Origin of the sequence: Cellulomonas aerilata (assembly GCF_007991755.1) — a bacterium.
In the GTDB taxonomy this organism is placed as follows: Bacteria; Actinomycetota; Actinomycetes; order Actinomycetales; family Cellulomonadaceae; genus Pengzhenrongella; species Pengzhenrongella aerilata.
Genome location: NZ_BJYY01000001.1, coordinates 455,255 through 510,818, shown reverse-complemented (window position 1 = coordinate 510,818; position 55,564 = coordinate 455,255). Strand labels below are relative to the sequence as shown.

At 74.3% G+C, this 55,564-nt stretch carries 54 protein-coding genes, 2 tRNA genes and 1 other RNA gene (2 of these 57 cut by a window edge); 23 read left to right on the top strand and 34 right to left on the bottom strand.

What is annotated here, in order from left to right; translation table 11 throughout:
• The 3 genes from CAE01nite_RS02290 to CAE01nite_RS02280 all read left to right on the top strand — a co-directional run.
• Window positions 1–313, top strand: the 3' end of a protein-coding gene (locus CAE01nite_RS02290; protein WP_146899268.1) for an ABC transporter permease. The gene continues 632 nt to the left of window position 1, outside the view; only the last 313 of its 945 coding nucleotides appear in the window; its start codon lies off the left edge, out of view; it ends in the stop codon at window positions 311–313.
• Window positions 313–1,230: an ABC transporter permease gene (locus CAE01nite_RS02285; protein WP_146899265.1), complete on the top strand. Its 918-nt coding sequence runs from the start codon at window positions 313–315 to the stop codon at window positions 1,228–1,230. The genes CAE01nite_RS02290 and CAE01nite_RS02285 overlap by 1 nt, the downstream gene beginning before the upstream one ends.
• 105 nt (window positions 1,231–1,335) lie before the next feature.
• Window positions 1,336–2,586, top strand: coding sequence for an AGE family epimerase/isomerase (locus tag CAE01nite_RS02280; protein ID WP_146899262.1), 1,251 nt, complete (start codon window positions 1,336–1,338; stop codon window positions 2,584–2,586).
• Window positions 2,587–2,610: 24 nt separating this feature from the next.
• On the opposite strand, the gene CAE01nite_RS02275 is transcribed toward CAE01nite_RS02280, so the two are convergent.
• Window positions 2,611–3,657, bottom strand: coding sequence for an aldo/keto reductase (locus CAE01nite_RS02275; RefSeq protein ID WP_146899259.1), 1,047 nt, complete (start codon window positions 3,655–3,657; stop codon window positions 2,611–2,613).
• 101 nt (window positions 3,658–3,758) lie between these two features.
• On the opposite strand from CAE01nite_RS02275, the gene CAE01nite_RS02270 reads away from it, so the two are divergent.
• The gene (locus tag CAE01nite_RS02270) at window positions 3,759–4,223 is read left to right on the top strand and encodes a tRNA (cytidine(34)-2'-O)-methyltransferase (protein WP_146899257.1); all 465 of its coding nucleotides are present in this window, start codon (window positions 3,759–3,761) and stop codon (window positions 4,221–4,223) included.
• An 81-nt stretch (window positions 4,224–4,304) separates the two neighbouring features.
• Here CAE01nite_RS02270 and CAE01nite_RS02265 read toward each other — a convergent pair whose 3' ends face one another.
• The 8 genes from CAE01nite_RS02265 to CAE01nite_RS02230 all read right to left on the bottom strand — a co-directional run bounded on the left by CAE01nite_RS02265 (window position 4,305) and on the right by CAE01nite_RS02230 (window position 12,720).
• Window positions 4,305–6,881: an ATP-dependent Clp protease ATP-binding subunit gene (locus tag CAE01nite_RS02265; protein WP_146899254.1), complete on the bottom strand. Its 2,577-nt coding sequence runs from the start codon at window positions 6,879–6,881 to the stop codon at window positions 4,305–4,307.
• Between the two features lie 174 nt (window positions 6,882–7,055).
• On the bottom strand, window positions 7,056–7,481 hold the full coding sequence (gene dtd, locus CAE01nite_RS02260) for a D-aminoacyl-tRNA deacylase (protein WP_146899251.1): 426 nt from the start codon (window positions 7,479–7,481) through the stop codon (window positions 7,056–7,058).
• Window positions 7,478–8,476: an asparaginase gene (locus tag CAE01nite_RS02255; RefSeq protein WP_146899248.1), complete on the bottom strand. Its 999-nt coding sequence runs from the start codon at window positions 8,474–8,476 to the stop codon at window positions 7,478–7,480. Before CAE01nite_RS02255 ends, dtd begins: the two co-directional genes overlap by 4 nt.
• Entirely contained in the window at window positions 8,473–8,808 is a 336-nt protein-coding gene (locus CAE01nite_RS02250; protein WP_146899245.1) for a DUF2516 family protein, read from the bottom strand. The genes CAE01nite_RS02255 and CAE01nite_RS02250 overlap by 4 nt, the downstream gene beginning before the upstream one ends.
• 74 nt (window positions 8,809–8,882) lie before the next feature.
• Window positions 8,883–9,998 carry an FUSC family protein gene (locus CAE01nite_RS02245; protein ID WP_246130947.1) on the bottom strand — a complete coding sequence of 372 codons (1,116 nt, stop codon included), beginning with the start codon at window positions 9,996–9,998 and terminating at the stop codon, window positions 8,883–8,885.
• A complete protein-coding gene (gene ygfZ, locus CAE01nite_RS02240; RefSeq protein ID WP_146899242.1) occupies window positions 9,995–11,107 on the bottom strand; it encodes a CAF17-like 4Fe-4S cluster assembly/insertion protein YgfZ in 1,113 nt (370 codons plus the stop codon). Before ygfZ ends, CAE01nite_RS02245 begins: the two co-directional genes overlap by 4 nt.
• Window positions 11,104–11,715 (bottom strand): heme-binding beta-barrel domain-containing protein, encoded by a 612-nt coding sequence (locus CAE01nite_RS02235; protein ID WP_146899239.1) that lies wholly within the window; start codon window positions 11,713–11,715, stop codon window positions 11,104–11,106. Before CAE01nite_RS02235 ends, ygfZ begins: the two co-directional genes overlap by 4 nt.
• Window positions 11,716–11,985: 270 nt before the next feature.
• On the bottom strand, window positions 11,986–12,720 hold the full coding sequence (locus tag CAE01nite_RS02230) for a hypothetical protein (RefSeq protein WP_146899235.1): 735 nt from the start codon (window positions 12,718–12,720) through the stop codon (window positions 11,986–11,988).
• Window positions 12,721–12,875: 155 nt separating this feature from the next.
• Here CAE01nite_RS02230 and CAE01nite_RS02225 point away from each other — a divergent pair, with 155 nt between their 5' ends.
• Together CAE01nite_RS02225 and CAE01nite_RS02220 are read left to right on the top strand one after the other, a co-directional pair.
• Window positions 12,876–13,634, top strand: a complete 759-nt coding sequence (locus CAE01nite_RS02225; protein WP_246130946.1) for a winged helix-turn-helix transcriptional regulator — start codon at window positions 12,876–12,878, stop codon at window positions 13,632–13,634.
• Between the two features lie 97 nt (window positions 13,635–13,731).
• Entirely contained in the window at window positions 13,732–14,688 is a 957-nt protein-coding gene (locus CAE01nite_RS02220) for an alpha/beta fold hydrolase (RefSeq protein WP_146899232.1), read from the top strand.
• 16 nt (window positions 14,689–14,704) lie between these two features.
• On the opposite strand, the gene nth is transcribed toward CAE01nite_RS02220, so the two are convergent.
• A complete protein-coding gene (gene nth, locus CAE01nite_RS02215) occupies window positions 14,705–15,400 on the bottom strand; it encodes an endonuclease III (protein ID WP_146899229.1) in 696 nt (231 codons plus the stop codon).
• Between the two features lie 132 nt (window positions 15,401–15,532).
• Here nth and CAE01nite_RS02210 point away from each other — a divergent pair, with 132 nt between their 5' ends.
• Entirely contained in the window at window positions 15,533–15,991 is a 459-nt protein-coding gene (locus CAE01nite_RS02210) for a hypothetical protein (RefSeq protein WP_186816381.1), read from the top strand.
• 23 nt (window positions 15,992–16,014) lie between these two features.
• A complete protein-coding gene (locus tag CAE01nite_RS02205; protein WP_146899226.1) occupies window positions 16,015–16,692 on the top strand; it encodes a Crp/Fnr family transcriptional regulator in 678 nt (225 codons plus the stop codon).
• A gap of 1 nt (window position 16,693) precedes the next feature.
• Here the strand turns inward: CAE01nite_RS02205 and CAE01nite_RS02200 are convergent, their stop codons facing one another.
• The 3 genes from CAE01nite_RS02200 to CAE01nite_RS02190 are packed head-to-tail and all read right to left on the bottom strand — an operon-like array spanning window position 16,694 to window position 17,707.
• Window positions 16,694–17,164, bottom strand: coding sequence for a RidA family protein (locus CAE01nite_RS02200; RefSeq protein WP_146899223.1), 471 nt, complete (start codon window positions 17,162–17,164; stop codon window positions 16,694–16,696).
• Window positions 17,164–17,322: a Sp36 family protein gene (gene sp36, locus CAE01nite_RS02195; RefSeq protein WP_146899220.1), complete on the bottom strand. Its 159-nt coding sequence runs from the start codon at window positions 17,320–17,322 to the stop codon at window positions 17,164–17,166. The genes CAE01nite_RS02200 and sp36 overlap by 1 nt, the downstream gene beginning before the upstream one ends.
• Window positions 17,323–17,335: 13 nt before the next feature.
• Complete coding sequence (locus CAE01nite_RS02190) at window positions 17,336–17,707, bottom strand: WhiB family transcriptional regulator (RefSeq protein WP_146899217.1); 372 nt, start codon at window positions 17,705–17,707, stop codon at window positions 17,336–17,338.
• Between the two features lie 181 nt (window positions 17,708–17,888).
• Here CAE01nite_RS02190 and CAE01nite_RS02185 point away from each other — a divergent pair, with 181 nt between their 5' ends.
• The 3 genes from CAE01nite_RS02185 to CAE01nite_RS02175 all read left to right on the top strand — a co-directional run bounded on the left by CAE01nite_RS02185 (window position 17,889) and on the right by CAE01nite_RS02175 (window position 21,295).
• The gene (locus tag CAE01nite_RS02185) at window positions 17,889–20,228 is read left to right on the top strand and encodes a penicillin-binding protein (RefSeq protein ID WP_146899214.1); all 2,340 of its coding nucleotides are present in this window, start codon (window positions 17,889–17,891) and stop codon (window positions 20,226–20,228) included.
• Window positions 20,225–21,157 (top strand): metallophosphoesterase, encoded by a 933-nt coding sequence (locus CAE01nite_RS02180; RefSeq protein WP_146899211.1) that lies wholly within the window; start codon window positions 20,225–20,227, stop codon window positions 21,155–21,157. The genes CAE01nite_RS02185 and CAE01nite_RS02180 overlap by 4 nt, the downstream gene beginning before the upstream one ends.
• 64 nt (window positions 21,158–21,221) lie before the next feature.
• A tRNA-Pro gene (locus tag CAE01nite_RS02175) sits at window positions 21,222–21,295 on the top strand.
• Window positions 21,296–21,486: 191 nt separating this feature from the next.
• On the opposite strand, the gene CAE01nite_RS02170 is transcribed toward CAE01nite_RS02175, so the two are convergent.
• Both CAE01nite_RS02170 and CAE01nite_RS02165 read right to left on the bottom strand, forming a co-directional pair.
• Window positions 21,487–22,161: a response regulator gene (locus tag CAE01nite_RS02170; RefSeq protein WP_146899208.1), complete on the bottom strand. Its 675-nt coding sequence runs from the start codon at window positions 22,159–22,161 to the stop codon at window positions 21,487–21,489.
• On the bottom strand, window positions 22,158–23,279 hold the full coding sequence (locus CAE01nite_RS02165; protein WP_246130945.1) for a sensor histidine kinase: 1,122 nt from the start codon (window positions 23,277–23,279) through the stop codon (window positions 22,158–22,160). Before CAE01nite_RS02165 ends, CAE01nite_RS02170 begins: the two co-directional genes overlap by 4 nt.
• Before the next feature lie 415 nt (window positions 23,280–23,694).
• On the opposite strand from CAE01nite_RS02165, the gene CAE01nite_RS02160 reads away from it, so the two are divergent.
• Together CAE01nite_RS02160 and lepB are read left to right on the top strand one after the other, a co-directional pair.
• Window positions 23,695–25,347 carry a multicopper oxidase family protein gene (locus CAE01nite_RS02160; protein WP_146899203.1) on the top strand — a complete coding sequence of 551 codons (1,653 nt, stop codon included), beginning with the start codon at window positions 23,695–23,697 and terminating at the stop codon, window positions 25,345–25,347.
• Between the two features lie 3 nt (window positions 25,348–25,350).
• A complete protein-coding gene (lepB, locus tag CAE01nite_RS02155; protein ID WP_146899200.1) occupies window positions 25,351–25,854 on the top strand; it encodes a signal peptidase I in 504 nt (167 codons plus the stop codon).
• Between the two features lie 27 nt (window positions 25,855–25,881).
• Here the strand turns inward: lepB and CAE01nite_RS02150 are convergent, their stop codons facing one another.
• Window positions 25,882–26,565 carry a hypothetical protein gene (locus tag CAE01nite_RS02150; protein WP_146899197.1) on the bottom strand — a complete coding sequence of 228 codons (684 nt, stop codon included), beginning with the start codon at window positions 26,563–26,565 and terminating at the stop codon, window positions 25,882–25,884.
• Between the two features lie 135 nt (window positions 26,566–26,700).
• On the opposite strand from CAE01nite_RS02150, the gene CAE01nite_RS02145 reads away from it, so the two are divergent.
• A complete protein-coding gene (locus CAE01nite_RS02145) occupies window positions 26,701–27,192 on the top strand; it encodes an NUDIX hydrolase (protein WP_146899194.1) in 492 nt (163 codons plus the stop codon).
• Window positions 27,193–27,228: 36 nt separating this feature from the next.
• Here CAE01nite_RS02145 and CAE01nite_RS02140 read toward each other — a convergent pair whose 3' ends face one another.
• The 12 genes from CAE01nite_RS02140 to CAE01nite_RS02085 form a co-directional block, all read right to left on the bottom strand.
• On the bottom strand, window positions 27,229–28,305 hold the full coding sequence (locus CAE01nite_RS02140; RefSeq protein ID WP_146899191.1) for an aspartate-semialdehyde dehydrogenase: 1,077 nt from the start codon (window positions 28,303–28,305) through the stop codon (window positions 27,229–27,231).
• A gap of 2 nt (window positions 28,306–28,307) precedes the next feature.
• Window positions 28,308–29,588, bottom strand: a complete 1,281-nt coding sequence (locus CAE01nite_RS02135; protein WP_146899188.1) for an aspartate kinase — start codon at window positions 29,586–29,588, stop codon at window positions 28,308–28,310.
• A 99-nt stretch (window positions 29,589–29,687) separates the two neighbouring features.
• A complete protein-coding gene (locus CAE01nite_RS02130; RefSeq protein WP_146899185.1) occupies window positions 29,688–30,470 on the bottom strand; it encodes a TSUP family transporter in 783 nt (260 codons plus the stop codon).
• A 207-nt stretch (window positions 30,471–30,677) separates the two neighbouring features.
• Window positions 30,678–31,199, bottom strand: a complete 522-nt coding sequence (locus tag CAE01nite_RS02125; protein WP_146899858.1) for a DUF5063 domain-containing protein — start codon at window positions 31,197–31,199, stop codon at window positions 30,678–30,680.
• 145 nt (window positions 31,200–31,344) lie between these two features.
• Window positions 31,345–31,944: a recombination mediator RecR gene (gene recR / locus CAE01nite_RS02120; protein ID WP_146899183.1), complete on the bottom strand. Its 600-nt coding sequence runs from the start codon at window positions 31,942–31,944 to the stop codon at window positions 31,345–31,347.
• A gap of 67 nt (window positions 31,945–32,011) precedes the next feature.
• Window positions 32,012–32,773, bottom strand: coding sequence for a deoxyribonuclease IV (locus CAE01nite_RS02115; protein ID WP_146899180.1), 762 nt, complete (start codon window positions 32,771–32,773; stop codon window positions 32,012–32,014).
• Between the two features lie 112 nt (window positions 32,774–32,885).
• Window positions 32,886–34,166 carry a nucleotide disphospho-sugar-binding domain-containing protein gene (locus tag CAE01nite_RS02110; RefSeq protein ID WP_146899177.1) on the bottom strand — a complete coding sequence of 427 codons (1,281 nt, stop codon included), beginning with the start codon at window positions 34,164–34,166 and terminating at the stop codon, window positions 32,886–32,888.
• Between the two features lie 85 nt (window positions 34,167–34,251).
• Entirely contained in the window at window positions 34,252–34,674 is a 423-nt protein-coding gene (locus CAE01nite_RS02105; RefSeq protein WP_146899175.1) for a VOC family protein, read from the bottom strand.
• A 77-nt stretch (window positions 34,675–34,751) separates the two neighbouring features.
• Complete coding sequence (locus tag CAE01nite_RS02100; RefSeq protein WP_146899172.1) at window positions 34,752–37,463, bottom strand: DNA polymerase III subunit gamma and tau; 2,712 nt, start codon at window positions 37,461–37,463, stop codon at window positions 34,752–34,754.
• Window positions 37,464–37,569: 106 nt separating this feature from the next.
• A complete protein-coding gene (locus CAE01nite_RS02095) occupies window positions 37,570–38,415 on the bottom strand; it encodes an SRPBCC family protein (RefSeq protein ID WP_146899169.1) in 846 nt (281 codons plus the stop codon).
• Window positions 38,412–39,008: an ArsR/SmtB family transcription factor gene (locus CAE01nite_RS02090; protein WP_146899166.1), complete on the bottom strand. Its 597-nt coding sequence runs from the start codon at window positions 39,006–39,008 to the stop codon at window positions 38,412–38,414. Before CAE01nite_RS02090 ends, CAE01nite_RS02095 begins: the two co-directional genes overlap by 4 nt.
• Before the next feature lie 124 nt (window positions 39,009–39,132).
• Entirely contained in the window at window positions 39,133–40,110 is a 978-nt protein-coding gene (locus CAE01nite_RS02085; protein ID WP_146899163.1) for a diacylglycerol/lipid kinase family protein, read from the bottom strand.
• A gap of 113 nt (window positions 40,111–40,223) precedes the next feature.
• Here CAE01nite_RS02085 and CAE01nite_RS02080 point away from each other — a divergent pair, with 113 nt between their 5' ends.
• On the top strand, window positions 40,224–41,432 hold the full coding sequence (locus tag CAE01nite_RS02080) for an acyltransferase family protein (RefSeq protein WP_146899160.1): 1,209 nt from the start codon (window positions 40,224–40,226) through the stop codon (window positions 41,430–41,432).
• A 32-nt stretch (window positions 41,433–41,464) separates the two neighbouring features.
• Here CAE01nite_RS02080 and CAE01nite_RS18975 read toward each other — a convergent pair whose 3' ends face one another.
• On the bottom strand, window positions 41,465–41,641 hold the full coding sequence (locus CAE01nite_RS18975) for a zinc finger domain-containing protein (RefSeq protein ID WP_425549753.1): 177 nt from the start codon (window positions 41,639–41,641) through the stop codon (window positions 41,465–41,467).
• A gap of 251 nt (window positions 41,642–41,892) precedes the next feature.
• Here CAE01nite_RS18975 and CAE01nite_RS02075 point away from each other — a divergent pair, with 251 nt between their 5' ends.
• Window positions 41,893–42,639 (top strand): polysaccharide deacetylase family protein, encoded by a 747-nt coding sequence (locus CAE01nite_RS02075; RefSeq protein WP_146899157.1) that lies wholly within the window; start codon window positions 41,893–41,895, stop codon window positions 42,637–42,639.
• Window positions 42,640–42,705: 66 nt separating this feature from the next.
• Here the strand turns inward: CAE01nite_RS02075 and CAE01nite_RS18700 are convergent, their stop codons facing one another.
• The 3 genes from CAE01nite_RS18700 to ffs form a co-directional block, all read right to left on the bottom strand.
• On the bottom strand, window positions 42,706–43,698 hold the full coding sequence (locus CAE01nite_RS18700) for a GGDEF domain-containing protein (protein ID WP_146899154.1): 993 nt from the start codon (window positions 43,696–43,698) through the stop codon (window positions 42,706–42,708).
• Window positions 43,691–46,534, bottom strand: a complete 2,844-nt coding sequence (locus tag CAE01nite_RS02065) for an EAL domain-containing protein (protein WP_186816380.1) — start codon at window positions 46,532–46,534, stop codon at window positions 43,691–43,693. Before CAE01nite_RS02065 ends, CAE01nite_RS18700 begins: the two co-directional genes overlap by 8 nt.
• Window positions 46,535–46,929: 395 nt before the next feature.
• An RNA gene (ffs, locus tag CAE01nite_RS02055) (signal recognition particle sRNA small type) lies at window positions 46,930–47,026 on the bottom strand.
• Between the two features lie 156 nt (window positions 47,027–47,182).
• Between ffs and CAE01nite_RS02050 the strand changes: the two genes are divergently transcribed.
• The 7 genes from CAE01nite_RS02050 (at window position 47,183) to CAE01nite_RS02020 (ending at window position 54,760) form a co-directional block, all read left to right on the top strand.
• Window positions 47,183–47,710 carry a sigma-70 family RNA polymerase sigma factor gene (locus tag CAE01nite_RS02050; protein ID WP_146899144.1) on the top strand — a complete coding sequence of 176 codons (528 nt, stop codon included), beginning with the start codon at window positions 47,183–47,185 and terminating at the stop codon, window positions 47,708–47,710.
• A 1-nt stretch (window position 47,711) separates the two neighbouring features.
• Window positions 47,712–49,001, top strand: a complete 1,290-nt coding sequence (locus tag CAE01nite_RS02045) for a hypothetical protein (protein WP_146899141.1) — start codon at window positions 47,712–47,714, stop codon at window positions 48,999–49,001.
• Window positions 49,002–49,072: 71 nt separating this feature from the next.
• A tRNA-Ser gene (locus CAE01nite_RS02040) sits at window positions 49,073–49,157 on the top strand.
• 290 nt (window positions 49,158–49,447) lie between these two features.
• Window positions 49,448–50,287, top strand: coding sequence for a DUF8692 domain-containing protein (locus CAE01nite_RS02035; protein WP_146899138.1), 840 nt, complete (start codon window positions 49,448–49,450; stop codon window positions 50,285–50,287).
• 199 nt (window positions 50,288–50,486) lie between these two features.
• Window positions 50,487–52,157 carry an FAD-dependent oxidoreductase gene (locus tag CAE01nite_RS02030; protein ID WP_186816379.1) on the top strand — a complete coding sequence of 557 codons (1,671 nt, stop codon included), beginning with the start codon at window positions 50,487–50,489 and terminating at the stop codon, window positions 52,155–52,157.
• A gap of 337 nt (window positions 52,158–52,494) precedes the next feature.
• On the top strand, window positions 52,495–53,595 hold the full coding sequence (locus CAE01nite_RS02025) for a cellulase family glycosylhydrolase (RefSeq protein ID WP_186816378.1): 1,101 nt from the start codon (window positions 52,495–52,497) through the stop codon (window positions 53,593–53,595).
• Window positions 53,596–53,683: 88 nt separating this feature from the next.
• Window positions 53,684–54,760, top strand: a complete 1,077-nt coding sequence (locus CAE01nite_RS02020) for a hypothetical protein (protein ID WP_146899130.1) — start codon at window positions 53,684–53,686, stop codon at window positions 54,758–54,760.
• 6 nt (window positions 54,761–54,766) lie between these two features.
• Here CAE01nite_RS02020 and CAE01nite_RS02015 read toward each other — a convergent pair whose 3' ends face one another.
• Window positions 54,767–55,120 (bottom strand): MerR family transcriptional regulator, encoded by a 354-nt coding sequence (locus tag CAE01nite_RS02015; protein ID WP_246130972.1) that lies wholly within the window; start codon window positions 55,118–55,120, stop codon window positions 54,767–54,769.
• 233 nt (window positions 55,121–55,353) lie between these two features.
• A protein-coding gene (locus CAE01nite_RS02010) for an SRPBCC family protein (protein WP_146899124.1) crosses the window boundary here: on the bottom strand, window positions 55,354–55,564 show its final stretch. 215 nt of this gene lie beyond the right edge of the window; the window shows 211 of its 426 coding nt (coding positions 216–426); its start codon lies beyond the right edge, outside the window; its stop codon occupies window positions 55,354–55,356.

Here is a 55,564-nt window from a genome sequence, read left to right as displayed (position 1 = left end):
GATGGGCGCGGACTGGAAGCAGCGCTTCCGGCGGATCATCCTGCCCCTGCTCGCGCCGGGGCTGGCCACCACGTTCATCCTCACGTTCGTGCTGGCCTTCAGCGTCTTCCCGTCGGCACGCCTCGTCGGGGACGCGTCGGGTGAGACGCGGGTCATGGCGCTGATGGCGTACCGGTCGTTCGGTGAGCTGAACGACTACCCGATGGCGTCCACGATCGCCGTGATGATGGGGCTGGTGGAGCTCGTCGTCATCGCCCTCGTGCTGCTGTGGCGGGCGTCCATGTTCAAGGGCTCCACCGGAGGGAAGGGCTGATGGCCGCGCACACCACCGCACCGGGGGTCGACCTCCCGCTGCCGAAGCCCCGGACCAAGGGCACGTCCCGCGCGCCGGGCGAGAAGTCGCTCGTCGCCTCCCCCACGACCTGGATCGTGTGGGCCGGCGTCGCGGCGTTCTTCATCTACCTCCTGGGCATCCTGATCAGCGTGATCGTGGACTCCCTCGGCAGGCCCTGGTTCGACAGCTGGCTCCCGGAGAACGCCACGACGGACTGGTACACCGGCGCCTGGGAGCGCTTCGGGATGGCTCAGGTCATCGGGGTGACGCTCACCGTGGCGATCTCGGTGATCGTCCTGTCGGTCCTCATCGGGGTGCCGGCGGCGTACCTGCTCGCGCGGCGGAGCTTCCCGTTCAAGCGGATCCTCACGCTGCTGTTCCTGCTGCCCGTGCTGATGCCGCCGATCACCTACGGCATCCCGCTGGCCACCGTGATGTACAACTTCGGCCTCGGCCGGTCGCTCCTCGCGGTGATCCTGGTCAACCTCGTGCCGTCGGTGCCGTTCGTCATCATGACCATGACGCCGTTCATCGAGCAGATCAACCCGACCATCGAGAACGCGGCCCGCATGTCCGGGGCGAACATGCGGATGGTGTTCCAGAAGATCCTGCTGCCGCTCCTGGTCCCCGGGATCCTCGCCGCCGCGGTGCTCGTGCTGGTCCGCACCGTGGGGATGTTCGAGCTGACGTACCTGGTCTCCGGGCCGGGGTCGGACACCCTCGTCGTGGCGATCTACCGCGCCATGACCGCGTCCGGCGGCGGCGAGGCACGCCAGCTCGTGTCGTCCATGGCGGTCGTCTACACCGTCACGATGATGGTGATCCTCATCATCGCGCTGCGGTACGTCAGCCCCACGCAGCTCGTGGCCCGGGTCAAGGAGTCCCGCGAGGACTGACCCACCGGGCAGCGGCACCGACGACGACGGCCCGGGCGGGTTCGCCCGGGCCGTCGTCGTCCCCCGTCGAACGCGCTCCCCGCCCCCCTCCCCATCGGAGACCTCATGACGTCCCCCGACCCGCCCGCCCTCACCCGGTTCGCGATCGACTCCGCCGAGCACCACCGGTGGCTGGAGGCCGAGGGCCGCCGCCTGCTCGACTTCGGCCGCGCCGCTGCCCTGCCGGACGGCGGCTTCGGGTGGCTCGACGCGCGCGGCACCGTCACCGACGGCCTGCCCGCTCGCCTGTACGTCACCTGCCGCATGACGCACGTCTACGCGCTGGGCACCCTGCTCGGGGTCGAGGGCAGCGAGGCGCTCGTCGACCACGGGCTCACCGCGCTGACCGGCCTGTTCCGGGACGCCGAGCACGGCGGCTGGTTCGGGTCCGTGGCGGACGGCGAGCCGGTGGACGACACCAAGACCGCGTACCCGCACGCGTTCGTCGTCCTGGCCGCCGCCGGCGCGACCATCGCCCGCCGGCCGGGCGCCCCCGAGCTGCTCGCGGAGGCGCTCGACGTCGAGGAGCGGCACTTCTGGGACGACGGCGCCGGCATGGTGGTCGAGTCCTGGGACCGGACCTTCACGACCCTGGACGCGTACCGCGGGATGAACTCCGCGATGCACACCGTCGAGGCGTTCCTCGCCGGCTACGCCGCGACCGGCGACGACCGCTGGCTGGACCGTGCGCTGCGCATCACCCGCCGCGCGCTGGCCAACGCCCGGGACCATGCGTGGCGCCTGCCCGAGCACTACGACGCCGACTGGCGACCGCTGCTCGAGCACAACAGCGAGACGCCGGACGACCCGTTCCGCCCGTACGGCTCGACCATGGGCCACTGGCTGGAGTGGAGCCGGCTCACCCTGCACCTGCGCGCCGCGCTGGAGGCTCGCGGAGGTACGCCGACCGACGACCTGCTGGACGGCGCCCGGCGGCTGTTCCGCGCCGCCGTCGCGGAGGGCTGGTCCGTGGACGGCCAGCCCGGGTTCATCTACACGGTCGACTGGGCCGGCAACCCGCGCGTGCGCCAGCGCCTGCACTGGGTGATGTGCGAGGCCCTGGGTGCGGCGACGGCGCTGTGGTCGGTCACCGGCGAGGACGAGTACCGCGACCTGTACGCGACCTGGTGGGGCTACGCCGACCGGTACCTCATCGACCGGGTCGACGGGTCGTGGCACCACGAGCTCGACGTGGCCAACCGGCCGGCCCAGACGATCCGCCCCGGGAAGGCGGACGTCTACCACGCGCTCCAGGCGACCCTGCTGCCGCGCCTGCCGCTGGGGCCGGCCCTGGCGTCGTCGCTCGCCGCGCGCTGACCGTCCCGGTGGGACGCGCCGGCGTCAGCGGGCGGTGCCGTCCACGGCGTGCGGCTCGATCGCGGCGAGCTCGTCCGGTGTGAGCGGCGGTGCGGACAGCGCGGCGACGTTGTCCTCGAGCTGCGCCACGCTGCTCGACCCGATCAGCGCGGACGTGACGCGCTCGTCGCGCAGCACCCACGACAGCGCGAGCTGCGCGAGGGACTGGCCACGCCCCGAGGCGATCTCGTCCAGCGCCCGCGCCCGCGCCAGGTACGTCTCGTCGATGCGCTCGGGCTTGAGGAAGTGCCCGACGGCGGCGCGGGAGTCGGCCGGGACCTCCCCGGACAGGTAGCGCCCGGTGAGCAGCCCCTGCGCGAGCGGGGAGAACACGATCGTGCCCAGGCCCAGGTCCCCGACGACGTCCAGCAGGCTCTCGCCCGCGCCGCCGTCGGCGCCCGGCCGGGCCTGCTCGATGTGGCGGTTGAACATGGAGTAGGACGGCTGGTGGATCAGCAGCGGCGTGCCCAGGTCGGCGAGCACCCGGGCCGCCTCACGGGTCTGGGCGGGGCTGTAGTTGGAGATCCCCGCGTACAGCGCCCGGCCGCTGACGACGGCGGTGTGCAGCGCCCCCATCGTCTCCTCGACCGGGACCGACGGGTCCGGCCGGTGGGAGTAGAAGATGTCGACGTAGTCCAGCCCCATCCGGGCCAGGGACTGGTCCAGCGACGACAGCAGGTACTTGCGCGAGCCGCCGTCCCCGTAGGGACCGGGCCACATGTCGTAGCCCGCCTTGGACGAGATGACCAGCTCGTCGCGGTACGGGCGCAGGTCCCGGGCCAGGTGCCGGCCGAAGTTCTCCTCCGCCGACCCGTACGGCGGCCCGTAGTTGTTCGCGAGGTCGAGGTGGGTGACCCCGAGGTCGAAGGCCCGCAGCAGCACGTCGCGCTGCGTCGCGTACGGCGTCGTGTCGCCGAAGTTGTGCCACAGCCCCAGGGACAGCGCCGGCAGGTCCAGCCCGCTTCGTCCGCTGCGGCGGTACGGCATGGCCGCGTAGCGGTCGTCGGCGGCGCGGTACGGCGTCAGGGTCATGGTGTCCTCTCGGGCGTGCACGGTCCAGGGACCCGGCGGCGCGGAGCGGTCCGCGGGTTCGGGGCGGCGGCCAGCGTAGCGAGGGTGCGACCATCGTCGGCGTGGTCCGCATCCTCTTCTTCGAGCCCCGCATCCCGCAGAACACCGGCAACGCCATCCGCCTCGCCGCGGTCACCGGCGCCGAGCTGCACCTCGTCGAGCCACTGGGCTTCGACCTGTCCGAGCCGAAGCTGCGCCGGGCCGGGCTGGACTACCACGACCTCGCCCACGTCGTCGTGCACCCGGACCTGGCCGCCGCCTGGGCGGCGTTCCCCGGCGCCCGCGTGCTGGCGTTCACGACCCGCGCCACCACCGTGTACACCGACGTCGTCTACCGGCCCGACGACGTCCTGCTCTTCGGGCCCGAGCCGACCGGGCTGCCGGACGAGGTGCTCGCCGACCCGCGGATCGCCGACCAGGTCCGCATCCCCATGGTCCCCGGGCGACGGTCCCTGAACCTCACGAGCTCGGCGTCGATCGCCGTGTACGAGGCGTGGCGGCAGCTGGGGTTCGACGGCGGGCTGTGAGCGCGCTCGGCACGAGGCCGGGCACGGCAGAGCCCGGACCCGCGGGATGCGGATCCGGGCTCTGCGGTCGAGCGAGGGAGGTCAGCCGACCTGCGGCATCACTCCGGTGTCACCGGCGGACGACGCCGGCGGCGCGGGCGGGACGTCGATGCCGGAGCCGGGGGTGCCGAGGGCACCGATCCCGACGGGCTCGAACGTCCGGTCGCCCTTGGGGACGCCCTGGAAGGTGAACTCCCCGAGCAGGCCCTCGCCGACGGCGTCGACGATGACCTTCTGACCGGCCTGGAGCTCGCCGAACAGGATCTTCTCGGACAGCTGGTCCTCGATGTCCCGCTGGATCGCGCGACGCAGCGGGCGCGCCCCGAGCACCGGGTCGTAGCCCTTCTCCGACAGCAGCTTCTTGGCCGCCGGCGTGAGCTCGATCGCCATGTCCTTGTCCGCCAGACGCAGGCTGAGCTTGCTGATCATCAGGTCGACGATCGCGAAGATCTCGGGCTGCGACAGCTGCGGGAACACGACCACGTCGTCCACGCGGTTGAGGAACTCCGGCCGGAAGTGCTGCTTGAGCTCGTCGTTGACCTTGGCCTTCATGCGCTCGTACGACGTCGACAGGTCGCCGCCGGCCTGGAACCCGGTCTGCACGCCCTTGGCGATGTCCCGGGTGCCGAGGTTGGTCGTCATGATGATCACGGTGTTCTTGAAGTCGACCACCCGACCCTGGGAGTCGGTCAGGCGACCGTCCTCGAGGATCTGCAGCAGCGAGTTGAAGATGTCCGCGTGCGCCTTCTCGACCTCGTCGAAGAGGACGACCGAGAACGGCTTGCGGCGCACCTTCTCGGTGAGCTGACCACCCTCGTCGTACCCGACGTAGCCGGGGGGCGAGCCGAAGAGCCGGGAGACCGTGTGCTTCTCGGAGAACTCGCTCATGTCGAGCTGGATGAGCGCGTCCTCGTCGTCGAACAGGAACTCCGCGAGCGCCTTGGCGAGCTCGGTCTTCCCGACGCCGGTGGGCCCGGCGAAGATGAACGAGCCACCGGGACGCTTCGGGTCCTTGAGGCCGGCCCGCGTGCGGCGGATCGCCTGGGACAGCGCCTTGATGGCGGCGTCCTGGCCGATGACCCGCTTGTGCAGCGCGTCCTCCATGTGGAGCAGGCGCGCGCTCTCCTCCTCGGTCAGCTTGAACACCGGGATGCCGGTCGCGATGGCGAGCACCTCGGCGATCAGGTCCTCGTCCACCTCGGCGACGGAGTCCAGGTCACCGGACTTCCACGCCTTCTCCTTCTCCAGGCGCTTGAGCCCGAGCTGCTTCTCGGTGTCGCGCAGGCGCGCGGCCTTCTCGAAGTCCTGCTCGTCGATCGCCGACTCCTTGTCGCGGCGCGCGACGGCGATCTGCTCGTCGAGCTCGCGCAGCTCCGGCGGAGCGGTCATCCGGCGGATGCGCAGGCGCGCGCCCGCCTCGTCCACGAGGTCGATCGCCTTGTCCGGCAGGAACCGGTCGTTGACGTACCGGTCGGCCAGCGTCGCCGCCGCCACGAGGGCGCCGTCGGTGATGGACACCCGGTGGTGGGCCTCGTACCGGTCGCGCAGGCCCTTGAGGATCTCGATGGCGTGCTTGAGGTTCGGCTCGGAGACCTGGATCGGCTGGAACCGGCGCTCCAGGGCCGGGTCCTTCTCGACGTACTTGCGGTACTCGTCGAGCGTGGTGGCGCCGATCGTCTGCAGCTCGCCGCGCGCCAGCATCGGCTTGAGGATGCTGGCGGCGTCGATCGCGCCCTCGGCGGCACCCGCACCGACCAGGGTGTGGATCTCGTCGATGAACAGGATGATGTCGCCGCGGGTGCGGATCTCCTTGAGGACCTTCTTCAGGCGCTCCTCGAAGTCACCGCGGTAGCGGGAGCCGGCGACCAGCGCGCCGAGGTCCAGCGTGTAGAGCTGCTTGTCGCGCAGGGTCTCGGGCACGTCACCGCGCACGATGTCCTGCGCCAGGCCCTCGACGACGGCGGTCTTGCCGACGCCGGGCTCGCCGATCAGCACCGGGTTGTTCTTGGTGCGGCGGGACAGCACCTGCATGACCCGCTCGATCTCCTTCTCGCGCCCGATGACCGGGTCGAGCTTGCCGTCGCGCGCCGCCTGGGTGAGGTTGCGCCCGAACTGGTCGAGGACCGCCGAGCCGGCGGGCTGACCCTCGGCCGGGCCGCCGGCCGCGACCGGCTCCTTGCCCTGGTAGCCGGAGAGGAGCTGGATGACCTGCTGGCGCACCCGGTTGAGGTCGGCGCCGAGCTTGTTGAGGACCTGGGCGGCGACGCCCTCGCCTTCGCGGATGAGGCCGAGCAGGATGTGCTCGGTCCCGATGTAGTTGTGGCCGAGCTGCAGCGCCTCGCGCAGCGACAGCTCGAGCACCTTCTTGGCACGCGGGGTGAAGGGGATGTGGCCCGACGGCGCCTGCTGGCCCTCGCCGATGATCTCCTGCACCTGGGAGCGCACGGCGTCCAGCGAGATCCCGAGGGACTCCAGCGCCTTGGCTGCGACACCCTCACCCTCGTGGATCAGGCCCAGGAGGATGTGCTCGGTGCCGATGTAGTTGTGGTTGAGCATCCGCGCCTCTTCCTGGGCGAGGACGACCACCCGGCGGGCTCGGTCGGTGAATCTCTCGAACATGCGCACTCCTCACGAGCGACGTGCGGCCGGGATTGGCGGCCCGGCCGGGTCTTGGCAATCAGGCTAACCGCGGGGTATCGCCCGCACTGCCCGTGTTCGCCGCAGGCGTGACGGGCGGACCCGGTCGGCCGCGGCCGCGGCGCCCGGGCGTCCGCGCTGCGGTGAGCGGCAGGCTCAGGCCTCGAGGAGGAGGGTGACCGGCCCGTCGTTGACGAGCTCGACGGCCATGTCCGCGCCGAAGACGCCCGTGACGACCTCCAGCCCGCGGTCGCGCAGGGCCGCGACGACGGCCGCGACCAGCGGCTCGGCCACCGGCCCCGGCGCGGCGGCGTTCCAGGTGGGTCGCCGGCCCTTGCGGGTGTCGCCGTAGAGGGTGAACTGGCTCACCACCAGGACGGGGGCCCCGGCGTCGAGTGCCGAGCGCTCGTCGCGCAGGATGCGCAGGTCCGCGACCTTGCGCGCGATGAGCTCGACCTGGTCCGGGCCGTCGTCGTGGGTGACGCCGACCAGGACCAGCAGCCCCGGACGGGGCAGCGCGCCGACCACCTCACCGGCGACCGTCACCGACGCGCGGGTCGCCCGCTGGACGACGGCCCTCATGCCGCGGGGCCGAAGGTCGGCACCACGGCACCGACCGGACGCCCGTGGCCGAGCACCGGCGTCCGCCCCAGCGCCGCGAGCTCCTCGGCGGCGGCGCCGTCGACCCCCGCCGCCGCGAGCGCCGCGGCCAGCAGCGCGGGGCGGGGCCGGTCACCGCCGTCCAGCACCTTGAACGCGAACGCACGGCCGTCGGGCAGGCCGCCGGCGTAGACGCCGTCCGCGCCGTCCTTGGCGACCAGCCCGGGGACCGCGCGCATCACGCGGGTCACGTCGCGCCCGGTGCCGCCGACCAGCTCCGGGTGAGCGGCCATCGCGGCCGCCACCCGGGCCGCGGCACCCCCGGGCTCGGCGGTCGGGGCGGCCGCGATGGTGGCGAACGCCCGCGCGAGCCCGCGGACCGTCGTGGAGAACAGCGGCGCGCCGCAGCCGTCCACCGTCACGTGCTCGACCGGGACGCCGGTCAGCGACTCGACCGTGCCCCGGACCGTCCTCTGCAGGGGGTGGTCGACCTCGAGGTAGTCCGCCGTCGACCAGCCCGCCGCCACGCAGGTCGCGAGCATCGCGGCGTGCTTTCCCGAGCAGTTCTGGCTCAGCGACTCCGCACCCCGGCCGTCGCGCTGCCAGGCGAGCGCCGCGCCGGCGTCGAGGGGCAGCGCGGGGGTGTTCCGCAGGTCGCCCGGTGCGAGGCCGACCCCCTGCAGGACGGCAGCGACCCCGGCGAGGTGCGCCGGCTCACCGGAGTGGCTCGCGCACGCGAGCGCGAGGCTGCCGCCGGCCAGGGGCAGGCCGGCGTCGACCATCGCGACCGCCTGCAGGGGCTTGAGGGACGACCGGGCCCAGATCGTCGCGTCCGGGTCGCCGAGGGCGAGCGTGACGTCGCCGCCGCCGCCGGCGAGCAGGACGAGGTGCCCGCTGTGCACCGACTCGACCAGGTCGCCCCGGACGACCCGGGCGAGCGGGACCGCGTCGGTCGAGACGTCGGTCGCCCGGGTCACCAGCCGCCCCGCGACGGCGGCGTGCCGCGTCCCCGCCCACCGCGTCCGCCGGAGTACGGCTTGACCGCCGGCCGGACGTCGGCCAGGTACACGCCCGCCGCCACGGCGGCGAAGATCACCAGGAACCCGCCGGCGCCCAGGGGCGGCAGGGCGACGAAGGAGATCGCCGTCGCGGCACCGGTGACCAGCAGCCACAGCTTCTTCGTCCGCTTGCCGGCGTCGACGAACGCGCTGGCGGGACGGGTGGCGGCGTCGAGCAGCGCCCACGCGGAGAGCAGGAAGACGACGAGGTACAGCAGGATGTAGATCCAGGTCTGCAGCGTGGCGATCACGGGTCGAGCCTACGAGACGACCTCCGGGGGCGAGCGCGGGCGTCCGCGCGCCACGTCGTCCCGGACACCGCGGATCAGATCTCGGGCAGCGGGGCGCGGGCCGCGGCGGCGTCCGCTCCGGCGACCTCGAGCAGGTCCACGGCGAGGGACCGCATGAGCAGCACGACGCTCTGCACCTGCCAGTCCCCGGGCGCCAGCCGGAACGGGTCCATCCGGCCGGCGAGCTCCGCCAGCACGGACCGCGGCCGCTCGAGCGACGTGCCCGCGCCGAACGCCTCCGCGAGCCGCTCCGTCGCCGTCGCGACCTCGGCGAGCACCGACGCGATGCCCTCGAGGTCGTGGTGACCGGTGCACAGGGGCGCCGAGCGACGAGCGATGACGCGGGTGTTGCGCAGGGCGCGATCGCCCTGCGCGGCGGCGCCCTGAAGGGCGGTCAGCTCGTCGCGGTAGCGCGGCCATCGCGGGGAGACCCGCGCCATGTCACGCGCGGCGAGCGCGACGTCGCGCCACTCGTCGAACGCCGGCTGGCTCGAGCGCCCCCGGACCAGGGCGTCCTCGCAGACATCCGCGTCCGCCCGGCGCAACCCCGTGACCAGGAGCCGGGAGGTCGCCGCGAGCTCGAGCAGGGCCGCCCGCGCGGCCCGCCGCGGCAGCCGGCGGGGGTCGCCGGGGGTCAGCGCGGCCACCGCCACCGCGACGGTGCCGCCCACCAGCGCGTCGGTCCACCGGCCCAGCGGACCCCCGCTGGCCACGGCCGCCGGGAGCCCGACGACCACGATCGACTGCACGCCGGCCTGGGTGGCGAGCATGCCGCCGCGGTCCACGAAACGGCCGATGGCCACGGCGATCATCAGCACGAGGGCGATCTGCCACCAGCCGCTGCCGATGACGTGGACGAGGACGTCCCCGAGCGCCACGCCGAGGGCGACGCCGATGGCCAGCTCGGCGACCCGTCGCAGCTGGCGGATCTGGCTGAACCCGAGCGCGATGAACGAGGAGATGGGCGCGAAGAACGGGTACTGGTGGCCGAGGCCGTAGTGCGCGATCGCGAACGACAGCCCCGCGGCCACGCCGGCCTGGAGGATCGCCACGCCCGACGCACGGACGCGGTTGACCCCCTGCCGGACGCGCGCCTGCACCTGGCCGCCCCGGCTGGGGCGATCCACCCGCAGGACGCGTGCGCCGCTCACAGGCTCGGGCGATGCCCCAGGCCGCGCGCGACCGGACCGCGCTGCGCCGGGCGGTCCACCGACACGCCCTCGCCCGGGACGACGACCTCCTGGCCGGCGGCCACCTCGCCGCCCTCGCAGTCGACCTGCAGGTCGGCGTCCGTCGCGGTGCTCCGCTTGACCACGGCGAGCGCCACCGGCCCCAGCTCGTGGTGCCGGGCCACGGACGTCACGACGCCGACCGGCCGGTCCCCGGAGCGCACCTCCGCCCCACGCTCGGGCAGCAGGTGGCCGGACCCGTCCAGGTGCAGCATGACCAGGCGCCGCGGGGGCCGGCCGAGGTTGTGCACGCGCGCGACCGTCTCCTGCCCCCGGTAGCAGCCCTTGTCCAGGTGCACGGCGGTGCGGATCCAGTCGAGCTCGTGCGGGATCGCCCGGTGGTCGACCTCGGTGGCCAGGCGGGGGCGCCACGCCTCGACGCGGGCCGCCTCACTCGCCCAGGTCCCGGCCAGCCGCCAGCCGGCGGCCTCGCGCTCGGCGACCGCGGCGGCCAGGTCCGCACGTGGCACCAGGACGTGCCGCCACGGGCGGTCGGCGCCGGGGTGGGCGGCGTCGTCGGGCCCGTAGCGGGTCCCACCCGGCTGCGTGCGCGGCCACGGGTCGCGCCAGGTGACCGCCTCGCCTGGGCCGGCCTCGGCGTCGACGGGCTCGCCCAGGGTCGCCCACTCCGCGGTGACGTCGGCGATCTCGACCCGCAGCATGAACTTCATCCGGTCCAGCCACGCCGCCAGGGTCGGCGCGTGGTCGCCCTCGGTGAGCAGCCAGGTGGCCTCGCCGTCGTCCACGACGCCGGCCGCGTGCTCGATGTGCCCCTGCGGGCTGAGCACCAGGAGCTCGGTGGACGTCCGGGGGGCGAGGTCGAGCAGGTTCTGGGACGTGATGGAGTGCAGCCAGCTGAGCCGGTCCGGCCCGGCGACGCGGACGACGCCGTGGTGCGACAGGTCCACGACCGCACCGCCGGTGTGCAGCGCGCGCTGCTCGGCGGTCGGGTCGCCGTAGTGCCAGGCCACCCCGGCGTCGGGGCCGGCGGCCGCGACCGCGCCCCTGCGGGCGAGCAGCGGGCTGGTCATGGGTCCTGCCGGGTGAGTCGCGCGGAGGCGTAGGTCTGCATGGGCTCGCCGAAGGCCGCGAGGTCCCAGGCCCACATGAGCTCGCCGTTCACCAGGCCGTACAGGCGCTTGGCGGCCGCGACCTCGGCGGCCGTGGACGTGCGCGCGATGACGTCGCTGGCCAGGTCGATGCGGCCGTTGCCGACCGCGCCCAGGTACACCGCGACGTGGCCGGACGGGTCCGCCATGAGCACCTCGACCGGGAACTGGTTCTCCGCGAGACCGTCGGGCCGCTCGGGCGGGACCCGCCAGAAGCCGGCCTCGGTCGACCACACGGGCGCGTCGCTCTCGGCGGCGGCGCCGGGGACCTCGCCGCCGGCGGTGCGCAGCGGCTCGTCCTGGCCGTCGGCCCCCGGGGTGAGCGAGGCGGCGTCGTCGGGCGCGACGATGAGACGGATCGTGGACCGGTAGGTCAGGTACGGGCCGCCGTCGTGGTCGAAGACGACGTCCTGGGTGAAGGCGGTCTCCTCGATGCCGGGGTAGCCGACGACGCCCTCGCCGCGCCAGCGGCCGACGAGCCACGCCAGCGGGTACGCCTCGGGCGCGAGCCCGTCAGGCAGGTCGAACATGGGACAACCCCTCGTCGGCGGGGAGCGGCGCCGGTCGGCGCGGACCCCGCTGGGCGGCCGGTCGGGCGGTGGCGATCAGCGCTGACCCTTGAACAGGCGCAGCAGGACCACGGCGCTGATCCAGCCGATCGCGGCGGTCGCGAGGACCAGGAGGGCGATGAAGAGGATCTCGAGCGCGTGCGTGGTCATGGCGGCGATCCTACCGACCGGCCGGGCGGGCCCGCCGCCCGGGGTCGCGGCCGGGTCGCGCCCGGGTCGCGCTCGGCGAGGTCAGCCGACCAGCACGCGCCCGACGACGTAGACGAGGATCCCCGTCACGGTGACCGGCAGCACCGCGCCCGCCAGGGCCGGCCAGCGGGTGCGCATGGTCCGCAGGCGGTCGTAGAGGCGGTGCATGGCCGCGACGAGGATGCCGACGGCGAGGCCGATCAGCCCGCCCGCGAGCGGGTCCACCAGCGGCAGCAGCGCCCCGGCGCCCGCCCCGGCGCCCGCCGCGGACACGATCGTCAGCAGCGCCGCGAGCCAGCCCGCCAGCCGCAGCGCGGACACCGCGGAGCCGACCGCCAGCGCGAGCGCGCCGGTGACCACGAGCGACGCCCCGCCCGTCGTGCGCCCGGCGGCGACCCACCCGGCGACCGAGGCGGTCACCACGACCCCGGTCACCACACCCGCGACGGACTCCACGAGCCGCTCGCGACCGTCGCGGCGCACGAGCTCGTGCACGAACGCGAGCAGGACGGCGAGCGCGAGCACCTCGGGCAGCTCGCGCAGGAACGGCTCGCCGGTCGTCAGGGTGACGGCGACCAGCGCGCCGAGCCCACCCACGGCGACGACGACGCCGGCGCCGCGGCGGGCGGGGGCGTCGACGAGGGTCGGCCAGCCGACGGCGAGCAGGAGCGCCAGGACGCCCGCCAGCACGACCAGGGGCAGCTCGCCGAGGAACGCGGCGACCGCCACGAGCGCGGCCACGACGGCGGTCACGACGGCGCGGGTGGAGACGGTCATCGCCGCGCCGCCCCCGGCGGGACGAGAGAGAGCGCGCAGGTCAGCGGGGGGTGGGGGCGGCCGAGCACGCGGACGAGTCTCGCAGATGGCGCGCCCGCACCGGGGTCGGCGCGGCGCGCGCTACCCTGGCCTCTCGCCCGGCGCCAGGAGGTCCGGTGGCAGATCTGCTGCTGCTCACACCCACGGCAGGTGGCTCCGCACAGGTTCTCCCGGCTCTCGGACTGCTGTCCCATCGGGTCCGGGTGCTCCCCGTGGAGCCGTCCGCCCTCGTCGACGCGCCCGATTCCGACGTCATCGTCCTGGACGCCCGGCGGGACCTGGTCACCGCCCGGACCACCTGCCGCCTGCTGCGCGCGACCGGCCTGACCGTCCCCCTCCTGCTGGTGCTGACCGAGGGCGGGCTGACGGCGCTCACGGCCGAGTGGGGTGCGGACGACATCGTGCTCGAGCACGCCTCGCCGGCCGAGGTCGAGGCGCGCATCCGCCTGGTGATCGAGCGCAGCGCGCACGAGGCGCTCGACTCCGGCCCGCAGGAGATCTCCTCCGGTGAGCTGACGATCGACGCCGGCGGGTACACCGCCCGCCTGCGCGGCCGGCCCCTGGACCTGACCTACAAGGAGTTCGAGCTCCTCAAGTACCTGGTGCAGCACCCCGGTCGCGTGTTCACCCGCGCCCAGCTGCTGCAGGAGGTGTGGGGCTACGACTACTACGGCGGCACCCGGACCGTGGACGTCCACGTCCGGCGCCTGCGCGCCAAGCTCGGGCTGGAGCACGAGGCGCTGATCGGCACCGTGCGCAACGTCGGCTACCGCTTCGACCCCCCGAAGGACCGGCGCGCCGTGCCCGCCGAGGACCCGGCGGGTGCCGTGGCCGCGGACCGGGTGAGCGGCCTGCCGTACGCGGCCGACGCCTGAGACGAGCACCCGCCCGGGTGTCCCGGGCGGGTCGGCCACTTCGCTAGCCTCACCGTCGGGGCGACCCGCCCACCCGACGCCGCGCGCGAGGAGAGCTGTGCCCGCCACCCCCGACGACCGCCCGACGCGGGCGGTCGACTCGAGCACCGTCCTGGTCGAGGGACCGTGGCTGCACCGCTTCGTGCCCGCCAACGCCGCCCGCTTCCACGTCGCCGTCGCCGGCCCGGACGACCGGGACGCCCCGCTGGTCGTCCTGCTGCACGGGGTCCCGCAGCACTGGTGGGCGTGGCGCCACCAGCTGACGGCGCTGGCCGACGCCGGCTACCGCGTCGCGGCCATGGACCTGCGCGGCTCGGGTGCGTCCGACAAGCCGCCGCTGGGCTACGACGTGCCCACCCTCGCCGCCGACGTCGCCGGGCTCGTGCGGTCGCTCGGGGCGGACGGCGCCGTCGTCGTCGGGCACGGCACGGGGGCGACGGTCGCCTGGGCCATGCCGTCCCTGCAGCCCGGCGTCACGCGGGCGGTGGCCGCGGTGAGCGCGCCGCACCCGGTGCACCTGCACGGGAGCCTGACGCGGACCGTCCGACCCGGGCCCCTGCGGCACCTGGCGTTCTTCCAGCTCCCCGGTCTGCCCGAGCGCGCGCTGACCGCGGGCGACCGCGTCGAACGGGTGCTGCGGGAGTGGAGCGCCCCCGGCTGGCCGGACGAGGAGACCCTGGCGACGTACCGGGCCGGTGCGCAGGTGCCGTTCGCCGCGCACAGCCAGATGGAGCAGCTGCGCTGGCTCGTGCGGTCCACGCCGCGCGCCGACGGCCGGCGCTACCTGCAGGCGCTGGACACCCCGATCCGCGTCCCCGTGCTGCAGCTGCACGGGTTCGCCGACCGCTGCCTGCCGGTCGGCAGCGCCCCGCTCGAAGGTGAGCGCACGCGTCTGGTACCCGGCGGATACCGGTTCGAGGTCGTCCCGCGCGCGGGGCACTTCCTGCCGGAGGAGGCACCGGGGCGCGTCACCGAGCTCCTGCTCGGCTGGCTGGCGGAGGTCGCGCCGCTCTGACGGCCGAGGGCGTCGGTCAGGGCTTGACCATCGCCGCCGCCCGCTGCGGGTCGACCTCCCCGATCCCGAACGACGGGCAGTCCCGTGCGACCGGGCACGCACCGCACGCCGGCCGGCGGGCGAAGCAGGTCCGGCGCCCGTGGAAGATCAGGCGGTGGGACAGCATCGTCCACTCCGCGCGCTCCACCAGCTCACCGACGGCGTGCTCGACCTTGACCGGGTCCTCCTCGGCCGTCCACCCGAGCCGCCGGACCAGGCGTCCCACGTGGGTGTCGACGGTGATGCCCGGCACGCCGAAGGCGTTGCCGAGCACGACGTTGGCGGTCTTGCGGCCGACCCCCGGCAGCGTCACGAGGTCCTCGAGCCGCGCCGGGGCCTCACCGTCGAAGCGCTCCACCAGTGCCCGCCCCAGGCCGAGGAGCGACTCGGCCTTGGCGCGGAAGAACCCGGTGCTCCGGATGATCTCCTCGAGCTCCGCGCGGTCCGCGCCGGCCAGCGCCCACGCGTCCGGGTACCGCGCGAACAGCACCGGGGTGACCTGGTTGACCCGGACGTCGGTGGTCTGGGCCGACAGGACGGTCGCCACCAGCAGCTCCAGCGGGCTGCGGAAGTGCAGCTCGCACCGAGCGTCCGGGTAGCGCTGGGCGAGCACCCGGTTGACCCGGCGGGCGCGGCGCACCAGCGCGAGGCGGGACTCCGTGGCGGCGGCCATCCCCCGAGCGTACGGGCTCACCCGGACGGCCCTACGGACCGGGTGATGTCCGGGCGAACGGCTCACCGCCGGCCCCCCCGCCGCCGAATCGGGGGAGGTCACCCCGCCCCGAGCACCGAAGGAGGTCACGCCATGACGGTCGTCCCGATCGAGCGCACCGTCGACTCCGTGAAGGACCTGCGCGACACCCACCGGTCGCTGCGCGCCGAGCGCCTGCGCGTGACCGGGTGGCGCCGGCTGGTGCGCGCCCGGATGGGGCTCGTGCCCGAGCCGCTCGCGGACGCCGCCGGGCAGACCCCCGGGCGCACGCTCCGGCAGACGCTCGCGCCCGGCGGGTACGGGGACCTCCCCCTCCCGGTCGGGCTCCTCGAGGCGGTCGGGACCGGCGGCCCCGAGGGCGGCGGCGACCGCCTGGAGAGCCTGCGCGCCCTGGACCGCCGCCTCGCCGCGTACGAGTCCACCGTGGCCGCGGCGATGCGCGGTGTGGCCGACGAGCTGGTCGAGCGCGCGCTCGTGGACGGCCTCCCCGGCGTCGTCCACGCCCGGCCGACCGCACCGAGCCCCATGGGGCACACTGTCACCTGGACGTGACCCCCGGCACAGTTAGGACACTCGTGGACGACGACGTCGTGCTCTCCGCACCGCTCTTCGCGAACATGGACAGCGAGCAGACGCGGGCCCTGCAGGCCTCGATGACCCGCCTCGAGCTCACCCGCGGCGACGTGCTGTTCCATGAAGGAGAGCCCGGCGATCGTCTCTACGTGATCGCGTCGGGCAAGATCAAGCTCGGTCGGCGCTCGAGCGACGGCCGCGAGAACCTGCTGGCCGTCCTGGGCCCGGGCGAGATGTTCGGCGAGCTGTCCCTGTTCGACCCGGGTCCCCGCACCGCGACCGCGAGCGTCGTCGCCGACGCCCGGCTGCTCGAGCTCGGCCACCAGGACCTCGTCGACTGGCTGCAGTCCAGCCCCACGGTCGCCAAGCACCTGCTGGAGGCCCTCGCGCGCCGGCTGCGGCGCACGAACGAGGCGCTCGCCGACCTGGTGTTCTCCGACGTCCCCGGTCGCGTGGCGAAGGCGCTGCTCGACCTGTCGACCCGGTTCGGGGAGCAGGTGGACGACGGCCTCCGGGTGGCGCACGACCTCACCCAGGAGGAGCTCGCCCAGCTGGTCGGGGCCTCCCGCGAGACCGTCAACAAGGCGCTGGCCGACTTCGCCGCGCGCGGCTGGGTGCGCCGCGAGGGACGCGCCGTCGTCCTGCTGGACATCGACCGGCTCGAGCGCCGCGCCCGCTGACTCAGCGGACCTCGACGACCAGCTCGACCTCGACCGGCGAGTCGAGCGGCAGCACCGCGACCCCGACCGCGCTGCGCGCGTGCACGCCCGCGTCCCCGAACACGGCTCCGAGCAGCTCGCTCGCGCCGTTGATCACCGCCGGCTGGCCGGTGAACGCCGGATCGCTCGCGACGAAGCCCACAACCTTGACGACCCGGACGACCTCGTCCAGGTCCCCGACCAGCGCCCGGACGGCGGCGAGGCCGTTCAGCGCCGCGGTCCGGGCGAGGCCGGCCGCCTCGGCGGGATCGACGAGACCCGCGCCGACGCCGACCTTGCCGGTCGCCGCGAGCGAGCCGGCGACCAGCGGAAGCTGGCCGGACGTGTAGACCAGGGAGCCGGACCGGACCGCGGGCACGTACGAGGCCAGCGGCGCGGCGACGTCGGGCACGGTCAGGCCGAGCTCGGCCAGCCGCGCGTCGACCGCCCCCATCAGGCCGAGGTGGGGCGCTTGAGGTAGGCGACGAGCCCGGCGTCCGGACCCTGGATCACCTGGACGAGCTCCCAGCCGTCCGACCCCCACTGGTCCAGGATCGCCTTGGTGGCGTGGATGATCAGAGGAACGGTCGCGTACTCCCACGTGGTGGCCATGGGCCGAGCGTAGTCAGACGGGAACGGTGGCGCCCTCGGTCAGGGTGTCCGCGACCGTGCCGGTCACCGTGGCGGCCGCGCTGCCGCTCGTGCTGCCGGTCACCGTGTCGGGCGCCAGGCCGGCGACCACGAGGTGGGCGCGCCACGAGCTCACCTCGGGCCGGCGGCGCAGCAGGGCCCGGCGCTCGCGCTCGGTCATGCCGCCCCAGACGCCGAACTCCACCCGGTTGTCCAGCGCGTCGGCGAGGCACTCGAGCCTGACCTGGCACTTGCCGCACACCGCCCGCGCCGACCGCTGGGCGGCGCCCTGGACGAAGAGCTCGTCGGGGGCGATCTGCAGGCACGCGCCGCGGCTCGTCCAGTTGATGTCATCCGTGACGCGCACGGTGCCTCCTCACGCCGTTCGCGGGATGGTCCCATCCCGTTTGCGCACGGTAACCGCTCGTCGTCCCCGGGAACAGAAGCAGGCGGGGTCAAATTCGGGTGAACGGTGAAGGTGCCGTGCAGAGTCGTCCCGCCGCGTGGGCCTCTCCGAGCGTGTGGGTGGGGCCGCGTATTCTGGGTGGATGCCGCACTCTGCCCGTCCGCAGGGGCGTCAGGTCAACCTCTTCCAGGCCCTGGCGCTCCTTCTCGCCCTCCTGCTGATCGCCGGCATCGGGGGCGTCCTGTCCGCGGGGCTGCTCATGCCCGCCGTGGCCGGGGCGAGCGCCCTGACCGGCGCGACGACCGAGGTGTTCGACGACCTGCCGACGGAGCTCAAGGAGGATCCCCTGTCGGAGAAGTCGACCGTCCTGGCGGCCGACGGGACGACCGTGCTGGCGACCTTCTACGCGCAGAACCGCATCGTCGTGCCGCTGGAGGCGATCTCCCCCGACATGCAGAACGCCGTGGTGGCCACCGAGGACAAGCGATTCTTCGAGCACGGCGGCATCGACCCCACCGGCATGCTGCGCGCGGCGGCGAAGAATGCGTTCACGGACGACGTCCAGGGCGCCTCCACGCTGACGCAGCAGTACGTGAAGAACGTGCTGATCGAGTCGGCGATCCGCGAGGAGGACCCGGCCCAGCGAGAGGCGGCGATCCAGGCCGCGCGCGAGGCGGACGGCACCGCCGGCATCAGCCGCAAGCTGCGCGAGGCGAAGCTCGCCATTGCGATCGAGCAGCGGTACACGAAGCAGGAGATCCTCACCAAGTACCTCAACATCGCCCAGTTCGGGGCGTCGGTGTACGGGGTCGAGGCGGCGGCGCAGTTCTACTTCGGCATGCCCGCGAGCCAGCTCGACTTCCTGCGTGCCGCGACGCTCGCGGGCGTGACCCAGAGCCCGACCCGCTGGGACCCGGTGGTCAACCCGGTCAACTCCGAGCAGCGCCGCAACGTCGTCCTGCAGCTGATGCTCCAGCAGGGCTTCATCGACCAGGCGCAGCACGACGCCGGCGTCGCGACGCCGCTCGCGGCCTACCTCAACGTCACCGAGACGCGGCTGGGCTGCATGACCGCCAACGCGGTCGCCAACGCCGGCTACTTCTGCGACTACGTCACCAAGGTCATCGCCAACAACCCGGCCTTCGGCGAGACCCGCGAGCAGCGGCTGCAGCTGCTGTACCGCGGCGGCCTGACGATCACCACGACGATGGACCCCGCCCGCCAGGCCATGGCGGACGCGGAGGTCAAGGCCGGCATCCCGGTCGACGACCCGTCCGGGGTGGCCTCCGCGATCTCCGTGGTCGAGCCCGGCACCGGCAAGATCCTCGCGATGGCGCAGAACCGGATCTACAACAACACCTCGACGGCGGGGCCGCGCGAGACGTCGGTGAACTACAACACCGACAGCGCGTACGGGTCCTCCAAGGGCTTCTCGCCCGGGTCGACGTTCAAGCCGTTCACCCTGGTCCAGTGGCTCAAGGAGGGGCACAGCCTCAACGAGGTCATCAACGCCAACCTTCGCCCGTACAAGATGAGCGAGTTCAACTCCTCCTGCGCCCGGTTCAGCGGTCCTGACTACAAGTTCGGGAACGCGGAGGGCGACGGCGGCGTGATGACCGTCCTCAACGCGACGAAGAACTCCGTCAACTCGGGCTACATCGAGATGGCGAGCCAGCTCGACATCTGCGGGATCTTCGACACCGCCAAGTCCCTCGGCGTGCACCTGCCGGACGGCACCGACTACCCCGCCCTGCCGGCGAACGTCATCGGGAGCCGGGAGATCGCGCCGCTGACGATGGCCGCCGCCTTCGCCGCATTCGCGGCGAACGGCACGTTCTGCGAGCCGATCGCCCTGCTCAGCGTCCTGGACAGCAACGGCAACCAGCTGCCGGTCCCGTCCGCGAACTGCCGCGAGGCGCTCGAGCCGCGCATCGCCGCCGCGATGAACTTCGCGCTCGGCCACGTCTGGGAGGGCACCGCCAAGGGCCTCGGCGGCATCGACCGCCCCTCGGCCGGCAAGACGGGGACCACCTCGCACAACGAGCACACCTGGTTCGTCGGCTACACCCCGCAGATGTCCGCAGCCGTCTGGGTCGGCTTCTCCGAGGGCACGATCCCGGTGCAGCGCCTGACCATCAACGGCAAGTTCGTCCGCAACGCGTTCGGCGCCACGATCGCCGCACCGACCTGGCAGCGCTTCATGCGCTCGGCGCACGAGGGCCTGCCGGTCGTCGGGTTCGCGCAGCCGGGCACCACGGAGGTCGAGGGCCAGCGCGTCCGCGTGCCGAGCGTCGTCGGTCGGTCGCAGCAGGACGCCCAGGCGATCCTGCGCCGCGCCGGGTTCACCGTCCGCGTGGCCCCGGAGCAGGCCCCGTCGTCGGTGCCCGCCGGGTCGGTCGCCTCGACGTCGCCCGCCGAGGGCAGCAGCACCAGCCGTGGCGGCGTCGTCACGCTGACCCTCTCGAACGGCCAGCCTCAGTGACCCACCCGCTCGCGCGCGCCGCCGGGGCGCTGACCGTCGCCGGCGCCGCCGCGGTCGCCTGGGGCGGTCTGGTCGAGGTGCGCTGGTACGCCCTGCGCGACGTGACGGTCCCCGTCCTGCCGCCGGGGCAGGCGCCGATCCGAGTGCTCCACCTCTCGGACCTGCACCTCGTGCCGAGCCAGCAGCGCAAGATCGACTGGATCCGCGACCTCGCGTCCCTCCGGCCGGACCTCGTGGTCGACACCGGCGACAACATGGCGCACGTCGACGCGATGCCGAGCGTGCTGCACGCGCTGGAGCCGCTGCTGTCGACCCCCGGCGCGTTCGTCATGGGCTCGAACGACCACTACGCCCCGCAGCCCAAGAACCCGGCGCGGTACCTCATGCCCGACTCCCGCCAGGCGCCGGTCGTGCCGCTCCTGCCGCTGCCGGTGGGGCAGCTCGCGGGGGAGCTCACCGGTGCGGGCTGGATCGACCTGACCAACCGGCGCGACGTCGTGCAGGTCGCCGGCCGGACGCTGTCCCTCGTCGGGGTCGACGACCCGCACATGGAGCGGGACCGCTTCCCGGAGCCGTCGGCCGACGGTGCGCTCGCTCCGTCCGCCGACCTGCACGTCGGCGTGGCGCACGCGCCGTACCGCCGCGTGCTGGACCAGATGCACGCGGACCGGTGCGAGCTGATCCTCGCCGGGCACACCCACGGTGGCCAGCTCGCGGTGCCGGGCCTGGGTGCGCTGGTCACCAACTGCGACCTCGACCGGGGCCGCGCCAAGGGCCTGCACGGCTGGCCCGGTCCGCGTCCCGACGACGACGGCGGCGAGGGGTCGTCGTGGCTGCACGTGAGCGCGGGGCTCGGCACGTCGCCGTACGCGCCGGTCCGTTTCGCGTGCCGCCCGGAGGCGACGCTCATCACACTCGTGGGCAGCTGACGCCCTCCGATCGGCATCGGTTTCGTGGCACCCGCTCCGGTCGTCTATGCTGAGCAGGCTTCATCGGGGTGTGGCGCAGCTTGGTAGCGCGCTTCGTTCGGGACGAAGAGGTCGTGGGTTCGAATCCCGCCACCCCGACACCGATGACAAGGCCCGTACCAGCGGAAACGCTGGTGCGGGCCTTTCTCGTACCCGCCGCGTCACCGGCCTCGGAGGCCGCTGAGTGACAAAGTGGGTGACAACTCGACCTGTGCGCCCCTCGCCTCGGCCACCCCGACCAGCAGTCCCCTCGTCGGCGCCGAGTCCGCCTCGGCGTGGGAGGGCTCCGCTCACGGCTCGAAGCGGTACCCGACCCCGGGGTCGGTGAGGAGGTGGCGGGGCTGCGACGGGCGGTCCTCGAGCTTGCGCCGCAGCTGAGCGACGTAGACGCGCAGGTAGTTCGTCTCGTCGAAGTACTGCGGGCCCCACACCTCACGCAGGATCTCCCGCTGCGTCACCAGGCTCCCGGGTGTCCGGACCAGCACGTCCAGCAGGTTCCACTCCGTCGGTGAGAGATGGACCAGCCGTCCCGCCCGCTCCACACGCCGGGCCTGGCGGTCGATGACGAGGTCACCGGCCCGCACGACGGAAGCGGCGGCGGCGGGTCGGGCCCGGCGCAGCGCTGCCCGCAGCCGGGCGAGCAGCTCGCTCATGTCGAACGGCTTGGTCACGTAGTCGTCGGCGCCCGCGTCCAGGGCGGCCACCTTGGCGTCGCGACCGTCTCGTGCGGACAGGACGAGGATGGGGACGGTCGAGGTCATCCTGACGGCACGGACGACGTCGATCCCGTCGATGTCGGGTAGGCCGAGGTCGACGAGCAGCACCTCGTCCTGGCCCGATCGGGCGCGCTCGATCGCCTCCGAGCCCGCGCCGACCGCCTCCACGCGGTAGCCGTGGGCGCCCAGGGTCACGGTCAGCGTCCGGACGATGGTGGCGTCGTCCTCGACGAGCAGGAGCTGGGTCACGAGGCGGCCACCGGGAGCGTGACGGTCATCGTCAGGCCACCGCCGGGCGTCGTGGACGCGGCGACCTGCGCGCCCATCGCCTCGGTGAACCCCTGGACGATCGCCAGACCGAGGCCGACGTGCGGCCCGGGTCCACGGTCGTCGAGCTGACGGAACGCGCTGAACATCTCGGTGCGCCTCTCCTGAGGGATGCCTGGACCATGGTCGACGACGTGCAGCCGCGCCAGCGGTCGGCCGTCACCGTCCGCCGTGCCGGGAGCGGTGACGTCGGCGCGGATCTCCACCTGCCGCCCGGCCGGCGTGAACCGGACGGCGTTCTCCACGAGGTTCTCGACCACCCGCTCGAGCAGGACCGCATCGGCGAGGACGGGTGGCAGGGCCTCGTCGACGTCGATGTCGACGTCCTGCCGGCGCTCGCGCATCAGCGCCCGGGCGACGACCTCCTCGAGCCCGACCGGGCCGAGCCGGACGGTGACCGCGTCGGCGCGCAGGCGCGTCATGTCCACGAGGTTGGTGACGAGGCTCCTGAGCCGGTCGCTGGACTCCTGGATCGTGAGCAGGAGCTCGTCCTGGTGCTCCGCCGACCAGCTGACCCCGGGCTGACGCAGCGCGCCGACGGCGGCGGTGATGCTCGTCAGGGGCGTGCGCAGGTCGTGACCGACCGCCGCCAGCAGCGCCGTCCGGACACGGTCCGCGGCCGCGAGCTCGCGGGTCCGGGCCGCCTGCTCCGCGAGCTGCCGCTGACTGGCGGCGCGGTCCCGCGCCGCCACCTCCACGATGGCGCTGACGATCCCCGCCACGACGCCGAACACGAGCAGGTCGACCAGTGCGTCCTTGCCGTGCACCTCGACCGTGTGGAACGGCGGGGTGAAGAACCAGTAGGCCAGCCCGAAGGACAGCACCGCCGCGAGCACTGCGGGCACGAGCCCGCCGACCGCGGCGACGACCACGATGGCGAGCAGGTAGAGCAGCAGGATGCTGGCCAGGGCGAGGTCGTCGCGCAGGCCGAGCAGCAGGGCCGTGCCGACGGGGAGGCCGACGAGCGCGAGCGCCACCCCGCTGAGGCGGCGCGTGCGTCCCACGCCGCGCACGACGCCGGACAGGGTCGAGAGGCTCACCCGCGCACGCACGGTGCCAGCGTGACACGGACCCGAGGGTCGCTGACGGCATTTCGCCGCCGTGTCCGGACGCGCGGCGTCAAGGAGACGTCAAGATTCCCTGACATCTCTTGCGCCGCGCGGGACGAAGACGATGGAATGCGCGGCCGCCGCCATCGACGACATTTCGGCGAGCGCCCCTCGACGTCATCCCGGCTCGGTCCGGATGAACCCTCGAACCGTCGCTAGACCCAGGCGTCATCCCCCTGACCAGCACTTTCGTCGACACCTCCGTGCCCTCCGGTGCGCTCAGGGCGCGCAGCCACAGGCCATTGCCCGACATATCCCACCGGAGTTCACGCTCATTTGATGCCGGCTCACCACTGTGGTTCACAGGACGAGATCCCCACCCGTGAACACGAATCGGAGCAGCACCATGAACGTCAACCGTCGCGAGGTCCTGACCTTCGGAGCACTCGGCGCACTCGGCATCGCCGGCCTCTCGCTCCCCTTCGGGGGGTCCGTCGAGGCCAAGGCCGCCAGCACGCTCGCGCCGGCGAACTTCCCGGTGCCCTACCGGGCGACCTTCGCCCGGCCGACCATGCTGGGCTCCAGCCTGCGCCTGGACCGGAACGGCGAGCCGTACCGGCTGTTCGAGGTCACCGAGAAGGCCAGCACCGCCACGATCGTGCCCGGCCTGTCGACGCCGGTGTACTCCTACGACGGCAAGGTGCCCGGCCCGGTGATCAAGGTGCAGCAGGGCGAGCGGGTCAAGCTGCGCGTGCGCAACGACCTCCCGGCGCTGCACCCCCAGTTCGGGCACCCCTTCAACACCTCGACCCACCTGCACGGGTCGGCGTCGCTGCCGCAGTTCGACGGCTACGCCAACGACGTGACGCACCCCGGGGACTTCAAGGAGTACTGGTACCCGAACTGGCAGCCGGCACGCACGCTCTGGTACCACGACCACAACGTCATGACGACGGCGCAGAACGCCTACTCCGGCCTGGCTGCGCAGTACCACCTGACGGACGCCGCCGAGCAGGCGCTGCTGCCCCAGGGGCACTTCGACGTCCCGATCACCGTCAACGACGCCATGTTCGCCGCCGACGGCTCACTCGCCTACAACGACAACAGCCACTCGGGCCTGTGGGGCGACGTCATCCTCGTCAACGGCAAGCCCTGGCCCACCATGAAGGTCAAGCCCGCGATCTACCGGTTCCGAGTCCTCAACGCCTCCATCGCCCGGTCCTTCCGGTTCCGGCTGAGCAACGGGGCGCCGATGCACATGGTCGCCACCGACGGCGGGCTCATGCCCAGGACGCAGTCCGTCGTGGAGTACAAGCACGCCGGCGCCGAGCGCTACGAGTTCCTCGTCGACTTCCGCTCGTACGCCCCGGGCACGCTGATCAACCTGACCAACCTGTCCAACGCCAACAACGTCGACTACGACCACACGAACAAGGTGATGCGGTTCGAGGTCGTCGCGGACTCGCCCGACAACGGCGGTGACCGGCGGATCCCGTCCATCCCCAACCTCCTGGTCAGCAGCGAGGCGATGAGCCTCACCACCGCGCAGGCCACGAACCGGACCAGCATCCGGCTGGAGCGCTCGGACCTGACCAACGAGTTCCGGATCAACGGCAGGACCTGGCTGGACGTCGAGCACAGCGACTTCACCAGCGTGCTCAGCAACCCCCAGCCCGACGAGGTCGGCCTGTGGACCATCGAGAACCGCAGCGGCGGCTGGTTCCACCCGCTGCACATCCACCTCGTCGACTTCAAGGTCCTGACCCGCAACGGCCGTCCCAGCGCGGCCTGGGAGCAGGGACCCAAGGACGTCGTCTACATCGGCGAGAACGAGACGGTCCAGCTGCTCATGAAGTTCACCCTGAACAAGGGCGGCGGCACCACGGGCGGCAACGCCGGTGGGCGCTACATGATCCACTGCCACAACCTGCCGCACGAGGACCACGACATGATGCAGCAGTTCGCGGTCGGGAACGCGGCCGTCAACGACCCGATCACCTCCGCTCCGTGCCAGGAGGACACCGGCGAGTACGACGACGGCCCCCTCGCGGGCGTCTGACCCATGACGCGCCGCGCCCGCCACCTCACCGCGGCGGTCGCCGTCGCCGGGGCGGTCCTCCTCGTCCGGGGGACCGCCCTGGAGCCGCTGACCGTCGCGTCGCCCAGCATGGAGCCCACGCTGGACGTCGGCAGCACCGTCGTCGTCGACAAGCTGACCCACCGCTGGCGGGGCGTCGACGTCGGGGACGTCGTGGTGTTCACCGACCCCGAGGACGGCGACGACGCGGTCAAGCGCGTGGTCGCGCTCGCCGGGCAGACCGTCGCGCTGCGCGACGCCGTCCTGCACGTGGACGGTGTCGCCGTCGACGAGCCGCAGGTCGACCTCAGCCGCATCGACGGGACGTGGTTCGGCCCGGTCACCGTCCCCGAGGCCAGCGTGTTCGTCCTCGGGGACTCCCGCGGGGTCTCCATCGACTCCCGCACCTACGGCTCGGTTCCCCTCGACGCCGTCGAGGGCCGTGTGATCGCGGCGATCCCTCGGCTGCGGGGTCCGGGCTCGCGGTGATCCGCCTGCCGCAGCAGGCGGCCGGTGTCAGACGGTCGTCGCACCCGTGCTGCCGGAGAACACGGCGGCATCGGCCGTGGAGCCGTCCGGGGCGACGCCGGCCGAGTCGCCGCTCGGGTCGCCCCAGCGTGGGCCGAAGCCGCGCGGGCCGCGCCCGTGGCCACCAGCGGGCAGCTCCTCCTCGACGAGCCCGGCGATCCGCTCGGGCAGTGCCGCGATCCTCTCGTCGGCCTCCTCCTGGGTGAGGTCGCCCTCGGTCACCTCCTCGGTGATCCGCTCGGTCCCGGCGGCGACGAGCGCGTCGACGAGGGTCTGGGTGTCGACGCCCTGGGCCTCGGCGACGTCCGCCAGCGTGGTGCCGTCGACCTCGAGCGCCGTGCGGAGCTCGTCGGCGGTCATCCCGAGCGCCTCGGCGGCGGCGTCCAGGGCGATGCCCCGCCCGCCGTGACCGTGACCGTGCCCGCCCGGGCCCCGCAGCGCGTCCGAGTCGTCGAGCGTCCGGGCGACCTCGTCGGCCTGCTCCTGCGTGATGCTGCCGTCGGTGACCAGACCCGCCAGCGCGTCCCTGATGGCCTCCAGGCGGCTGCCGATGCCCGTGCCGTCCTCGGCGGTCGTCTCCGCCGAGGCGAGCGGCGCCGTGACGACGGCGAGCCCGGCCACACCGAGGACGCCCGCCACGCCGGCGGTCGCGATTCTCCTGCGCATGCTCATGTCCGTCTCCTTCTCGAGTCGCCCGGGCTCGTCCCGGGTGCTCCACGACTCTGGGGTGCGGACCTGTGCCGGACCTGTGCGTGAGGTGTCGACCGGCCGTGAGCCGTCCGGGGGCGACCTCGGTACGCTCGCGCCGTGCCGATCCCCGAGTTCGTCCGTCGCCTGCGGGACCGGGTCGGGACGGAGCTGCTGTGGCTGCCCGGCGTGAGCGCTGTCGTCGTGGACGACGACGGTCGCGTCCTGCTGGGCCGCCGCGCGGACAACGGCCGCTGGGCGGTGGTCAGCGGGATCCTCGAGCCCGGTGAGCAGCCGGCCGTCGCAGCCGCGCGGGAGGTGCTCGAGGAGACCGGGGTGACGGCCGAGGTCGACGGCCTGGCGTCGGTGGTCACCGACCACCGGGAGGTCGTCTACCCGAACGGCGACCGCGCCCAGTACCTCGACCTCACGTTCGCGTGCCGGTTCGTCGCCGGGGTCGCCCACGTGGCCGACGACGAGTCGACCGACGTCGGGTGGTTCAGCCCGGACGCGCTGCCCGAGCCGCTGGCCCCGACCTCCCGCGAGCGGATCGCGCACGTGGTCGCCTACCGGGCGGACCCGTCGCGGGGCGCCTGGTTCACCCGTCCGTGACGGCGCGCAATGCCCACGCCGGAGACGGGCCGGGCGTCAGCCGGCGACGCGCTCCCGGGCGGACCGGTCGGCAAGCAGCACCTCGGCGATCTGCACCGCGTTGAGCGCCGCGCCCTTGCGCAGGTTGTCGTTGGAGATGAACAGCGCCAGGCCGCGGTCGTCCGGCACGCCCGGGTCCTGGCGCAGGCGGCCCACGAAGCTCGGGTCCGCACCCGCGGCGCCCAGCGGGTTCGGGACGTCGGCGAGCTCGACGCCCGGTGCGCCGGCCAGCAGCTCGCGGGCACGCTCAGGCGTGAGCGGCCGGGCGAACTCGGCGTTGACCGACAGCGAGTGCCCGGTGAAGACCGGGACCCGCACGCAGGTGCCCGACACCCGCAGCCCGGGGATGCCCAGGATCTTGCGGCTCTCGTTGCGGAGCTTCTGCTCCTCGTCCGTCTCGTGCGAGCCGTCGTCGACGAGGTTCCCCGCGAGCGGCACGACGTTGAACGCGATCGGGCGCACGTACTTCCGCGGCTCGGGGAAGGTCACCGCGCCGCCGTCGTGGACGAGCGCCAGGGTGTCCTGCTCCACGGCGCCGCGGACCTGCTCGTCGAGCTCGGTCGCGCCGGCGAGCCCGGAGCCGGACACCGCCTGGTAGGTGCTGACGATCAGGCGCTCGAGCCCGGCCTCGTCGTGCAGGACCTTCAGGACCGGCATCGCGGCCATCGTGGTGCAGTTCGGGTTCGCGATGATGCCCTTGCGCGCGTCCCGCACCGCCTCGGGGTTGACCTCGGAGACGACCAGCGGGACGTCGGGGTCCAGCCGCCAGGCGGAGGAGTTGTCGACGACGATCGCGCCGGCCGCGGCGAACCGGGGCGCCTGGGCCTTCGACGTCGCGCCCCCGGCGGAGAACAGGGCGATGTCCAGGCCGGTCGGGTCGGCGGTGGCGGCGTCCTCGACGACGACCTCGGCGCCCTTCCACGGCAGCGTCGTGCCGGCGGACCGGGCCGAGGCGAAGAACCGGATCTCGGCGACCGGGAAGTCGCGCTCCTCCAGCAGGCGACGCATGACCGCGCCGACCTGGCCGGTCGCTCCGACGACGCCGACCCGCAGCCCTTCGGTGGTCTCGCTCATCACTACCGCCCCGTCCCGCCGTAGACCACGGCCTCGTCCTCGTCGCTGTCCAGCTCGAACGCGGTGTGCACCGCGCGGACGGCGTCGTCCAGGTGGTCGGCGCGCGTGACGACCGAGATGCGGATCTCGGACGTGGAGATCATCTCGATGTTGATGCCGGCGTCCCGCAGCGCGGCGAACAGCTTCGCCGAGACGCCGGGGTGGGACCGCATGCCGGCGCCGACCAGCGACACCTTGCCGATCGTGTCGTCGTACTGCAGCGACGCGAAGCCGATCTCGCCCTGCACGGCCGTGAGCGCGGAGATGCCGACCTGACCGTCCGCCGCGGGGAGCGTGAACGAGATGTCGGTCAGGCCGGTGGCGGCGGCGGACACGTTCTGGACGATCATGTCGATGTTCACGCCGGCGGCCGCGACCGCCTCGAAGATCCGCGCGGCGGTGCCGGGCACGTCCGGGACGCCGACGACGGTGATCTTCGCCTCGCTGCGGTCGTGCGCGACGCCGGAGATGATCGGCTGCTCCATGGGTCCTGCTCCTTCGTCGTCGGACGGCTGCGCCGTGACCAGTGTCCCCTCGCGCCCGGAGAACGAGGACCGGACGTGGATCGGCACCCCGTAGCGCCGGGCGTACTCGACGCAGCGCAGCACCAGCACCTTCGCGCCGCTGGCGGCCATCTCCAGCATCTCGTCGTAGGAGATGCGGTCGATCTTGCGCGCGCTCGGCACGATCCGCGGGTCCGCGGTGAACACGCCGTCGACGTCGGTGTAGATCTCGCAGACGTCGGCCATCAGCGCGGCTGCGAGCGCGACGGCGGTGGTGTCCGAGCCGCCGCGGCCCAGCGTGGTGACGTCGTTCGTGTGCAGGGTGACGCCCTGGAAGCCCGCGACGATCGCGACGGCGCCCTGGGCGATCGCGTTGCGGATGCGGGACGGCGAGACGTCGATGATCCGCGCCCTGCCGTGGGCGCTGTCGGTGATGACGCCGGCCTGCTGCCCGGTGAACGACTGCGCGTCCACACCGAGGTTGGCGATCGCCATCGCCAGCAGCGACATCGAGATCCGCTCGCCGGCCGTCAGGAGGATGTCCATCTCGCGCGACGGCGGCATCGGCGTGATCTCGTTCGCGAGGTCGATGAGCTCGTCCGTGGTGTCGCCCATGGCGGAGACGACGACGACGACGTCGTGACCGGCGCGCTTGGACTCGGCGATCCGCTTCGCGACGCGCTTGATGCTGGCGGCGTCCGCGACGGAGGAGCCGCCGTACTTCTGCACGATCAGAGCCACGTGAGGGAACCTTCGTCGGGCCGGGCTGGACGACCGCCGAGTCTAGGGCCGCCCACACTGTGGACCGCGGCCCCGCCACATGTCGGACGCGACCGACCGTCAGGCCAGGACGTCCCAGCCCAGGCGCACGATGAGGCCGCCCACCACGACCATGAACACCACCCGCACGAACCTGCTCCCCTTGGCGACCGCCATCCGGGCACCGAGGTAGGCGCCGGCGATGTTGGCGGCGCCCACGACGAGGCCGAGCTGCCACAGCGGCGCGCCCTGGAGGGTGAAGACGACGAGCGCGCCGAGGTTCGTCGCCGCGTTGACGATCTTCGCCTTGGCCGACGCCTCGAGGAATGCGTACCCCAGGACCGCGACGAGCCCGATCACCAGGAACGTGCCCGTACCCGGGCCGAGCAGGCCGTCGTAGAACCCGATCCCGGCGCCCAGCGCGACGGCGCCGGTCAGGTGGCGGCCGCCCGCCCAGCGCAGCGACGTGGCGCGGCCGAGCTGGGGCCGAGCGAGGGTGTAGACCGCGACCGCGACGAGCGCGACGAGGATGACCGGCCGGAACACCGACGCCGGCAGCGAGCTGGCGAGCAGCGCTCCCCCGCCGGCGCCGACGAGCGCGGCGGCGGCCATCGGCGCAGCCGTGCGCAGGTCGGGGTGGACGCGCCGGTAGAAGGTCACGGCGCTGACCGACGTCCCCATGATCCCGGCGAGCTTGTTCGTCGCCAGCGCCTGGACCGGGCTGATCCCGGGGACCAGCAGCAGCGCCGGGAGCTGCACGAGGCCTCCCCCGCCGACGACCGCGTCGATCCAGCCGGCCACGAATCCCGCGAGTGCGAGCAGCAGCACCACGTCGGTCGCGAGCTCGACGCCTCCGCTGGTCACCGGCGGTCGGGGCGGGTGCAGGGGGCGGCGCTCACGGGCGCTGGTCTACCACAGCGGCGACGACGAGCCATGCGGGCGGGTGAGCACCAGCACGGTGCGGGCGAGGTCCGTGCGCGCCTGCTCAGCCGCGCGCACGTGGTCGCCGATGAGGATCGAGGTCTGCCGCCCGTCAGGATCGACGCCTCCAGCGGGCGTGCGGTCCGTCGCTCAGGCCTGGAGGGCGTCGTACTCCGCCTCGGCGGCGACGTCGTCCTCCACGTCCAGCCGCAGGTGGGCGAGGATGATCTGCAGGACCCGCAGCGCGCTGGAGGCCCGCTCGCCCCAGTTGGACAGGTAGGAGAACTGCCACCACCACAGCGCCTCGAGCTCCTGGCCGGCGTCGAAGTGCCGCAGCCCCTGCGCGAGCGCGCCGGCGATGACGACGAGGTCACCGGAGATGGTGGCGGCGCCGATCTCCGGCCCGAGGACCGGGTCGACGATCTCGGGGTAGTCGTCGAGCCCGTCGAGCACGTTGGCCAGGGCGGAGTGCAGCGGGTCGACGTCGGGGTCCGGGCCGACGTCCGGCTCGAAGCGCTCCGGCGGGACGATGTCGAGCATCGCCCCCAGCCGGGAACCGGCCGACAGCACGTCGGAGACGGCGAGCAGCAGCAGCGGCATCGTGGCGTCGGGGTTGGACCCCGCGGCGACCTCGGTCACCGTCGTCAGGTAGGCCCGGGCCTCGTCCGCCATCGTGCGGGCGACGCCCAGCAGCTCGGCGGTCTCGGCGTCCAGGTCGGGAGCGCTCCGCCCGGCGCCGGACGGGCCGGACGGGCCGGGGACGCTGGACAGGCCGGTGCGGGCCGACCGCAGGCCTCGTGGGCCGGGAATCACGTCGTCAGGCATTGATCCGCCTCCGTCCTTCGAACGCCCGTCCGAGAGTGATCTCGTCGGCGTACTCGAGGTCGCCGCCGACCGGCAGGCCTGAGGCCAGCCGGCTCACGGTGAGCCCCATGGGCACGAGCATGCGGGCGAGGTACGTGGCCGTGGCCTCGCCCTCGACGTTCGGGTCGGTCGCCAGGATGACCTCGGTGACCACGCCGCTGGCCAGCCGCGACAGCAGGTCCTTGATCCGCAGGTCGTCCGGGCCGACCCCGGCGATCGGGTTGATGGCGCCGCCGAGCACGTGGTACTTGCCGCGGAACTCGCGGGTGCGCTCGATCGCGACGACGTCCTTGGGCTCCTCCACGACGCAGATCACCTCGTCGGACCGCCGCGGGTCACGGCAGACCCGGCACTGCGGCTCCTGCGAGACGTTGCCGCAGACCTCGCAGAAGCGGACCCGCGCCTTGACCTCGGTGAGGGCGTCGACGAGGCGCCGCACATCGGTGGGGTCGGCCGCGAGCAGGTGGAAGGCGATCCGCTGCGCGCTCTTGGGACCGACGCCGGGCAGTCGCCCGAGCTCGTCGATCAGGTCCTGGACCGCGCCTTCGTACACGCCGTCAGCCTACGGGGTGACACCGACGCCGCCCGCCCACGGTGTTCGGGTGCGGCTGCGCGGCGGCTCACCCCGCGAGCGCGGCCCGCAGGAACGCGATGTCCTCGGCCTGACGCTCCGCCGGGGTCTCGACGAGGACGTCGCAGCCCGCCTCCCGCACGACGTGCGCGATGAGCTCCGGCGGGATCTCGCCGGTGGCGAAGCTGGCGTGCCGGTCGCGGCTGGACCCGAACGGGTCCCGCGAGCTGTTGGCGTGCACGAGGTCCACGCGACCGGTGACGGCGCGGACCCGTTCGACGATCGTCTCCAGGTCCTCCCCGGCCGCCCAGGCGTGGCAGGTGTCCAGGCACACGCCGACGTCGTACTCGCCGATCGCGTCCCACAGCATCGCGATCCGGTCCAGCGTACGCGCGCAGGCGTTCTCGCCCCCGGCCGTGTTCTCCACCAGGACGCGCACGGGGAACGTCGCGCGGGCGAACGTCTTGCGCCAGTTGTCCACGCCGACGGCGATGTCGTCGCCCTCCCCGACGTGCCCGCCGTGGACGACGAGCCCCCGGGCCCCGAGGCCGGCGGCGGCGGCCGCGTGCTGCTCGATCATCTTGCGGCTGGGGATGCGGATCTTGTTGTTCGTCGAGGCGACGTTGACCAGGTACGGCGCGTGCGCGTAGACGCCGAGGCCGGAGTCGAGGATCGCGTCGGCGTCGTCCCGGGGGACGGGCTTCTTCCACCCCTGCGGGTCGGCGAGGAAGAGCTGCACGGACTGCGCGTCGACCTCGGCGGCCATCGCCACCGGGTCGTCGCCGCGCACATGGGCGCCGATGAGCGGCATGGTCGTCCTCCTGTGGCCGGGCTCGCGCCAGGCTAGCCGCAGTGGCCCGTGGCGCGCCGCGCGGCGCGGTCGGGCGGGGCCGTCGGTGACGGCCGTCGGACCAGGCCAGCGGTCAGCGGCTCCGGGCGGGCGTCACCCCGATCATCGCCTCGACCTCGTCCGCGGCGCTGGGGTGGGTGGCGGCCTCGGAGGCCAGCACCTGCGCAGTCCGGGCGGCGGCCGAGGCGAAGGACGGGTCGGCCAGCACCTGGCGGACGGCGGCTGCCACGCGGTCCGCCGACGCCCGGGGCGAGACCCGCACCCCGGCGCCCAGCCGGACCACCCGGGCGGCGTTGGCGCGCTGGTCGCGGCCCATCGGCAGGCACACGACGGGGACGCCGGCGGCCAGGCTCTTGAGCACCGTGCCGTGCCCGGCGTGGGTCACGACGACGGACGCCTCGCGCAGCACCTCGCGGTGCGGTGCCGACCGCACGACCCGGATGTCGGCGGCCGCGGGCACCTCGTCGGGCGCGACCGCGCGCCCGGTGGTGATCACGCCGCGCACGGGCAGCGACCCCAGCGCCTGCGCGACCGTGCGGAGCACGCCCGCCTGGCGCTGGTAGACCGAGCTCATGCCGACCAGCACGAGCGGACCGTCCCCGTCCGGTCGCCAGTCCTGCCCGCCGGCCCAGTCCGGGTCGTCGGTCTGCGGCCCGACGTACCGCACGTTCGGGGGGAGCGTGGCGGGGAAGTCGAACGCCGCGCTGGACATCACCAGCACGCGGGACAGCCGGTCCAGCTGGGCGAACACGTCCGGTACCGGCGCCAGCCCGTACTCGGCCCGGATGCGGTTGAGCGGACGTGCGGCCCCCCGCGTCGCGAGCCGGGCGGCCCCGAGGACGGCCGTGTCGCGCAGCCTTCCCACCGGGGTGCGACCAGGGGACCACCCCGTGCTCATCGGCGGCAGACCCCGGGTCGGAGGCACGTAGAGGTTGGCCATGAGCCCGGCCGCCGGCAGGCCGGACGCCTCCGCGCCGATCACCAGCCCCGGCAGCATCGCCTCGACCAGTACGCCGTCCGTCGGCTGCGCCCGCGTCGCCGCGAGCACGTCGTCGGCGAACGCGCGGATCGCCGGTCCGCCGGCGAACCGGGTGACGACCCTCATCCGCGCGCGCGGGCTGCCGTGCTCGGCGGCCCCGAGCGCGGCGGTCTGCTCGGCGAGGGTCGCGAAGCTGGGCGCCGTCGTCCACGGCAGGAACTCGCACCCCGCGGCGCGTGCGGACGCCTCGACCGTCGGGTCGCCGAGCACCCGCACGCGGTGGCCGCGGCGTCCCAGCTCGGCTGCCACCCCCATCGCGGGCGGGACCGTCCCGCCACCGTCGACCACTGCCATGAGGAGCTGTGCGCCGTCCATGGTCGAGTCTCCCGCCGGAGGTGAGCCGCCGTCACCCCCTTCGGCGAGCCGGCGTCAACCCCCGTCCGCGCGGGCGGTCCCACGGTCAGCCGCCGGACCGGCCCCCGACCATCTCGAGGTAGTGCGGGTTGGTCATGATCCCCAGCACGTTGCCGAACGGGTCCACCACCGACGCGGTGACGAAGCCCTCCCCGCGCGGCGTGACCGGTGCATACGGGGTCGCCCCGAGCTCGAGGAGCCGCGTGAGCGTGCCCTCGAGGTCGTCGACGTGCCAGTGCATGATGGCGCCGCCCGGGCCGGAGGCCCCGCCCGGCGGCCCGAAGCGCCGGTCGATGATGCCGAGCTCCGCCTGCAGGTCGCCGAGCCGGAACTCGGCGTACGCCAGGCGCCCGTCCGGGCCGGACCGGTGGAAGTACGCCTCCACGCCGGTGACCTGCGCGTACCAGTCGGCCGCCGCGGCGACGTCGTCGGCCCAGATGTTCAGGGTGGCGAACCCTCGCAGCGTCATGCTGTCTCCGGCGTCTCGGCGTGGTGCTCCGGCCGGCGTGGTGCTCGGACCGGCGTGGTGCCCGGGCTGGTCGTGCGTCAGGCCTCGTCCCCGACCTGCTCGTCGATGACGGTCCCGCCCAGCAGCTGTGCCACGAGCGGGGGGCCGGTGAGGTTCGAGGTGGCGATGTCGGGGTCGTCGGGGCTGGGCGAGTCCTCCACGGGGGGCCCGGCCGCGACCGTGCGCTGCACGGAGGCGGCGTGGGCGCGCTCGCCGGCGGCGCGCGCGCTGCTCCGGGCCTGCGGTACCTCGAGGTCCGGCGGGACCTGGTCGACGGTCGGACCCTCCGGGATGTCGTCGTCCGGCGGCTCGACCGCGTCCCACGACGCCTCGGCCGCCGCGCGGTCCACGACCCGGTCGCGCCGGGCGGGTGCGTCGCGGGGGCCGCGTGACTCGCGCGCGGGCTCCGCGCCGGACGGCCTCGCGGCCGCACCGGGGGCACCCGCCGACGCGCCGTCGCCGACCCGTCCCTCGACGCGCACGTCGAACCCGAGCGTCTCGCGCACGGCACGCTGCACGATCTCCGCGTGCGGGCCGGCGCGGAAGGCGGTCGCCAGGCCGGGGCCCGGGAACAGCAGGGTGAGCGTGCTGGACGTGAGCTCCCCGACCTGCGCGTTCTGGCTGACCATCGCCCAGGTCACCTTCTTCAGGCGGCTCAGCGTCTCCAGCACCTCGGGCCAGCGGCGGCGCAGCACCTCCGTCTCCGGTCCGGCCCCGCCGGACGGACCCGTGCCGGACGTGCCGGACGCGCCCGTCCGGGCCGGGGCGGCGCGCGAGGGGCTGGGGGCCTCCCGGGCGGGGACGTCCGGGCCGGTCGCCGCGGCAGGGCGCGGCGGGCGGACGGCGTCGGGGTGAGCCGCGGCCGGCGGGGCGGCCGACGGGGTCGCCGGGGCGGCGTTCGGCGTCCCGGACGCCAGCAGGGAGTGCACCGGGGCCGGCGGCCGCCGGTCGGCGTCGGCGGGGGGCGTGGACGGCTGGGCTGCGGTCGCCTGCCCCGCAGGACCGGCCGCACCCTCGCGAGGGCGGGACACCGACCCGGGCCGCGCCACCTCCGGCCACGCGCCCTCGTCCGCAGCCGGCACCGGTCGGGCCACGGCGGGATCGCCCTCGGTCGGCTCGGCGTCTGCCCGGTCCGCCGCGGACGGCTCGGCGTCCGCGAGGTCCGCCGCGGACGGCCCGGCGTCTGCGAGGTCCGCCGCGGACGGCCCGGCTGCTGCCGGCGAGCCGGCGGGCGGCGCGACCGGGCGCGCGACCGGGGCGGGTGCGACCGGCGCGGGCTCGACCGGGGCAGGCTCGACCGGCGCCGGCTCGACCGGGCGCGCGACGGGGGCGGGCGCGACGGAGACCGCCTCCACCGGCGCCGGCCGGACCGGGGTGACCGGGGCGACCGGCGCCACGACCTCCGGTGCGGGCTGCGGCTCCACCCGGGGCGCGCCGCGGCCCGTGGCGGCGTCGACGGCCGCCCGCACGGCGGCACGGCCGCTGAGCTCGGGCACGACGGCGGGTTCGGGGGTGACCGGGGGCCCGGGGGCGACGGCGGTCCCCACCGCCGCCGGCCGCTCGCCGGACCCGCCGGCCCGCACGGCCGCCGGGCCGGCACCGCGCTCGAGGCGGTCCAGCCGCGCGCCGTGACCGAGCAGGCCGTCGTCGGCGGCGGGCAGGAGGAGGCGCGCGACGAGGAGCTCCAGGTGCAGGCGGGGCGACGTCGCGCCGGTCATCTCCCCGAGCGCCGCGTTGACCAGGTCGGCCGAGCGGGACAGCTCGGCCGCACCCAGGTGCGCGGCCTGCGCCCGCATGCGGGTGAGCTGGTCGGCGGGCACGTCGCGCAGAGCGGCATCGGCCGCCTCCCCGGACGCCGCCAGCACGATGAGGTCGCGCAGGCGCTCGAGCAGGTCCTCCACGAACCGCCGCGGCTCGTGACCGGTGGAGATGACGCGCTCCACGACGCGGAAGGCACTCGCTCCGTCGCCCGCGGCGACCGCCTCGACGATGTCGTCGAGCAGGGTGGAGTGCGTGTAGCCCAGCAGCTGCACCGCCCGCTCGTAGTCGATCCCGGTCTCGTCGGCACCGGCCACGAGCTGGTCCAGCACGGACAGGGAGTCGCGCACCGAGCCGGCCCCGGCCCGGATCACCAGGGGCAGCACGCCGGCCCCCACCGAGACGCCCTCGGCGGCGCACAGCGCCTCGAGGTACCGGGTGAGCACGTCCGGCGGGACGAGCCGGAACGGGTAGTGGTGCGTGCGCGAGCGGATGGTGCCGATGACCTTGTCCGGCTCCGTCGTCGCGAAGATGAACATGACGTGCTCGGGCGGCTCCTCGACGATCTTCAGCAGGGCGTTGAAGCCCTGCGGGGTGACCATGTGCGCCTCGTCGAGGATGAAGATCTTGAAGCGGTCGCGAGCGGGGGCGAAGGTCGCGCGCTCGCGCAGGTCGCGGGCGTCGTCGACGCCACCGTGGCTGGCCGCGTCGATCTCGACGACGTCGAGCGACCCCGGTCCTCCCCGGGCCAGCTCCACGCAGGACGGGCACACGCCGCACGGGGTGTCGGTCGGCCCGGTCGCGCAGTTGAGGCAGCGCGCCAGGATGCGCGCCGACGTCGTCTTGCCGCAGCCGCGGGGGCCGCTGAACAGGTAGGCGTGGTTCACCCGGCCCGTGCGCAGGGCCTGCATGAGCGGCGCCGTGACGTGCTCCTGCCCGATCACCTCGCCGAACGTCTCCGGCCGGTAGCGGCGGTACAGGGCTGTCGTCACCCACGGAACTCTAGACGCCGCCTCCGACGTCGTCCGGCGTCGTCCGGGCCCGCCGGAGAGACCCCGGCGGGGGGACGGCGCGACCCCACGCCGGGCGGCGCGGGCCTCAGACCGTCGGCGTCCGGGCCTGCGCGTACGTCGCCAGGAACGGGCCCCAGGGCTCGGCCAGGCCCGGGGCCTCGGGGCCGTACAGGTACAGCCACAGACTCAGCGCCACCGCGTCGCCGGACCGCTCGGCGGCGAGGAAGGCGGTCCCCGGGACGGGGGCGTCCAGGACCAGGGCGTACGCCCGCACGCCGTCGGTCGCCCGGGTGGACGCGACCCGTCCGGCCAGCGGCGGCGCGCCGGGGCCGGACGACGTCAGCGCGTCACCGGGGCGCAGGTCGGCCGGGACCCCCAGGGCCGCGCACACCCCGGCGAAGGCGTCGTCGGGGTCGCCGGGGACCGTGGCCGTGGGGATCACCGCACGGGCCTGCCGACCGCGGAAGTGGGTCAGGTGCAGGCGCAGGTTCTCCAGGAACAGCGGCCACCCCTCGTTGAGGCCGTCGTACTCGGCGTCCCAGTTCTCGTCCGCGCCGAAGCCGCTGGTCACCAGGCGCACGACGCACGTGCCGCCGTCGCGCGCCTCGACCAGCCACTCGAACGCCAGCGCGCGGTCCCCCTCGCCGGCCAGGACCAGCCGCCGTGGTGGCTCCCACGCGGTGACCGTCCCGCCGGGCACGAGCCCGCCGCCGAAGTCCATCCGGACCTGGCCGCCCGGGCGCTCGTCCACCTCGTGCGCGACGAACCACGACGTGATGCCCGGGCCGGTGGCGATCGCCCGCCAGACCTCCTCGGGCGTGCCGGGCACCTCGACGGACAGGTCGATGACGCGGTCCGGGTCCTCAGGTCGCCGGTCGTTGGCCCGCTCGTCGGGCATGCGCTCGACGTGCTGCTCGACGGGGTCGGTCATGGTCGGTCCCTCCGGGTGGGCGCGGGGTGGCTGAGGACGACGACGCGGTAGGTCCGCCCGTCGGGCGCCGCCTCGTCGTGGTACCGGGCGGCCAGCGTGCGGACCGCCTGGGCCAGGTCGTCCGCGAACGCGGCGCGGTCGGCAGGCGACGCGAACCGCACGTCGGCGTCGACCGCCAGCGTCGGCAGCCGTCGGCCGGCCTGCGCCGCCCCTCGCGCCAGCCCGCCCACCTCGCGCACCGCGCGGGCCGCCAGCGCGAGCAGGTACCCCGCCGAGAGCCGGTCCGACACGCGGTCCGGGTCCGCGCCCGCGGCGCCCAGGGCGGCCGGGGACACCACGTACGCGTCGGCGCTCGCGGCCAGGACCCGCTCGGTGAGGCCGCCGTGCGCCCGGTGCGCCACCTCGACGACCAGGCCCTGGTCCTGCAGCGCGCGCAGGTGATGGCCCAGCTGCTGGCGCGGCAGCCCGAGCCGCGCCGCCAGGCCCGCCGCGGACGCCGGCTCCTCGGCGAGGGCCGCCAGCAGCCGGGACCGGCGCGGGTCCAGCGCCGACGCCGCCGTCCCCGGGTCCTCGATCACCGCGATGTCGGGCACCGGACCAGGCTGACCTTGACAGTGATACCTGTCAAGGCTGCGGGAACTCGTCGACCGACCAGGTCGGCGGCGCGGGCAGAGCGAGCAGGTGCCGGCAGCGGGTCCGCACGCCCGGCTCGGGGCGCTACACGCGGGCGGACGCGGGGCCGGGTGCCGCCCGACCGGGATGTCGAGGAGCCATCACGCGCAGCGCCTGCGCCGTCACCTCGACGTGGATCGGTGTCATGCCGGAGACCTCGCCGTCGACGTCGACCGTCAGCGGTACGTCCGTGGTGATGTGGAACTCGGTGCCGGTCAGGTACCCCTTGCGCTGCACCGGCTGCCACGGCGTGAGCGCCTGCCGTGCCGCCGCCCAGGCCGTGGAGAAGCGCGAGCTGCCGCCGAGCGCGTAGACGACCAGGAGCCGGTCCTCCAGGCTCGCGTCGCGGGCGATGGCGGAGCCGCCGTGCATCCGGCCGTTGGCGATGTTGAGCTGGTGCGTGCGCACGCGCCACGTCGTGTCGCCGCTGCGCACCTCGGCCGTGAACGGCCGGTGGGAGCGCAGCGTGCGGGCAGCCGTCGCGGCGTAGGCCGCCCGGCCCAGGTGGCGCTTGAGGAGGTGCGGCGTGCGGCCGGCGACCTCCGCGGAGACGCCGATGCTGACGAGGTTGGCGAACCAGTCGCCGTTCACCCGCCCGAGGTCCACGTGCGCGACGCGCCCGTCCACGACGACGTCGATCGCGTCCCGCAGCCGCGGCGGCAGCCCGAGGCTCCGGCCGAAGTTGTTCGTCGTCCCCAGGGGCAGGTAGCCCAGCACGGTGTCGGTGTGCGCGAGGTGGTCGACGACCGTGGCGATGGTGCCGTCCCCGCTGCCGACCACCAGCAGCGGCGGGTGCTCGGCCAGGATCCGCGGGACGAGGTCGGGCAGCTGGCCGGCAGGGTCGGTGACCAGGTGCTCGGCGGTGATGGTGAGCCCGCGCTGCTCGAGCATGCGCCGGACCGTCCCGTGCAGCGCCGCCCCGCGCCGGGAGCGCACGTTGACGAGCAGCACCGCCTCCCGCGCCGCCGCCGGGGTGGCGGCAGCGGCGGACGCGCGGTCGGGTGTGGCCTGCGCACCGGTCATGGAGGTCATCCTGCCCGCCCCCGTGGTCCGTCACGGTCGCGCTCCGGCACCCGAACGGGTGCCACGGGAGCCGGTCCGCCAACCCTTCCCTCGCGTGAGGCTAGGGTCGCCCGATGCGATCAGACGACCCGACGACCACGCGCCCGTCGGCTCCCGTCACGACGTCGTCGACGCGGCTGCACTCTCTCGACGGCCTGCGCGGCACGCTCATGGTCATCGGCGTGCCGTACCACGCGGCCGTGGTGTTCTCCGGCGACACCTGGGTCGCGCCCGGTGAGCAGTCCCCCGTCCTGATGGTCCTGTGGGGTCTCGTGCACCTGTGGCGCATGCCCGCCTTCTTCGTCGTCGCCGGGTTCTTCGCCGTGCTGGTCCTGCGGCGGCGCGACCCCGGCACGTGGTTCCGCGGGAGGGCACGGCGCCTGGGCGTCCCGCTGCTGTTCGGGCTGCTGCTGCTCAACCCGCTGCAGGCGCTGCTCGTCGCCCGCCACCGGTCGGGCGACTGGGGCACCGCGGTGGACCGCTGGACCACCGGCGTCGGCAGCTGGACGGGCATCTACCACCTGTGGTTCCTCATCGTCCTGCTCCTGTACTGCGCCGGCGCCGCCGTGCTGCTCTCGTCCCCCTGGCGCGCACCGGCAGCCCGCGTGGCAGCCGCAGGGCTGACGTGGGCGCAGGCGACGGTGGGCCGGACCGTCGCGGTCCTCGGTGCCGCCGGCGTCGTCGTGGTGCTCGGGCTGGCGATCTGGCGGGCGAGCGGGATCGGCGGCCTGCTGGGCGGCGTGGTGACCAGCGAGGTGGTCCTGTACGTGCCGGCCTTCGTGATCGGCGCCGCACTGGCGCTGCGCCCGCAGGACCTGCGTCGCGCGAGTGCCGGGTGGCCGGTGCTGGCTCTCGTGGGGGGCGTGTGCCTGGTCGTCCACGTCGCCGAGTCGATGCAGACATGGCAGTCCCCCGCCGGTGCCGCGCTCGTCGCCGCCGCCGACACCACCGGGGGTCTCGCGGTGGCGCTGCTGATCCTCGGTGGTGCCGCTCGGGTCGCCGACCGCAGGAGCCGCCTCGTCGACTGGGTCGTGGACGCCTCACTGCCGATCTACCTGGTGCACTACGTCCTGGTGGTCGCGTGCGCCGTCTGGCTCCTGCCGACGGGGATCGACGCCGTCGCCGGATGGGCGCTGGCCGTGGCCCTGCTCGTCCCCGCCTGCGTGCTCGCCTACGAAGCCATCAACGCCGTCCCGGTGCTGCGCCTGCTGGCGACGGGGCGCAGGTCCCGCGGGACCACCCTTGCCCAGGTGCTCACCCGCCGACCCCGCCCGGCGGCCTGAGCACGCTGCTGCCGCGGACGCTCAGGCGACGCTCACTGGCTGGGCAGAGCCGAGGTACGAGCGTAGGCGGCGCGTCGCCGTCGGTGCGGTCGGCGTGGCACCCGCTCCGCGGTGCGGCACAGCGCCCCCGGGACGGCAGCACACCGAGGGCAGTGCACTGCCAGCGCAGGGTCGTTCGGGTCGGGCTCGGTCTCCGCCTGGGACGTCATGCGCCCATGCTGCCCGTCCACCCGGTCGCCCGCTCGCCCGGGCGGCACGACAGGGGCAGCGCCCGGCTCGCCGTCGCCCGTCGCGTCCCGCGGGAGACGTCTCGCCTACGGGCATACGGCGAAAGGTGCCGGTCGCCGGGCGCGAAGGCGTCCGTTAGTGTCCGCACGCGGTTAGTTCATCCAATAACCGGAATTGACGACGGCGCAGCGAGGCGCCGGTCGTCCACACCTGTGCCGACGAAGGAGTCCGCATGAAGAGGTTCGCATCAGTCCTGCTGGTGGCCGTGTCGATGGTGCTCGCCACCACCGGACCCGTGTCCGCCGCCGCGCCGGCGCCCCCGTCGTCGTCGTCCGTGAGCATCCCGGTCCTCGCCTACCACGTCGTCAGCGACAACCCGTCCGGCCGGTACCAGCTGAGCACGGCGAAGTTCACCGAGCAGATGGCCTACCTGGCGTCCAACGGCTACACGACCCTGACGGCCGACGAGTACCGCAGCATCATGACCTTCCAGGCTCCGGCGCCGAGCAAGCCCGTCCTGCTGACCTTCGACGACGGCACGAGCGACTTCCTCGTCCACGTGGTGCCGGTGCTGGAGCGGTACGGCTTCAAGGCCGTCCAGTTCGCGGTGTCCGACTGGGTGGGCACGCCAGGTCACCTCACCGCGGCGCAGCTCGCCGGGCTGCCCGCCACGGTGGAGGTGGAGAACCACACCAAGGACCACAACGACCTGTCGACCCTGAGCTACGAGGGTGCGTACGCCTCGGTCACCGCCGCCGACACCGTCCTGGCGGGGATCAAGGGCTCCCGGACCGAGTACCTGGCCTACCCGTACGGACGCTACGACGCCGACGCCCAGCGGGCGTTGCGGGACGCCGGCATCCAGCTGGCGTTCACGGTGGCGGCCGGCAAGACGACGCCTGGTGACGACCTGCTCGCGCTCAACCGCAACATGATCGTCAGCAGCGAGACGATGTCGAGCTTCATCAAGAAGGTCTGACGGACCTGCCCCGGGGGGCGGGACTCGTCGAGTCCCGCCCCCCGGGGCGTGCGGCCCCCTCACCTGTCACCGCCCGTGGTGGGCGGCGCTCCCGCGTGCCTGGCGCTTGTCGCGGTACATCGCCTCGTCGGCCTGCCGCCACGCCGTCTGGAGCGAGGACTCCGGGTGGCGGACCCCCAGGCCGACCGCCGCGTCGACCCCGGCCGCGCGCAGCGCTGCGTGCAGGCGCTCCCGCTCGACCGTGCCGGCGTGTCGGTCGGTCTCGACGGTCAGGACCGCGAACTCGTCACCGCCGAGGCGGGCGACGTAGTCCGAGGTCCGCACGTTGTCGGTGAGCGCCGCCGCGCAGGCGGCCAGGAGCCGGTCTCCAGCGGTGTGCCCGCGGGAGTCGTTGACCTCCTTGAGGCCGTTGACGTCGATGACCAGGACGCACGCGGGGTGGCCGTAGCGGCGGCAGCGGGCCTCCTCAGCGGCGAGCGTGTGATCCCACCCGCGGCGGTTCCCGGTCTGGGTCAACGCGTCCATGGTGGCGTCCGCCTCGGCACGCTCCGCGCGTCGGTGCAGCTCCTGGTTGGCGAGCTCGAGCTCGAGCACCGTCGACAGCAGACGCGCCTGGACGACGACCAGGCCCTCGGCGTCGTGCAGCGACTGCGCCTGGGGTTCGGGGTCGAACGCGCACAGGGTCCCGAAGACCCGCCCGTCGGACTGCACCAGCGGCACACCGATGTACGCCTCGACGGGTGCGTGCCGCCGGTTGGGTGCGTGGGCGAACGCCGGCACGTCGGCGACGCGGGGAGCGACGTGCGGGCCGTGCCCGGCGACCATCTCGGCGCACAGCGACCCGTCCCAGCTGAGCACCGCCCCGGCGTCGATGCCGTACCCGTCCGGTGCGTCGTCGACCTGCAGGACGACCTGGTGCTCACCGGCCGCGCGGGTGACCATCCAGGCGCGCATCCCGAGCCGGGCGCGCAGCTCGCGGGTGACCTCCCGCGCAGCCGCCGCGAAGTCGGCGAACGGGAGCACGTCGCGCGCCGGGCGGGCGGTGCTGCCGTCATCCATGAGTAGGTCCCTCCGTCTCGGCGGCGTCCGTCCGGGATCGCACGTCCGCGGCGGGAGCGGGACGGCCCAGGAGGTAGCCCTGCGCGCGGTCGCACCCCGCGTCGATCAGCGCCCGGAGCTGCTCGGGCTGCTCCACGCCCTCGGCGACCACGCGCAGGTCCAGGCTGTGGGCCAGGGCGACGATGCCGGCGACGAACGAGGCCGAGCCGGGCAGCTCGGCGGTGAAGGACTGGTCGATCTTGACCTCGGTGGCGGGCAGGCGGCGCAGCTGGCTCAGCGAGGAGTAGCCGGTGCCGAAGTCGTCGACCGAGATCCCCACGCCGAGCGCACGCAGTGCGGTGAGCTCGCCGAGCGCATCGGTGTCAGCGACGACCTGGCTCTCGGTGACCTCGAGCACCAGGCGGTGCGCGGCGAGGCCGGTCTGCTTGAGCACCAGTCGGACGAAGTCGCTGAAGCCGGCTGTGTGCAGCTGCGACGCGGAGACGTTGACCGCGAGCTCCAGCGGCGTGCCGCCGACGTGCCAGCCGGCGACGGTGCTGCAGGCCACGGCGAGGACGTGCGCGCCGATCTCGCCGATGGCGCCGCTGTCCTCGGCGATCGGGATGAAGACCCCGGGAGGGACCATGCCCAGCGTGGGGTGTTGCCACCGCACCAGCGCCTCGACGGCCACCGTCCGACCGGTTCCGGCGTCGACCTGGGGTTGGTAGTGCACCACGAGCTCGTTGCGGCTGGCTGCGTCGTGCAGGTCGGTCTCCAGGCGCAGCCGGTCCATCCCGTCGACCACCGGCGCCGGCAGGCCGCGGGTACGCGCCTTGAGGCGGTACATGTCCTGGCGGGCGCGCGCGACCAGGGAGCCGGCGTCCTTCGGCCGGCGATCACCGTCATGGGCGGCCCATCCGTCGCTGAGGGCGGAGCCGATGGCCATGCTGATGTACACCTCCTCGCCCGCGGCGGTCATCGGGGCCGCGAGCCGGGCACGGATGATGCCGGCGACGTCGCGCAGCTCGCTGTCCGACGCCACGTCGGGCAGCAGCACGACGAACTCGTCGCCGGAGTAGCGGGCGACGGTCCCCGGCGCCGCGACGGACGCGACCAGCGCCTGCGCCACGTGCTGCAGCAGCTGGTCGCCGGCCTCGTGGCCCCGGGAGTCGTTCACGCGCTTGAACCGGTCGACGTCGCAGAACAGCACACCCACCCGGCTCCGGTCCCGCCGGGCGGCCTCCAGGGCGGCGTCGAGGCGGTCCTCCAGCACCACGCGGTTCGGCACGCCGGTCAGGGCGTCGAGCGTGGCCTGGCGGCGTACTCGCTCGAGCAGGCGGGTGTTGTCCAGGGCGACCGCCGCCAGACCGGCCACGCCGGTCAGCCGCTCGGTCAGCACGTCGTCGAGGACCGCCGGCGCGCCGGTCACCCAGTGCGCCAGCACGAGGCCCAGCACCTCGCCCTCCAGGACCACCGGCACCGCCGCCATGACCTCGACGTCGAAGGCGGCGAGCATCTCCCGTGCCCACGTCGAGCCGGTCGCGTCGAGCCGGACCGGTGCCGGGCTGCGCAGCAGCGCGCACAGCTCGGGGCTCTCCTGGGGATCGGTGGTGTAGCGCGCGACCTCGTCGGTCAGCCGGTCCGGCCAACCCCACATCCCGGCGATGGTCGCCCGGTGGGTGTCGGGGTCCAGCAGCGCGAAGGCGGAACGGTCGGCCCCGGTCAGCGGCGGCACGGCCGCCGCGACGGCGTCCGCCACCGACGCCACGGTGCGGTGCCGCGACAGGGAGCTCGCGACCGCGAGCAGGAGGCGTGCCGTCCGTGACTCCTCCCGGGCCCGCTCCAGGTGCCCCGCCATCTCCACACCGGCGGCAGCGTGCTGGGCGAAGGCCGCCAGGGTGCCGAGGTCCTCGGGGAGGAAGTCCTGGCCGGGCAGCGCCACCGCGGACAGGTATCCGTGGTGCTGGGCCGCCGACTCCACCGCGACCGTCAGCACAGGATGGCCGGCCACGACGTGCGACCCCGGTCCAGCGGCGTGCAGCTCGTCGACCGCACCGGTCAGGCCAGTGCCCGCACCCACGTGACGACGATGCCGGCGGCCGGACGGCAGTGTCACCGCCAGGACGTGTCCGGGCGCGTGGACGGCCGAGCCGGCGCGCGCCGCGATCCGCTCGAGCACGTCCTCCAACGACCCACCGCCGACCAGATCGGCAGCCGCGGACTGCAGACCGGCGAGCCGGTGCTCGAACGGTGCGATCGGCCCGGCGGCCACCTCACCGCCCGTCGGCGCCTGCGTCCGCGACCACCTGGTCCGCCACGGGCGCTTCCATCTGAGCTCGTACACGCACTCCGGCGCGGAGTCGACCTGGCACTCGGTGTGCCGGACCTCTGCCGCGGCCTCCCCGAACAGGACCGGGACCTGACGCAGCAACCCGATGGTGTAGTCGCAGTCCACACGGTCGGCGTGGTCCGGCGGGGAGACGCGCGACACCACGCTCGCCGCCCCGGGGGCGGCGTCCTGGCAGCGGAGCACCGCGGCGCTGTCGAGTCGCGCCGACGCACGGGAGACGAGGCGCAGCGCCCGCTGCGGCGACCCGGCCGACCGCACCAGGGCGCGGACCGTCGCGAACGCCGGATCACGCAGCGCCGCAGCGCCCAGCTCCAGACCGAAACGATCGTCGCCCAGGACGTCGGCGGCCGCCGCGAAGAGGCGCAGCTTCGTCGGGTGGTCCACCCGCCCCGTGGCACTGCGCAGCGTGTCGCGCTGCCCCTGCACGTCCGCACGCCGCAGGACGGCGGCCACACCGTCCTCCCCGAGGCGGTCGGCCACCAGCTGGAGGACCAGACGCGTCGTCAACGTCGACGTACCGACGTCCGACGAGACCACAGATCCCGCACTGCTCACTTCCACCACAACCATTCCCTCGCCGATCCCAGCGATGTAGGCCGTGGGCACGCCCTGTTCCAGCACCACCTCGACAACACGACACCGACGGTGACCGATACCGACCGTGACGAGACGCGCGTCACCCGCCCGACGCAGCCCGGCAGCACCGGCCCGGTCCACCGATCGACCGGTCTCCGGACCCGGCCCGGTCCAGGACCCCGCCACGGTCGCACCGGTGCCCGTCGCGCGCGCGGGCACCACACCTGCTGAGACGCAGCAGGTCGGGTTCGAGGGGACGACGGCGACGCGCGCCCGTCGGCAGGCGGCGGAAGGCCGGACGGCGTCGTCCCTCCGGCCCCACGGACGAGGAGGACCCCCCGCACACCCGCCAGAGCCCGCCTGCCCTTGCTGCCTTCCGGCCCTGGGGGGGTTCAGCGAGATGACGCCGCACGAGGGGTCTGCCGGAATCCTAACCCAGCCCGAGGGGGTGATCTCCAGCCGCCGTCCGGGTGCCCACCGGCCCCACCGCCCGCACGCGGACAACGTTCCAGGGCCGCCGGGCGTCATGATCGGTAGCAGCGGCCCACCGGGCCGCGCCCGGCCGGCGAGGGGTGACGGGTGTCCACCCAGGACGACGTGGTCGAGTCGCTGATCGCGACCCGCGGGCGTGCCCTGCGGGGCTACGCGTACCTGCTGTGCGGCAACCTCGACGACGCGGAGGACCTCGTCCAGGACGCGCTGGTCAAGACCTTCTCCCGGCGGCGCGCCGGCCTGGAGCTCGACTCCGCCGAGGCGTACGTGCGCCGCACCATCCTCACCGTCTACCTCGACGGCTGGCGACGACGCGGGCGGTGGGCGGCGCGCCTCCACCTGACGGCCGAGCCGTCCCAGACAGCCGGCCCGGAGTCCTCCACCGGGGACCGGGTCGACGTCGTCGCGGCACTGCGCCGGCTGCCGCCGCAGCAGCGGGCCTGCGTGGTCCTGCGGTTCTACGAGGACCTCACCGTCACCGAGATCGCGCGCCGGCTCGCCGTCAGCGAGGGCGCCGTCAAGCGGTACCTGAGCATGGGGGTGCACAGCCTCGAGGGCGTGCTCGGCCCGATCCGGCCCGCACCCACCCAGACCCTTCTCGTGCGGGAGCGATGACATGGACCTCGACCTGGGCACCGCCCTGCACGACGCCGCCCGCGCGAGCGCCTCGACGCTCCCCGACCTCGAGCCGGCACCCGTGATGCGCCGGATCCGCCGCCGGCGGGCAGCCCGGACCGCCGGCGGGAGCGTCGTGGGGCTCGCTGCCGCCGGTGCCGTCGCCGTCGGGACGCTCCAGCTGGTGGAGGACCGGACGGTGCAGCCGGCGCCGGCGCCGCCCGCGACCAGCCTGGCCACCCCCGTGCCCGACGACGCCCCGTGGCGCGTCGTCACCCCGACCGGCGACCTGGGGTGCGGGCTCCCCGTCCCGGCGTTCGAGGACCCGCCCGGTGACGCCGACCTGCACCTGGAACCTGCGGCGGACCACACCACCGTCGTCGCCGGCGAGCGGCTCACGCTCGACACCGTGCTGGTCAACGGCGGCGAGCGCGACCTCGACGCGACGAACCCGTCCGGGGTGCGGGTGTGGTTCGCGCAGGACGGGACCGTGGTGGGCACCTGGGCACCGCCCGGCGGTCCGGCGCCCGACGTCCGCCTGCCCGCCGGCGCCCGGGTGTCCCAGCCCCTCGCGGGGGTCCCCATCACCTGCTCGACCGACGGCGCCGCAGCCGCGGCGCTCGCGCCGGGTGCCTACGACGTCTACCTGTCCGTGGCGCTCACCCTGGCCGACGGCGACGCGCTCGAGGTCGCGGGCGGTCCGCTGGGCCTCGTCGTCACGGGTGGCGCACCGGCCACGGCGCCGCCGTCCACCGATCCGCACCCCGCGGCCGAGGACCTGGTGCTCTCCCCGGCCGGCCTGGGACCGCTGGCCGTCGGCCGACCGCCCGCGACGAACCCCGGCGCGGCGATGATCGAGTGGGACCCCGACCTGTGCGCGGACTCCGGCGGGTCGCCGGGACGGTGGGTGCCGGCCGGCTACGCGCCCGAGGTGCGCGACGGCGAGCCGCGACCGCTCTTCCACGTCGCGGCCGACGACCGGCAGGTGTCCCGCATCGACGTCCTGAGCGCCACCGTCCGCACGGCCGAGGGCGTCGGCGTCGGGACGACGGTCGACGAGCTCCGGGCCGCCTACCCCGCCCTGGAGGGCCCGCTCGAGGGTCCGCAGTCGCGGGTGTGGTGGCTGACCGGACCGTCCGGCACGCTCGTCCTGGAGACGCAGGGCGCCGAGGGCGGCCTGCAGCCCGAGGGGACGCCCGAGTCCGTGGTCCTCATGCGGGTGCATGCCGCGGGCACCGAGGCGGCGTACCCGACGGCCAGCTCCGACGACGTCGCGGGCGGGTGCCTGTGACCGGTCGCGACGGACGCGGGCCGGCGTCGTGTTCGGCAGCACGGCTGGGCTCCGGTATCCTCGTCCGGCCGGGAGGATTCGCCTAGTGGCCTATGGCGCACGCTTGGAAAGCGTGTTGGGTGAGAGCCCTCGGGGGTTCGAATCCCCCATCCTCCGCCGGTCGAAGGGCCCGTGACCTGCAGACCTGCAGGTCACGGGCCCTTCGTTCGTCCGTGGTGGCCCGGGCTCCGTGGTGGCCCGGGGCCTAGGCCGTTCGTGGTCGCCGTCGTGGTCCGCGCTTCCTCCCCCTCGCAGCGCCGGGATACGATCCCGCCCCGCGGGGCACGGGCCACGTCGAGAGTTCTGCTGTGAGGAGACCTGGTGGCCGTGAGCCCGGTGCTGTGCGCCGATGTCCGGTCGGTGGGTGCGCGCAGCGACGACCGCCCCGCACCGATCCGGAGCGCCTCGTGACCGAGGCCCGCGGTGCGGAGCCGGTCCGGCGGCGCGACCGCCGACCCAGCCCTCCGGCGACGCCCCTCTCCGAGGCCCCGGTCGCCTGGTGGGCCCCCGCGGTTCTCCCCGGCCGGTGGACGCCGCTCTGCCTCGCCCTGATCGCCGCGCTCCTCGTGGCACACCTCGCGGTCAACGCCCTGCAGGCCACCATGGGCGACTTCCCGGGCCGCGACCCCGCGATCCAGTTCCTCGCCCTCAACAAGGAGATGGGTCTGCCGGCCTGGACCTCCAGCGTGCTGCTGGTGCTGGTCGCGCAGGCGCTGTGGCTCCTCGCGGACGTCGACAGGACGACGCACCGGCGCCGCTGGGCCCGGCAGGAGCGGCTGCTCGCCGGGTTGTTCGTCTACCTCAGCGTGGACGAGGCCACGGCGCTGCACGAGCAGACCATCTACCCGCTGCGCACGGCGCTCGACCTCGGCGGCGCGCTCTTCTTCTCCTGGGTGGTGCTCTTCGTCCCCCTGGCCGCCGTCGTCGCTGCGCTGTGCCTGCGATGGGTCCGCGGGCTGCCGCGGGTCGCCGGCCGCCTCGTGGTCCTCGCCGGGGTGCTCTACCTCGGCGGCGCCGTCGGCATGGAGATGGTCGGGTCGTGGATGTTCACGCAGGGCCTCGAGGGGACGATGCGGTACGCCGGCGTCGTCGCGCTGGAGGAGGGCCTGGAGATGCTGGGGGCTCTGCTCATGCTCTCCGTCGTCACGTGGCTCCGACTGCCGCGAGCGCAGGAGCAGCCGGGCTCGGCACCCGCGGCGGCGACCCCGGTCGAGGTGACCAGCGGGACCTCTGCCCTGCGGTCCTGAGAGCGGTCCGCACCGGGCCGCCGGGTGATCCGCACCGCGGGGCGTCCCCTGATCGGCCGAGTGGGATTTGGTCGTCCGGACCTGTGCTGCTACCCAGGGGTGCTGGGTCGCGGGCACGCCGCGACCGCACCGCCGTGGGCCCGTCCACGACGGGCCGGCCGGAGCCTTCGCCCGGCGATCGAGGAGGAGGTCGACGAACGTGCATGCCCAAGCCGGTCACGAGCTCGTCGGGCAGGTGCTGCGCGCGCGGGTGTGCGTCGTGGGCGCCGGCCCTGCCGGACTGGCCCTGGCCACCCGGCTCGCAGGCCGCGGCGTCGACGTCGTCGTCCTGGAGGCCGCGGACCCCGCGATCCCGCGTGAGCGGCTCGAGACGGTGCGCAACGTCGGGATGCGCTACGACCTGCCGAACCAGCGCGGCCGCGGCGTCGGCGGCGGGGCCCTGCTGTGGAACCTGCCGACGCCGGTCGAGGGCCTGCACCTGCGCCTGCGCGAGATGGACGCCCAGGACTTCCTCCCGCGACCGGGCGTCCGCGAGACCGCCTGGCCGCTGACCCGACCCGACCTCGACGCCTGGTACGAGGCGGCGTGGGCTCTGTTCGACCTCCCCCCGGTGCGTGACGGCGCGACCGGGCTCTCCACGTCGGGCGAGGCGGACGGCACGCCGGCCGGCGCACCCGGTGCCGCACCCGGTGCGAGCGCCGGTGAGGAGCGCCTGTTCGGCATGGGGCCGGCTGCGGTGTTCACCGAGCGGCTCCCGCGCGCACTGGAGGCCTCGTCCACCGGACGTGTCGTGACCGGCTCGGTCGTCACCGACATCCGCACGGACCGTGACCTGGGCACGGTGTCCTCCCTGACGTGCGCGACGCTGGGCGGGACCTTCACCGTCGAGGCGGCCGAGTTCGTCCTGGCGGGCGGCGCCGTGGAGAACGCCCGGCTGCTGCTCTCCGCACGCTCGCGGCACACGGCGGGGATCGGGAACGCCTCCGGCCACGTGGGTCGCTGGTTCATGGAGCACCCGCACGTCGAGTCCGCCCTGCTGCGTCCACGCGACCAGCGCCTCGTCCGTGACCGCGCCCTGTGGGACGTCCACCTGCGCGACGGCGTCCCGGTGATGCGCATGCGCGCCCTGCCACCGCAGGTGGTGGAGCGCGAGGGGCTGCTGAGCACCGCCTTCTACCTGCGACGGCGCCCGGTCACCAGTCCGGTCGTGACCACCGGCGACGGGGGGCTGGACCTGGACACGATGGGTGCGCTGCGCAGCGTGCGCGGGTCCCTCGCGTCCCGGCGCGCGCCGTCGCTGTCCCGTGCGCAAATCGCGCACGTCGCCGCGGCGCTGCCCGGTGCGATCCGCCGGGCCGGCCAGCAAGCGCTCGCCCCCGACCCCGGGCGTGCGGCGCCGCGACGCCGCACCGTCCCCCGCGCGATGAACGTGTGGGCGATGTCCGAGCAGGTCCCCCACTGGCGGAGCCAGGTCCGGCTGACCGACCAGCGCGACAGCTTCGGCGTCCCGACGGCCGAGCTCGACTGGCAGCTCACCGACCCGGACTGGCAGTCGCTCGTCCGCTCCCAGCAGCTCATCACGCCCTACCTCGGCGCAACCCTCGGCGCACGGGTGGACTCTCTGCTGGAGGGCTCGCTGCCTCCGCGGATCTACGGCGGCGCGCACCAGATGGGGACGACGCGCATGGCGGCCTCCGCCCGTGACGGCGTCGTGGACGTCGACTGCCGGGTGCACGGCATGGCGAACCTCTACGTCGCGGGGGCCTCGGTGTTCCCCACCGTCGGCTCCGCCAACCCCACCCTCACGGTCGTCGCCCTCGCGCTGCGGCTCGCCGAGCACCTGCGGCCGCAGCATCGGGACCAACACTGACGTTGAGGTAGAGTTGGCGGCTCGCGACGGCGTGCCCTGAGCACGGGGCGAGCGCCCGAGCCCCTGTCGTGCCGTGGCGGGTCCAGCGAGCGGCTCCACGGCATCGGCCGGGGAAGCGTCACCCGCACCCGCACGGACAGGACGGCACAGCGACACCCACGCCTGGCCGGGCACCCCACCGCGACCACGGAGCACGCCCGGACCCGCCCACGACCACGGAGCACCACATGATCCTCGAGCCCGAAGGCGAGATCGACGCCGCACCCCACCAGGTGGTCGGCGGCGTCACCGCCTGCGCCGAGGACCCGTCGGCCGGCGACCTCGACCGATGACCTCGATGCCCGACGAAGCCGTCCTTCCTGCCCCGAGCGAGCGGGGCGGCGACGCGCCGTCCCGAAGGCCCGGCCGGACCACCGCGCTGATCCTCGCGCTCCTCCTGCTCCTGGCGGGGTCCGTGTACGCCCTCGTCGCGTGGCGGACCGCCGACCCGCTGGTCGTCGACGGCAACCTCGTCACGAAGGGCGGCGAGAGGTGGGTCGCGAAGGGCGCCACCCTGTACGTGTGGCCGTACTCCGACGACTACGCCGACGCCGAGGGTGACGAGCAGTACGAGGCGCGGGCGACGATCTTCGACCGCATGGAAGCGCTCGGGATGAACGCGGTCCGCATCCCCGTCTCGCCCCGCTCGGACGTCCACGACCGGCACGGCGGGCTGGACGGGTACACCACGAAGCTCGCCACCCTCGCCGCCGACGCGAACGCCCGCGGGCTCACGGTGTCGTTCTGCAACTGGGAGTCCCTGTTCGCCGGCGAGGACTGGCCGGCCGACTGGGAGGAGCACCAGGTCGTCATGGACGACCTCATGGACAAGGTCGGCGCAGCCAACCCCGGCGTCATCTGGGAGCCGTTCAACGAACCCAACGACGTCAGCACCGCCGAGTGGCGCGACACGACGGAGGCGGTCATCCGCCACTACCGGGGCACCCTCGGCTACGAGGGCGTCCTGCAGATCGACACCCCCGGCTGGTCGTGGGAGGTGCCCATGAAGGAGATCCGCCAGCTCATCGCGCTCGACGCCACCCTGACGGGGACCGACGAGTCCAACCTCGTCGTGGCGAACCACCGCTACGGCAACGACGACACGGACTTCTCCGCGTCGTCCACGGACCCGGTGTTCGCGAACATGGACGAGATCCCGATCGTCGGTACCGAGCACGGGTTCCACAACGGCCCGCAGGGCGGCACGGACTCCTGGATGAGCGACTACCTGTCCTACCTCGGGGAGGACGCCGTCGCCGACGGGCACGGCGGCGCGTACGTCTTCGCCTGGCACTGGGCCGACGACAACCGGGTCACCGAGGACGACTACTCGACCCTGACACCCCAGGGCACCATCTGGGTCGAGGACTACCTCGCGAGCCTGCCCCCGGGCCTGTAGCGAGGCGCCCGCGAGGCCCTTGCGCCGATCGGGCGGTTCTCCGGCACCGCACACCTGCGCCGACCGGCCGCCGCCTACGGTCGTGGGCGTGAACCCGCACCAGCCGCGCTCCGGCGTGCACGACGCGGCCTCGACCGGGCTCTCCGCCGACGGCGCGGAGGTCCGGGGTGCACCATCGGCATGGCGGACCGTCGCCCGGGTCGGCTCGAGGACCGCCGCGGCCTCGCTCGTCGTCCTCCTCGCCGCGTGCAGCGGGGCGGGCGGGACCGTCCCGGCGACGGCCGAGCCCGCGCGACCGCAGGTCGCCGGCGCGGGGTCCACCCCCGCCGTCCGGGAGCCGATCGTCATCCCGCCTGCGCCCACCTTCGCCGACGACCCGGGGCCGCCCGCGTCGCCCGAGCCGACCTCCCCGCAGGGCGACGCGCTCCTGCCGACCGGCGCCGCTGCGGCGGCCTGGGGAACGGCCGAGCTCGTCGGGTGGGCGGGCCAGCTCGACGGGTTCACGCTGCCGGCCGACGGGACGTGGCGCTCGCTGAGCATCGGCCTGCAGTTCTCGGCCGACGGCGGCGAGGAGCTCGACGGGATCGAGGCCGACCTGACGGTGACGACGCCCGCGGCCGTCGACGACCTGGTCGCCCAGCAGGTCGCAGGCCCTCCGCGGGGTTCGACGGTGCTGGACGTGGTCGAGGGCGAGGACGACGGGCGACGGGCGGTGTCGGTCGTGCTGCACACGCCCGGCGACTCGGCCGACTCCGTGGACGTCATGGCCGAACCGCAGGGCGGCAGCCTGGTGCACGTCCAGCACCTGCCGCGCCGCGACGGCAGGCGGCCCGCGCTGCCCGAGGAGCGGGTTCGCGGCCTGGTGTCCCGGCTGACCCAGGGCGCCGAGCCGGACACCTGGGAGGTCAGGTTCGCCCGGCTCACGCTCGTCGACACCCACGCACCGGCGGTGATGGTCGCGTGGTCGGTGCCCGGTCAGGACGTGGCGCAAGCCATGGCGGCGGCCCAGGCCGCGTTCGGCCACCTGACCTTCGAGCCCGTCGAGATCAACCAGTTCCGCAGCACCTCGGACTTCGCCTACCCGGCCGCCGCGACCAGCGGCACCGTCTCGGTCAGCACCGAGAGCGACGGCACGACGCGGGTCGAGCTGGAGGCTCGGGGCTGAGCCCGGTCAGGTGGCCCGCAGCAGGGCGATGAACTCGTCCGCCATGTCGAGGGTGCGGGCAAGCTTGTCGCGGCGCTCCTCGGCGGAGCGCAGGTAGGCGGCGAGCCGGTCCCTCGCCTGGTCGTGGTCGCGGTCGGTCTGGAGGACGTCGGCGGCGTCCAGGAGGTCGGCCATCTCCTCCAGGGTGAAGCCCAGGGGCTTCATCCTCCGGATGAGCAGCAGCCGCTCGACGTCGGCGGTGGTGTAGAGGCGGAACCCGCCCTCGGTCCGGGCGGACGGCGTCAGCAGTCCGACCTCGTCGTAGTGGCGCAGGGTCCGCAACGACATGCCGGTCCGCTCGGCCACGACACCGATGTGCATGGTCGCCGGGGCTCCGGGCGCCTCGGCGCCGGGCCTGGCCCGCGGCTGGGGCACGTGGGTGTTCGCCATCGTCCACTCTCGTCGAGGTTCTCCACCCACACGTCAGGGTCGAGTCGTGGTGCGCAGGTCCTGCCGACCCCGGCGGGACGGTCGGGCCCGCGCGCGAACGGATCTCCGCGTGCCGAACGATATCCGCGCCGGCCGGCCGGGTGCGCGAGCCGGGCGCCGTCCGCTCACCTCGCACCCTCGCACCGGGCCCGGAGGCCGGCGGCCTCGGCCGCGAGGTAGCGGTCGGTCAGCCCCCGGTAGAACCGCCCCATGACCGACCCGAGCCGGCCCGACTGCGACACCGACAGACGCACGCGCGTCCCGCCCTCGGGCAGCACCTGGGCGTCGTGGCGGGCCGTCGTGCGGACCCCGGGTGCGGTGGCGACCCAGGTGAAC

Coding starts and splice junctions, on each gene's coding strand:
- CAE01nite_RS02285 (WP_146899265.1), top strand. CDS start 313: ATGGCCGCGCACACCACCGCACCGGGGGTCGACCTCCCGCTGCCGAAG.
- CAE01nite_RS02280 (WP_146899262.1), top strand. CDS start 1,336: ATGACGTCCCCCGACCCGCCCGCCCTCACCCGGTTCGCGATCGACTCC.
- CAE01nite_RS02275 (WP_146899259.1), bottom strand. CDS start 3,657: ATGACCCTGACGCCGTACCGCGCCGCCGACGACCGCTACGCGGCCATG.
- CAE01nite_RS02265 (WP_146899254.1), bottom strand. CDS start 6,881: ATGTTCGAGAGATTCACCGACCGAGCCCGCCGGGTGGTCGTCCTCGCC.
- dtd (WP_146899251.1), bottom strand. CDS start 7,481: ATGAGGGCCGTCGTCCAGCGGGCGACCCGCGCGTCGGTGACGGTCGCC.
- ygfZ (WP_146899242.1), bottom strand. CDS start 11,107: ATGACCAGCCCGCTGCTCGCCCGCAGGGGCGCGGTCGCGGCCGCCGGC.
- CAE01nite_RS02235 (WP_146899239.1), bottom strand. CDS start 11,715: ATGTTCGACCTGCCTGACGGGCTCGCGCCCGAGGCGTACCCGCTGGCG.
- CAE01nite_RS02230 (WP_146899235.1), bottom strand. CDS start 12,720: ATGACCGTCTCCACCCGCGCCGTCGTGACCGCCGTCGTGGCCGCGCTC.
- nth (WP_146899229.1), bottom strand. CDS start 15,400: ATGGCCGCCGCCACGGAGTCCCGCCTCGCGCTGGTGCGCCGCGCCCGC.
- CAE01nite_RS02210 (WP_186816381.1), top strand. CDS start 15,533: ATGACGGTCGTCCCGATCGAGCGCACCGTCGACTCCGTGAAGGACCTG.
- CAE01nite_RS02200 (WP_146899223.1), bottom strand. CDS start 17,164: ATGGGGGCGGTCGACGCGCGGCTGGCCGAGCTCGGCCTGACCGTGCCC.
- sp36 (WP_146899220.1), bottom strand. CDS start 17,322: ATGGCCACCACGTGGGAGTACGCGACCGTTCCTCTGATCATCCACGCC.
- CAE01nite_RS02185 (WP_146899214.1), top strand. CDS start 17,889: ATGCCGCACTCTGCCCGTCCGCAGGGGCGTCAGGTCAACCTCTTCCAG.
- CAE01nite_RS02160 (WP_146899203.1), top strand. CDS start 23,695: ATGAACGTCAACCGTCGCGAGGTCCTGACCTTCGGAGCACTCGGCGCA.
- lepB (WP_146899200.1), top strand. CDS start 25,351: ATGACGCGCCGCGCCCGCCACCTCACCGCGGCGGTCGCCGTCGCCGGG.
- CAE01nite_RS02150 (WP_146899197.1), bottom strand. CDS start 26,565: ATGAGCATGCGCAGGAGAATCGCGACCGCCGGCGTGGCGGGCGTCCTC.
- CAE01nite_RS02140 (WP_146899191.1), bottom strand. CDS start 28,305: ATGAGCGAGACCACCGAAGGGCTGCGGGTCGGCGTCGTCGGAGCGACC.
- CAE01nite_RS02125 (WP_146899858.1), bottom strand. CDS start 31,199: ATGGCGGACGAGGCCCGGGCCTACCTGACGACGGTGACCGAGGTCGCC.
- CAE01nite_RS02115 (WP_146899180.1), bottom strand. CDS start 32,773: ATGCCGCTCATCGGCGCCCATGTGCGCGGCGACGACCCGGTGGCGATG.
- CAE01nite_RS02110 (WP_146899177.1), bottom strand. CDS start 34,166: ATGGACGGCGCACAGCTCCTCATGGCAGTGGTCGACGGTGGCGGGACG.
- CAE01nite_RS02105 (WP_146899175.1), bottom strand. CDS start 34,674: ATGACGCTGCGAGGGTTCGCCACCCTGAACATCTGGGCCGACGACGTC.
- CAE01nite_RS02095 (WP_146899169.1), bottom strand. CDS start 38,415: ATGACCGACCCCGTCGAGCAGCACGTCGAGCGCATGCCCGACGAGCGG.
- CAE01nite_RS02085 (WP_146899163.1), bottom strand. CDS start 40,110: ATGACCGGTGCGCAGGCCACACCCGACCGCGCGTCCGCCGCTGCCGCC.
- CAE01nite_RS02080 (WP_146899160.1), top strand. CDS start 40,224: ATGCGATCAGACGACCCGACGACCACGCGCCCGTCGGCTCCCGTCACG.
- CAE01nite_RS18975 (WP_425549753.1), bottom strand. CDS start 41,641: ATGACGTCCCAGGCGGAGACCGAGCCCGACCCGAACGACCCTGCGCTG.
- CAE01nite_RS02075 (WP_146899157.1), top strand. CDS start 41,893: ATGAAGAGGTTCGCATCAGTCCTGCTGGTGGCCGTGTCGATGGTGCTC.
- CAE01nite_RS18700 (WP_146899154.1), bottom strand. CDS start 43,698: ATGGATGACGGCAGCACCGCCCGCCCGGCGCGCGACGTGCTCCCGTTC.
- CAE01nite_RS02045 (WP_146899141.1), top strand. CDS start 47,712: ATGGACCTCGACCTGGGCACCGCCCTGCACGACGCCGCCCGCGCGAGC.
- CAE01nite_RS02025 (WP_186816378.1), top strand. CDS start 52,495: ATGCCCGACGAAGCCGTCCTTCCTGCCCCGAGCGAGCGGGGCGGCGAC.
- CAE01nite_RS02015 (WP_246130972.1), bottom strand. CDS start 55,120: ATGCACATCGGTGTCGTGGCCGAGCGGACCGGCATGTCGTTGCGGACC.